The organism is Arthrobacter sp. FW306-1B-G06A (genome assembly GCF_058781765.1).
Map to the genome: position 1 here is coordinate 1 of NZ_JBYSXB010000038.1, position 49391 is coordinate 49391.

General features: G+C 60.4%; 37 protein-coding genes and 2 pseudogenes. 28 read left to right on the plus strand and 11 right to left on the minus strand.

Features of this window, described 5'->3' with window-relative positions; all coding sequences use genetic code 11:
* Positions 1-303 precede the first annotated feature (303 nt).
* Positions 304-1656 (plus strand): ParB/RepB/Spo0J family partition protein, encoded by a 1353-nt coding sequence (locus AC3WJM_RS17895; protein WP_492272539.1) that lies wholly within the window; start codon positions 304-306, stop codon positions 1654-1656.
* Between the two features lie 340 nt (positions 1657-1996).
* Here AC3WJM_RS17895 and AC3WJM_RS17900 read toward each other — a convergent pair whose 3' ends face one another.
* On the minus strand, positions 1997-2404 hold the full coding sequence (locus tag AC3WJM_RS17900) for a hypothetical protein (RefSeq protein WP_492272540.1): 408 nt from the start codon (positions 2402-2404) through the stop codon (positions 1997-1999).
* Between the two features lie 446 nt (positions 2405-2850).
* Between AC3WJM_RS17900 and mobF the strand changes: the two genes are divergently transcribed.
* The 9 genes and pseudogenes from mobF (at position 2851) to AC3WJM_RS17945 (ending at position 13637) form a co-directional block, all read left to right on the plus strand.
* A complete protein-coding gene (gene mobF / locus AC3WJM_RS17905) occupies positions 2851-7467 on the plus strand; it encodes a MobF family relaxase (protein ID WP_492272541.1) in 4617 nt (1538 codons plus the stop codon).
* 45 nt (positions 7468-7512) lie between these two features.
* Positions 7513-8619 carry a hypothetical protein gene (locus AC3WJM_RS17910; protein ID WP_492272542.1) on the plus strand — a complete coding sequence of 369 codons (1107 nt, stop codon included), beginning with the start codon at positions 7513-7515 and terminating at the stop codon, positions 8617-8619.
* Positions 8620-9037: 418 nt separating this feature from the next.
* Complete coding sequence (locus AC3WJM_RS17915; protein ID WP_492272543.1) at positions 9038-9469, plus strand: hypothetical protein; 432 nt, start codon at positions 9038-9040, stop codon at positions 9467-9469.
* Positions 9470-9476: 7 nt separating this feature from the next.
* On the plus strand, positions 9477-9665 hold the full coding sequence (locus AC3WJM_RS17920; RefSeq protein ID WP_492272544.1) for a hypothetical protein: 189 nt from the start codon (positions 9477-9479) through the stop codon (positions 9663-9665).
* A gap of 207 nt (positions 9666-9872) precedes the next feature.
* Positions 9873-10118, plus strand: a pseudogene (locus AC3WJM_RS17925) (kinase/pyrophosphorylase); the annotation flags it as partial.
* Positions 10119-10411: 293 nt separating this feature from the next.
* Positions 10412-11428 carry an NADP-dependent oxidoreductase gene (locus tag AC3WJM_RS17930; RefSeq protein ID WP_492272545.1) on the plus strand — a complete coding sequence of 339 codons (1017 nt, stop codon included), beginning with the start codon at positions 10412-10414 and terminating at the stop codon, positions 11426-11428.
* 387 nt (positions 11429-11815) lie between these two features.
* On the plus strand, positions 11816-12436 hold the full coding sequence (locus tag AC3WJM_RS17935; RefSeq protein ID WP_492272546.1) for a trehalase-like domain-containing protein: 621 nt from the start codon (positions 11816-11818) through the stop codon (positions 12434-12436).
* Positions 12433-12882, plus strand: a complete 450-nt coding sequence (locus AC3WJM_RS17940) for a glycoside hydrolase family 15 protein (RefSeq protein WP_492272547.1) — start codon at positions 12433-12435, stop codon at positions 12880-12882. Before AC3WJM_RS17935 ends, AC3WJM_RS17940 begins: the two co-directional genes overlap by 4 nt.
* Positions 12870-13637: a glycoside hydrolase family 15 protein gene (locus AC3WJM_RS17945; RefSeq protein WP_492272548.1), complete on the plus strand. Its 768-nt coding sequence runs from the start codon at positions 12870-12872 to the stop codon at positions 13635-13637. Before AC3WJM_RS17940 ends, AC3WJM_RS17945 begins: the two co-directional genes overlap by 13 nt.
* 273 nt (positions 13638-13910) lie before the next feature.
* On the opposite strand, the gene AC3WJM_RS17950 is transcribed toward AC3WJM_RS17945, so the two are convergent.
* Positions 13911-15233, minus strand: a complete 1323-nt coding sequence (locus AC3WJM_RS17950; protein WP_492272549.1) for a PucR family transcriptional regulator — start codon at positions 15231-15233, stop codon at positions 13911-13913.
* 224 nt (positions 15234-15457) lie between these two features.
* Here AC3WJM_RS17950 and AC3WJM_RS17955 point away from each other — a divergent pair, with 224 nt between their 5' ends.
* The 8 genes from AC3WJM_RS17955 (at position 15458) to AC3WJM_RS17990 (ending at position 24672) form a co-directional block, all read left to right on the plus strand.
* Positions 15458-16441: a LysR family transcriptional regulator gene (locus AC3WJM_RS17955; protein ID WP_492272550.1), complete on the plus strand. Its 984-nt coding sequence runs from the start codon at positions 15458-15460 to the stop codon at positions 16439-16441.
* A 630-nt stretch (positions 16442-17071) separates the two neighbouring features.
* Positions 17072-18550: a cytochrome P450 gene (locus tag AC3WJM_RS17960; RefSeq protein WP_492272551.1), complete on the plus strand. Its 1479-nt coding sequence runs from the start codon at positions 17072-17074 to the stop codon at positions 18548-18550.
* Positions 18551-18671: 121 nt separating this feature from the next.
* Positions 18672-18866, plus strand: coding sequence for a ferredoxin (locus AC3WJM_RS17965; protein ID WP_492272552.1), 195 nt, complete (start codon positions 18672-18674; stop codon positions 18864-18866).
* On the plus strand, positions 18863-20041 hold the full coding sequence (locus AC3WJM_RS17970) for an NAD(P)/FAD-dependent oxidoreductase (protein ID WP_492272553.1): 1179 nt from the start codon (positions 18863-18865) through the stop codon (positions 20039-20041). Before AC3WJM_RS17965 ends, AC3WJM_RS17970 begins: the two co-directional genes overlap by 4 nt.
* Positions 20042-20545: 504 nt before the next feature.
* The gene (locus AC3WJM_RS17975; protein ID WP_492272554.1) at positions 20546-21268 is read left to right on the plus strand and encodes a transporter substrate-binding domain-containing protein; all 723 of its coding nucleotides are present in this window, start codon (positions 20546-20548) and stop codon (positions 21266-21268) included.
* A 233-nt stretch (positions 21269-21501) separates the two neighbouring features.
* Complete coding sequence (locus AC3WJM_RS17980) at positions 21502-22473, plus strand: amino acid ABC transporter permease (protein ID WP_492272573.1); 972 nt, start codon at positions 21502-21504, stop codon at positions 22471-22473.
* The gene (locus tag AC3WJM_RS17985; RefSeq protein ID WP_492272555.1) at positions 22470-23234 is read left to right on the plus strand and encodes an amino acid ABC transporter ATP-binding protein; all 765 of its coding nucleotides are present in this window, start codon (positions 22470-22472) and stop codon (positions 23232-23234) included. The genes AC3WJM_RS17980 and AC3WJM_RS17985 overlap by 4 nt, the downstream gene beginning before the upstream one ends.
* A 214-nt stretch (positions 23235-23448) precedes the next feature.
* Positions 23449-24672, plus strand: a complete 1224-nt coding sequence (locus AC3WJM_RS17990) for a Rid family hydrolase (RefSeq protein WP_492272556.1) — start codon at positions 23449-23451, stop codon at positions 24670-24672.
* A 531-nt stretch (positions 24673-25203) separates the two neighbouring features.
* On the opposite strand, the gene AC3WJM_RS17995 is transcribed toward AC3WJM_RS17990, so the two are convergent.
* The 5 genes from AC3WJM_RS17995 to gabT all read right to left on the minus strand — a co-directional run bounded on the left by AC3WJM_RS17995 (position 25204) and on the right by gabT (position 32475).
* A complete protein-coding gene (locus AC3WJM_RS17995; protein WP_492272557.1) occupies positions 25204-25371 on the minus strand; it encodes a hypothetical protein in 168 nt (55 codons plus the stop codon).
* A gap of 1168 nt (positions 25372-26539) precedes the next feature.
* Positions 26540-27808 (minus strand): serine hydrolase domain-containing protein, encoded by a 1269-nt coding sequence (locus AC3WJM_RS18000; protein WP_492272558.1) that lies wholly within the window; start codon positions 27806-27808, stop codon positions 26540-26542.
* Between the two features lie 168 nt (positions 27809-27976).
* The gene (locus AC3WJM_RS18005) at positions 27977-29554 is read right to left on the minus strand and encodes a class-II fumarase/aspartase family protein (RefSeq protein ID WP_492272559.1); all 1578 of its coding nucleotides are present in this window, start codon (positions 29552-29554) and stop codon (positions 27977-27979) included.
* 12 nt (positions 29555-29566) lie between these two features.
* The gene (locus AC3WJM_RS18010; protein ID WP_492272560.1) at positions 29567-31054 is read right to left on the minus strand and encodes an aldehyde dehydrogenase; all 1488 of its coding nucleotides are present in this window, start codon (positions 31052-31054) and stop codon (positions 29567-29569) included.
* A gap of 62 nt (positions 31055-31116) precedes the next feature.
* Positions 31117-32475, minus strand: coding sequence for a 4-aminobutyrate--2-oxoglutarate transaminase (gabT, locus tag AC3WJM_RS18015; RefSeq protein WP_492272561.1), 1359 nt, complete (start codon positions 32473-32475; stop codon positions 31117-31119).
* Between the two features lie 574 nt (positions 32476-33049).
* Between gabT and AC3WJM_RS18020 the strand changes: the two genes are divergently transcribed.
* The 5 genes and pseudogenes from AC3WJM_RS18020 to AC3WJM_RS18040 all read left to right on the plus strand — a co-directional run bounded on the left by AC3WJM_RS18020 (position 33050) and on the right by AC3WJM_RS18040 (position 37553).
* Positions 33050-33892 (plus strand): alpha/beta fold hydrolase, encoded by an 843-nt coding sequence (locus tag AC3WJM_RS18020; protein ID WP_492272562.1) that lies wholly within the window; start codon positions 33050-33052, stop codon positions 33890-33892.
* A gap of 34 nt (positions 33893-33926) precedes the next feature.
* Positions 33927-35459, plus strand: coding sequence for a flavin-containing monooxygenase (locus AC3WJM_RS18025; RefSeq protein WP_492272563.1), 1533 nt, complete (start codon positions 33927-33929; stop codon positions 35457-35459).
* 6 nt (positions 35460-35465) lie between these two features.
* Positions 35466-35942: pseudogene (locus AC3WJM_RS18030) on the plus strand (alcohol dehydrogenase catalytic domain-containing protein); the annotation flags it as partial.
* Between the two features lie 96 nt (positions 35943-36038).
* A complete protein-coding gene (locus AC3WJM_RS18035) occupies positions 36039-36572 on the plus strand; it encodes a zinc-binding dehydrogenase (protein WP_492272574.1) in 534 nt (177 codons plus the stop codon).
* A 327-nt stretch (positions 36573-36899) separates the two neighbouring features.
* Positions 36900-37553: a TetR/AcrR family transcriptional regulator gene (locus tag AC3WJM_RS18040; RefSeq protein WP_492272564.1), complete on the plus strand. Its 654-nt coding sequence runs from the start codon at positions 36900-36902 to the stop codon at positions 37551-37553.
* 598 nt (positions 37554-38151) lie between these two features.
* Here the strand turns inward: AC3WJM_RS18040 and istB are convergent.
* Both istB and istA read right to left on the minus strand, forming a co-directional pair.
* Entirely contained in the window at positions 38152-38940 is a 789-nt protein-coding gene (gene istB / locus AC3WJM_RS18045) for an IS21-like element helper ATPase IstB (protein WP_492272565.1), read from the minus strand.
* Positions 38937-40481, minus strand: a complete 1545-nt coding sequence (istA, locus tag AC3WJM_RS18050; RefSeq protein WP_492272566.1) for an IS21 family transposase — start codon at positions 40479-40481, stop codon at positions 38937-38939. Before istA ends, istB begins: the two co-directional genes overlap by 4 nt.
* Positions 40482-41276: 795 nt before the next feature.
* Between istA and AC3WJM_RS18055 the strand changes: the two genes are divergently transcribed.
* The 4 genes from AC3WJM_RS18055 to AC3WJM_RS18070 all read left to right on the plus strand — a co-directional run bounded on the left by AC3WJM_RS18055 (position 41277) and on the right by AC3WJM_RS18070 (position 46462).
* Positions 41277-42596, plus strand: a complete 1320-nt coding sequence (locus AC3WJM_RS18055) for a 3-hydroxyacyl-CoA dehydrogenase NAD-binding domain-containing protein (protein WP_492272575.1) — start codon at positions 41277-41279, stop codon at positions 42594-42596.
* Positions 42593-43486 carry a beta-keto acid cleavage family enzyme gene (locus AC3WJM_RS18060; RefSeq protein ID WP_492272567.1) on the plus strand — a complete coding sequence of 298 codons (894 nt, stop codon included), beginning with the start codon at positions 42593-42595 and terminating at the stop codon, positions 43484-43486. The genes AC3WJM_RS18055 and AC3WJM_RS18060 overlap by 4 nt, the downstream gene beginning before the upstream one ends.
* 33 nt (positions 43487-43519) lie before the next feature.
* Positions 43520-44617, plus strand: coding sequence for a 3-hydroxyacyl-CoA dehydrogenase NAD-binding domain-containing protein (locus AC3WJM_RS18065; RefSeq protein ID WP_492272568.1), 1098 nt, complete (start codon positions 43520-43522; stop codon positions 44615-44617).
* A 474-nt stretch (positions 44618-45091) separates the two neighbouring features.
* Positions 45092-46462 (plus strand): MFS transporter, encoded by a 1371-nt coding sequence (locus AC3WJM_RS18070; RefSeq protein ID WP_492272569.1) that lies wholly within the window; start codon positions 45092-45094, stop codon positions 46460-46462.
* Positions 46463-46631: 169 nt separating this feature from the next.
* On the opposite strand, the gene AC3WJM_RS18075 is transcribed toward AC3WJM_RS18070, so the two are convergent.
* Entirely contained in the window at positions 46632-46925 is a 294-nt protein-coding gene (locus AC3WJM_RS18075) for a type II toxin-antitoxin system RelE family toxin (protein ID WP_492272570.1), read from the minus strand.
* Positions 46922-47197, minus strand: a complete 276-nt coding sequence (locus tag AC3WJM_RS18080; protein WP_492272571.1) for a type II toxin-antitoxin system Phd/YefM family antitoxin — start codon at positions 47195-47197, stop codon at positions 46922-46924. The genes AC3WJM_RS18075 and AC3WJM_RS18080 overlap by 4 nt, the downstream gene beginning before the upstream one ends.
* A gap of 841 nt (positions 47198-48038) precedes the next feature.
* Between AC3WJM_RS18080 and AC3WJM_RS18085 the strand changes: the two genes are divergently transcribed.
* Entirely contained in the window at positions 48039-49388 is a 1350-nt protein-coding gene (locus AC3WJM_RS18085) for an MFS transporter (protein ID WP_492272572.1), read from the plus strand.
* Positions 49389-49391 lie beyond the last annotated feature (3 nt).

The window sequence follows — 49391 nt, forward strand, 5'->3', positions numbered from 1 at the left end:
CCACAGGGAATCTGATACAACCCGTCCTGACATCTCCGGAGGTGTTTGTGAAGGACTAACTCAACTCATATCAGCCCCTCCTTCGTCGGGGCCTGCGGCGCAGGAATTTCCCTCCGGCGCTCCTTCGTCGCTTATTTCCTTGAGGGAATTTCCTACACCTTGCCCAAGGGTAGACAGGGCTCCGTCGGCCGCCGAGCAAGCAAGCTTGCCAGCAACCAAAAAACAACGGGGGAGAGGGGAAGCTGGCCGGTCACCTGATCCGCCCCACCCACCCGACTTCTCGGACAAGAAGGAACACCAACCATGAACGCAACACCCACACTCGAAATGATCGACCCCGCCACGCTGACCGTCGAGGTCAACGTCCGCAAGGACGCCGCCCTGACCGCTGACTTCATCGCCAGTATCAAGGAACACGGTGTGATGGAACCCGTGATCGCCCACCGCAAGGACGACGGCACCGTGCACGTGCTGATGGGACAGCGCCGCACCCGCGCCGCCGTCGAAGCCGGACGGGACAGCATCCCGGTCATGATCATCGAGAGCCCGGAGGAAGCCGAACGCATCGTCACGCAGGTGGTGGAGAACATCCAGCGCACGGAACTGACCGAAGCGGACGAGGCCGACGCCTACCACCAGCTCTCCCTCATCGGCGTGTCCGCCGCCCAGATCGCCAGGAAAACAGGCCGGACCAAGACCACCGTCGAGGGAGCGTTGAAGGTCAAGGCATCCGAAGCCGGAACCGCGGCGCTGGGCAAGGGATGCACCATCGAGGAAGCGTTGATCCTCGCTGAGTTTGAGTCAGATGAGGAAGCAATCGCTGAGTTGGAATCGGTCATCATGGACGAACCCGAGCAGTTTTTCCATGTGGCCCAGCAGTTGCGCGACGAGCGCGAGCGGGCCGCCGCCCTCGCGGCGCTGATCGCGGAATTGGAAGCCCAAGGCAAGACCATTGTGGAGGACGCCGGGAACTACGCCGACGAGGAGAACCTGTACGTCTCGGCGGCAAACCGGGCAGATGGAGAACCGGCCACCGAGGAGGACGCCAACGCCTACGTGATCAGCACCGACTACCGGGGCCAGCACAACGCGAAGCCCGTCATCAACGGCTGGAAGGAACTGGGCTTCACCCCGAAGTACGAACGTTACGACGGCGGCACCCACGCGCAGAAAGGGCCGATGACCGACGAGCAAAAAGCGGAACGGAGGACCCTGATTGAGAACAATAGGGCCATGGTTTCGGCAACGACCGTGCGCCGCGACTGGGTCAAGACCCTGCTGGCCCGCAAGACCGCGCCGAAGGGATGGCAGTACTTCACCGTCCACGCGATCACGCACCACTCCGAAACGGCCAGCGGCTACGAGGGTACGGTGGCCGCCGAAATGATTGGCGCGAAGTCCGAAGAATCGGACCGGTGGGGATGGAACCCGCTCCGGGACCACGTCGCCAAGTCCACGGCGCGGCCCGAGTTCTCCCTGATCGCGCTCGTGTGCGCAGGGTACGAAAAGACGATCGCCAAGGACTCATGGCGGTCCCCGACCCAGACCCACCGGGACTACCTGACACAGCTGGCTATCTGGGGTTACACCGCAAGCCCGGTTGAACAGATCATCCTCGACAGCGCCAAGCACACCGAGGAAGCAACGGCGGAGTAAGACCGGCGTGCCGGGCGGAACCCCACCGCCCGGCACGGCCTGCGCCACTCACCGCGAGAGGGCCGGGAACCTCGCAAACTTCGGGCGGTCCGCCGCCCAGGGCGAACCACAGCAGCCACTCACCAGCGGCGGACCGCCATGCAACGCGGCCACCCGCTCCTGCACCCCACTGCCGCGCAACCAGGGACAACCATGCTCACCAGTGAGTTGCGACGCGCCATCGATCGTCGGCTAAGCTGAATCGTAGATTTCCTTTGCCGAGGAGCAGAAAAGGGCCGGCTCTCAAGCCGGCCCTTTCTGTTTAAGCACCCCGCGTCCACGGCGGGACGGCGACGGCCAGCTACGCGGCCTCCACGTCACCCGGCTCTGCAATTTCCGGGGCTTGCACCCCGTCCGGTTCCGGAAGTTCCGGACGCTCCGTGGCCAGGTCAATCATCCGTTTCACTTCGGCACCGCTCAGGCCAAGCCGTGCCGCGACGGCGGATCTGGCTTCTCCCGCCCCCAGCATCGACTTGACTGTCTTTGCTGCGGCTTGAACGGCGCTCTGCGCGTCAGCTTCAGCTTTCGCCAGGATGGCTTCTGCCTTCTTCGCTGCCTCCGTACGCAACAGATCGGCTTGCTCCTGCTGCTCGAAGAACTCCGCGGCCATCTCGATCAGCCGCTCGTGACGTTCCGTCAGTTCCCTTGCCTTGGCGCGAGCTTTCTCGCGGGCCGCCAATTGCTGTGCAGACTTCCGTGGTGCTGACATGTGTGAGTCCCCTTCTCAATCGTTCAGTTTGCCGCTGCCCTGACGGGCGAGGTCCGCGCCGTGGCCGGGTCCGGCCTGTGGACAGCGGGCGGAGCGGACCTCGCTTCGCTCGGGCTGGCCGTGCGCGGTGTTGCCCCCACGTGGATGGCTGCGGGATCAACAACGTCCCGCCCGCCGCCCACCTGTGGACAACCCCGTGCGCTTGGGCGGTTCCACACAATCGAACGGACCGTGGATAACGGAAAAGCGTGTTACCCACCGCCCATTCTCATGTGCAGAACCGCATCAAGAACTTGATGGCCCGATCCTACCCTTTTCCGCTTTGTTTCATCGAGTTAGCTCGTCCCTCCCTTCACCGATTCCACAAACCCGAAAAGCGCAATATCTGTCACACCTCATGCATCATCGATAAGTGAGGCCGTTTGGGCGTTATGCTGGGGTCCGTGATGACCGTGCACAAACTCAGTGCCGGCGACGGATACACGTACTACACACGTGAAGTCGCCTCCGCTGACGAGCTGCGCGCGGCGGGCCGTCAGCTGGCCGATTACTACACGGTGGACGGCAATCCGCCCGGCCAGTGGGGCGGGGGAGGGGCAGCCCACCTGGACGTTTCCGGTGAGGTCACCGAAGCCCAGATGGCAGCACTGTATGGCGAAGGAATCCATCCGAACGCCGAAGCCATGATGGAAGCTGACAAGAATGCCGACGTCCGTCTGGGTGCCCGCTTCAAGCAGTTCTCGCAGAAAGATCACGAGCTGCAGGGCCGGATCACTGTTGCGATGGGCGATTACAAGCGCATGAACCATGCCGATCCCGACGCCGATACGCGGCGGCGGATCCGGATGAAGGAAGGCGCCCAATACTTCCGTGAACTCAACGGCCGCAACGCCAAGGACAAGGAAGAACTGGGCCGGTTCGTCACCGCCCAGACCACGCCCGGTTCGCAGGCAGTGGCGGGTTTCGACCTCGTGTTCGCGCCCGCGAAATCCGCTTCCTTGCTGTGGGCAACCGGGGGAGAGGAGGCCCGCAAACAGATCGAAGCGGCCCACAACGAGGCCATCGCCGAGACCATGGCCTTCCTCGAAAAGCAGGCCGTGTTCACGCGGCGGGGCCGGAACGGCGTCCGCCAGGAAGACGTCGACGGAGGGCTGATCTACACGAAGTTCCGGCACTACGATTCCCGCACCGGGGATCCCCAGCTGCACGATCACGTGGTGGTGTCGAACAAGGTCCTAGGCGTTGACGGCAAATGGTCGTCCCTGGACGCCCGTCACCTGTACCAGTTCAACGTCGCCGCATCCGAGCGGTACAACCGGCTGGTCATGGAGAAGATCTGCGCACGCCTGGGCCTTGGCCTGGCCGAGCGCAAAGTCGCCGGGGACCGGCCGGTGATCGAGATCGCCGGCGTCGACGTCGCCGCCATCGAAGCCGCCTCCTCCCGCCGCGAACGCATCAAACCGGTGCTCGATGAACTCAGCCGGGAGTTCCTCGACAGGAAAGGCTACGGGCCCTCCAGGAAGCAGCTGATCGCCCTCGCCCAGCAGGCAACCCTGGACACCAGGCCCTCCAAAAAGGAAGCCCGGCAGCTCTCCGTCCTGGTTCAGGAATGGATGCAGGACCTTGGATCCATCCCGGGCGTGAAGGTCGGCCCCGAGGCGCTGGAACACGCCCGCACGCACCGTCACGACGCCCGCGATGCCGCCGAGCAGGACAAGCCAGGCTGGCTTGTCCCGCACGCTGATGAACTCGACCCGGCCGTGGAAGCGGCCGCGATCATCGAGCGTCTGGAACGCGACAGGGGAGTGTGGGGAGAACACCACATCGAAGCCGAGGCGCTGCGCCGGCTGGGGGCCCGCCTGGGCGAATTGCCCATCCCTGATGCCCTGCTGGAGCAGGTCACGGCCCGTGCGATCGACCAGTACTCGCTGCGCATCACCCCCGAAACCCCGGTCCCGGACCTGTTGGAGCTGCGTCTGGCCAACGGCGCCTCCAAGTACGGCCGCGCCAACGCCACGCTGTACACCTCAGCCGCGATCCTGCACAGCGAAGACCGCCTCCTGACCGCCGCCCAGCGCGTCGTCATCCCCGCTGCCACTGTCGAATCCTTCGACGCCGCCCTGGCCAGACAGGACAAGACCTTCGATGCCGGCCAGCTGCGCCTGGCAAAGGAGTTCGCCACCAGCGACCGGCTCCTGATGGTCGGTGTCGGCCCTGCCGGTGCCGGCAAGACCACCGCGCTGAAACTCGCAGCCGACACGGTGCGGGAGGCCGGTGGCAGGGTGTTCGGTCTCGCACCGACAGCCGTGGCAGCCGCCGTGATGGGTGTCGAACTGGGCGCGACGGCGACGACGATCGACTCCTTCGTTCTCGCCCACAGCAACGGCCGGGCAGACGAGAAAACCACACCGAAACCCGGAGACGTGATCATCATCGACGAAGCCGGCATGGTCGGCACCCAGCTGTTCGCCGCGGCCGTGACGATCGCGGACCAGCACGGTGCCGTGGTCCGCGCCCTGGGCGATGACCAGCAGCTCTCGGCCGTCGCATCCGGCGGTGCGCTGCGCCTGTTGAAGAACACCATCGGCGCCGTGTACCTGGAAGATCTGCACCGCTTCCGCAACACGGACGGATCCCCGAACGAGGCCGAAGCAGCTGCGACCCTGGCGTTGCGCGAACCCCCCGCAACCGGCGCGGATGACCCGTGGGCGTTCTACCGCCAGAACCGGCGCGTCGTCGGCGGGGACTCCGAGACCATGACCTCGCTGGTGTTCGAGGCGTGGCAGAAAGACACTAACGCGGGCAAGCACTCGATCATGATGGCGTTCGACAACGCCACCGTCACCGAGCTGAACGCCCGCGCCCAGGCGTACAAGATTGCCACCGGTGAACTGGACGCGAAGAAGCCGACCGCGCTCCTGCGCGACGGCCTCACCGCCCGCGCCGGGGACATTGTCGTCACCCGTGAGAACAACCGGCGGCTGGCCACCAACCGGGGCAAAGACTTCGTGAAGAACAACGACGTCTGGGACGTCGTGAAGGCCCACAAGGACGGTTCGCTGACCGTCAAACACCACGGCCACCAGGGCACGCTGACCCTCCCGGCCGAGTACGTGCGCGCCCACACCATGCTCGGGTACGCCGCAACGATCCACCGCACCCAAGGCGTCACGTGCGACACCACGCACGCCCTCATCGGCTCCGGCCTGTCCCGGTCCCTGGCCTACGTCGCCGCCTCCCGCGGACGGGAGTCCAACAAGCTCTACGGCGTCGTGGCCGACGGCGAAACCCTTCAGGACGTCCTCACCAATGTGGCTGCGAACCACGACTCCAACCTGACCGCGCACGAACAGATGGACGCCGCCCGCGCCCAGACCCGCTCCCTGCCGGACATGTCCGCCGCATACCGGGACATTGATGACCAAGCCAACGAGCTGCGCATGGCCAACCTCGCCGCCCGTGTCCTGGGCGAAGGAACAGCCGCCGGCTTCACCAAGTCCACCGCGTGGGGAGCCGTGGCCACACACCTGCGCCACGCCGAGAACGACGGCTTCAACATCACCAACCTGCTCAAAGACACCATCAACGAAGGCGACTTCGACGCCTCCGATGACCCAGGGGCGGTGCTGGCCTGGCGCGTCGAAGACCGCCTCGCCCGGTGGCGCGACCGCGCCCAGAACCCGGGCCGGCGGCCCCTGGAATCCATGAGCGACGACGTCCTGGACCGTCTGGACAAGCGCGCCGTCGGTGAGCTGATGCGCGCCAAGGCCGAAGCATCCAGGATGCCGGCCATGGAAGAACCCGACCGGAAGACCCTTCTGCGCGGCTGGCTGGCCGAACGCAAAGACACCCCGTGGCAGCGGCGCCTGCACGGGCACCTCAGCGACGATGACCTAGCCGCCCGGATCACCGCCGCGACGCAGCAGCTGCGCACCGATACGACGATCAACGACACCCCCGCAACCAGCAAAGCCCGCTGGCTTGCATCCTCCTTGCAGAAGGAACAGGCGCTGCGTGAGCTGATGAACCCGGAAGCCCGGGCCGATGAAACCTACGAGCGCGGCGCAGCGACAAACTACGGCCGGGATGAGCACGCCTCCCGGATCCAGGCTGCGGCACAGATCCAGCGCAGGATCCGCGCTGAAATCGAACTGCGCCGCCAGCTGCCCGCACCCGTGATCCAGGAACCGGCGCCGGACCGCCTGGCCGGGTGGATGGCACCGGCCGACGTCGTGAACCACCAGGACACCCCGGCACTGTGGCGGAAGGAACTCGCAGCACAGCGTGAGCTCATGGCCAACGAAGCCACCCGACTTGGCGCACAGCTCGCCGCCGAGCCGCCGGCCTGGGCTACTGCCCTGGGCCCGGTACCCTCGGACCCTGCACGGCAAGAGCAGTGGCGCCAGCTCGCCGTGGAAATCTCCACCTACCGCGACACCTACCGCGTGCCGGTCTCCGAGACATCACCTGTTCCCGCCCAGCACCAGGAGAATGGCACGGGAGCGGAGCTGACCGCGAGGATCACGGCCATGCACAAGTACAGTGCCCAGACGGCAAAGGAACCCCTGGCCCCCGCCGACGCTGCACACATGGCCGAAGCCGCCCAGGTCGAGGCCCTTGTGAAGGAAACCCTCACCCCGGCCGAACACGTCGTCGACCACCTGCAGGAAACCCGCGGCACCGAGGCGCAGCTGAGCCCGGCCCAGGAACGCGCCGAACGCATCGCCACCCTTGCCCGAAAAGTACGCGAGAACCGGTCCAAGACCGGCCATAACACGGAGGACCGGCCGGAATCGGTCAAAGAGGCACTGGAGGACATCGCAGCCCGCCGGCGCAGCGAGGAAGCAGACAAGACCGCAACGGCCCGGCCGCCGGGAACCTTTGCCGAACGCCTCGCCGCGTCACGCGCGACCGGGGCCGGCAAGGACGGTTCCTCCGCAGTGGAAAGGCTCCGCCGGCAACGCGCAGAGCAAGCTGCCGCCGAGGATGAACAGCGCCGCCGCGAACAGGACGGTCCCACTGCGGAGGGACCGGCCACCGGGCACCGCGGCCCGCGCCTGTAGGCTGTTCAGACCGGCGGGACCGGTCAGAACAGCGAAGGGGTGAGCATGAGGGGTCTTCGCGGCCGCGCGGCACAAGAACGGCTGCAGACCCTCTACGCGCGTACTCCCGGGCCGGTCGTCTTCGTGGACGAGAGCATTCGCGCACCGGGGAACAGCTTCGGTGAACGCCCGTTCTACACCATGAGCGGCGTCACGGTCCCTAAAGACTCACTGGATGTCGTCCGCAAAGAACTCGAACGCATCGTCGGTGCCGACTACTGGCACACGACCGAGGCCTACAGCGGCAAGCTCGGGCCGGTCGAGGAGCTGCGGCCAAGGATCCTGGAACTGAACGAATATCTCGCCCGGGTTGTGGACTTCACCGTCGTCACCGTTCAGACGGAAATCAGTACCGGGGACCATGCCCTGCAAAAGGCCCGAGAGGAGTGCATCACGACCCTGGCCCGTGCTGCGACCAGCTCCCGCAGGGATGATCCTCCCCGTCTGATGGTTTTCGAACAGCTCAAGGAAGACGCCTATCCCGGCGGCAATGCCAGGGACCATGAGGTGTTCGCGCGCCTGCGGAACGCAGGGCTTCTCCACCGTTCGGTGGTCATCGAATCAATCTCGCCCTGGGACGAGAAACTGTTGTGGGCTGCGGACCTGTCGTCCTGGAGTTTTTACCACCAGCTGGCCAGATCCGAAGGCGCGTGGTTCAAGCCTCTGGCCCCGGTGACGACGGTGCTGCATGCCCGGACCGGACTGGCTGTTAAAGGAAGCGACCCCCATCTGCCGCAGCAAGGTCCGGGGGTCCAGCCAACTGTCGGCGCTCAAAGAGGCGGAGGGCCGGCTGTTGCTTCTGAGTCAAGGCTAGTGCATCAGGGCAAGGAGAGCCAAGTTCTCCGCGCCGTCCGGACCGAAGCAGACAGCCGGCGGCCGGCGCTGGACCACTCGGTCAGCCTGGGCGTTGGAACCAACTCGCCCAAGAGCATCGAGGCAATCAGGGAACGCTTCGACTGGTACCTGAACGCTCAACGCAGCCAACGGTCCAACCCCGAAGCATCCGAACACATCAAGCAACTCCTGGAACAAGCCCGCCAAGCGCTCCGGAAACCGCAACGACCACCGGAACCACCCGGTGCCCGACCGGAGATCACCGGCCCGCAACGGTAGCTGTCGTGGAGTACTTCCTTGAGGAGCACAGCCGTGACCATGGCAAGGGCGCCGCCAAAGCCAGGAAGTCCCGCCCCGGAACAGCCGTAGGTTCTGAGAGAGGCAAGAACGGACTGACCCGCTGAACACCCACCCACACAAAAGGCCACCATGGGTCCGCGCCTCGTGGTTCATCCAGTTCAAAGGACTTCGGAGACGGGAGCAGCCAGCCCCGCCGCAGCTGAGGCTGGCCGACACTTCTCCGACGGCCACGCGAAAGAACCCCGGGAATCACGACAACCGTCGCCGGACCGGACCTTACAGCCCAATCGGCCGACGGCCCGAGGAAACCACCATCTCTGTGCCCGCGGCGGAACAGTGCCGTGCGCTGGGCTGGGTTTGATGAAGCGGATTCCCGCAGGGGATTAGGGTTCGGCCAATGGGGATAGCGAAATCCGACACGGTTGCCGGCCTGCCGGCCCCCGTGGCCAGTGACCTAGTGCGCCTGTACCGTGGCGGCACCTTCGTGCAGGAGTTGGCTGACACTCTGCTCCGCAGGAACGGCATCGAAGACACCGACGCCGTTTTCGCGCGGATGGAGAAGGCCAACTACCTGGTGAAGGCCGACACCGTCGACGATCCCGGCTACGTCTGGTGGGAGACGACGACCCTTGGAAACGCCCTGGCCATGGCCAGCTTCGGCAAACCCATCACCCGATTCACGGCAGACCGGCTCGTCGCCGGCCTGCTGGACCGGGTCCGGATGTACAACGCGGATCCCGGGATGCCGCTGTTCGTGGAACGAATCCGGATTTCGGAAGCTATCTTGACCCGTGCGTCGACCCGCTCGGGGACGTCGACGTCGAACTGACCTTGGCGTGCGCACCCGAGACCATCATGAGATCAGCGAGTACGTACGGGCCAGGGGCACGACCCTCGATTCATTCAGGGGAGAGCTTTTCTGGCCGCAGAAGGAACTCATCCGAAAACTCAGGAACCGTTCGACAGCCATCAACATCACAACTGAAAACATCGACAACATCACCAACAAAATCCGGATCGTCTAGTCCATCAAAGGTGACCCCGGCGCGGTTCCACCGCCGCGGAGACAGCGGAACCGCCGTTGACCCGCAACCACGGCGCCCCGCCGATGTAACCGTCCATTTGCCCGGCGGATCTTCCGGCGAGGCCCCGGACGCCACAAGCGCCCGTGTTTGGCTTTGCTCGGGCCTCGTCCCCCGGCAGTCTTCGGCAGCGTCCGGTACTGGACCTGGCCCATTGTCTTTTCCACCGCCGTCAGCAGTGACATTCGCCAAGCCGTGGCCACGTGCCAGGGGATCATCGTGGATCTCATCGGGACGCATGTCGGCCAGCTGGAGCAGGCCCTCGGTTCCCCGGCGAGCGGAGTACCAGGACGGGCCCACGGCCTCGGCACCGCCGAACGATATCAGTCCCGGATGGCCGCCGTGGAGTACACCATGGAGCACGATAACGGACAGAGTCTGCGGGCGCTCGAAAAGACCAGTCATTTCTAAGTCGCCGTTGACTCTCGCGGACACCGGGGCGCGAATCTGGAACGACCGTGGGAATACAGGAGCAGACCTTTCGTGCAACGAGATGGAATCCCGAATCAACGCATTCGTCAGTTCGCCAATTCATCCCACAATCTGTATCGAATCAGCTGCGTTTCTCAGTCCAATTTCAGTCGATACATGCTGCTTGACACGATCTATATTCGTAGGGGTGCCCCGGATGGCGCATGATTTAGACAATGACGGCCCACTGAAACGCTCTTCATCGATCAAGGAGACCTGTGAACGCTCCCCCCTTCGGGACTGAAGTACGTCTCAAATCTCGACCAATTGGGGTCCCCACTTTGGAAAATTTCGCCGTCGTCCGCACACCGATCCCGACCCCGACGTCCGGTGAGCTACTTGTACGGAACTTGGTGATGAGCGTGGACCCGGCGATGCGTGGCCGGATGAAGAATGTCGAGTCCTATGCTCCGAAGTTCGAGCTTGGAAAAGTGATGTATGGCCTTGCTGTCGGCGAGGTCGTCGAATCAATGAGCGACGATTTTAGGCCCGGTGACCATGTGCTGCACCAGCTCGGATGGCGCACGCACGCTATCGTGGAGGCGACTACTGCCCTAAAGGTGGACACGTCCGTTGCACCCCTTTCTACGTATCTGGGGGTTCTCGGACTTCCCGGGCTGACTGCTTACGCAGGTCTTTTGAGGACCGCGGAGTTCAATGCCGGCGACACGGTTTTTGTTTCCGGCGCTGCAGGCGCAGTGGGTTCATTGGTTGGCCAACTCGCCAAGATCAAAGGGGCAAGGCGGGTGATCGGTTCAGCTGGATCTGCGGAGAAGGCTAGACATGTTGTTGAGGAACTCGGGTTCGACGATGCGTTTAAGTATCGGGCCGGATCCGTCGTGGAACAGTTGCGCGAAGCCGCGCCGGAGGGAATAGACATCTACTTCGACAACGTCGGCGGCGAACACCTCGAGGCTGCCATCAACGTGATCAACTTGCACGGACGGGTTGCGGTCTGCGGTGCAATTTCGCAGTATAACGCCGTTGAAGCGACCCCCGCGCCCCGCAACCTTGGGCAAATTATCACGAAGCGGCTCACCATGCGAGGACTGCTTGTGCACGATCACGCTGATCTGCGTCAACAGTTTCTAAACGAAATCGCGCCCCTCGTAGCGGCGGGATATATCAAGTACGCCGAGACCTTTGTTCGCGGAATCGAGAAGGCGCCCGAGGCCTTCCTTGGTGTGATGAGCGGAATGAACACAGGCAAGATGCTGGTTCGCATCGCTGAATGATTCGGCGGCTGGAACGCGCCGCACCTTCCCTAATTTGTCCAGCCGATTCTTCGAGAAATCCGGACGTCGTGATCGGTATAGACCCGGTCCCTCTGTCCGCAGCCAGGGAACAGGGTCAGCCGGGATCTTTTGAGGGGTTTGAAACCCATGGTTCATGAGGTGCTTCCTTGGGCTTCGTGTACCAGACAGCTGCCAATAACGTACACGACAGACATCTTGGACGAGCTTCGAAAAGTGTCGGTTAGGGGATCCTCGACGAAACCATGTTGCCTCCGGATCAGAAAGTCGGCTCTTGGTCCGGTCTCGACCTATGAAGGAGAAACGCTGATGATGGGTGAGTCGAAAAGATGCTTTCGACCGCGCTCCAACATACGAAGGGTTGAATCCATGGCTGCCCCGATCGAAGATTATGCGCTGCTCTCGGATCTGAGGACCTGTGCCCTAGTCTCACGTCGCGGCAGTGTGGACTGGCTGTGCTTTCCCCGCTTCGATTCGCCATCGATGTTTGGTGCGCTACTGGGAAGTGAAGAACACGGACGATGGCTACTGGCTCCGTGTGAGCCGCGCGCACGTGTTGTGGACTGGCGATATGAGGCGTCCACGTTTGTTCTTCATGCAACTTGGGAGACAGCGACCGGGCGAGTACGGCTAACTGATTTCATGCCCGTTGGGGACAAGCAGTCACGACTAGTGCGCCGTGTCACGGGGCTGACCGGATACGTCCGCATGCATCAGGACCTTCGAATTCGACCCCAATATGCTGCTGTGCGCCCTTGGATGAGCCGCATGAGGGTCGGTACAACTCGGGAAAGCGAAGATGTGCTGCTTGCGATGGCCGGTCCGGATGCTCTGGCTCTTAGAAGTCGATTTCTACCTCAAGCTGGCGACGATACGCATGAGGGAGAGTTCGAAGTAGCAGAAGGTGAGATCGTCGATTTTGAACTGACTTGGTTCCCTTCACACGCAGATGTCCCCCGCCGGTGGACGTGGATGCATCGCTGCAAATGACGGCCAGCTATTGGGTGCGCTGGGGGCAAAATTGCCGCCAAGATGGCGGGTACGGAGGCGCGGTCCAACGATCCTTGCTGGTGCTCAGGGCGCTCACTCATTACGAGACGGGCGGCATCGTTGCCGCTCCCACGACTTCTCTCCCGGAAGCGTTTGGCGGATCAAGAAATTGGGATTACCGCTACTGCTGGCTTCGCGATGCTGCTTTGACGCTCGAATCAATGTTGACTCACGGGTACGAAACCGAGGCGCTTAAGTGGCGGAACTGGCTGCTGCGCGCACTGGCTGGTGATCCAGAGGACATCCAAATCATGTATGGCGTTGGCGGCGAAAGAGACCTCTCAGAGAGGATACTGACTCACCTTCCTGGATATGAGAACTCCAGTTCTGTGCGAGTCGGGAATGCCGCCGTTTCTCAGTTTCAGGCGACGTGGTGGGCGAAGTGATGGTTGCACTCGAACGACTTCGCCTAGCTGGTGGCCTGGAGGACCACTTCTCTTGGGCTCTTCAGCAGGCACTGCTCGGTTTCGTTGAGAATCACCTTCAGGACAAGGACTGCGGGCTGTGGGAAATTCGGGGCGAAGCACAATACTTCACGCATTCACGAGTTATGATTTGGGCAGCCTTCGACTGTGCCGTGCGAGCCACTCGTGATCATGGGCTGCCCGGCCCAATGAAGCACTGGGAATTCCTCCGCGGACAGATGCGCAAAGAAATTATGGAACTGGGTTTCAACCGGCAGATGAATTCGTTCACCCAAACATACGGCGGCAGTCAAGTAGATGCTGCCTTGTTGGTCATCCCCCAAGTGGGCTTCTTAGCCTACGGCGACGCCCACATGGCAGGCACCGTTGCACAGTTGGAAAAAGAGTTGCTCACAGAGGACAGGCTCTTGCTCCGTTACCGAACCGAGACAGGGGTCGACGGTTTGGCTCCGGGGGAGCATCCGTTCCTCGCTTGCTCCTTCTGGTTGGTAGAACAGTATGCACGGTCCGGACGGGCGGATGAGGCAAAATCCATGATGGACAGACTTTTGGGATTTTGTAACGACCTAGGTTTGCTTAGCGAGGAGTATGCAACTGGTGAGCATCGGATGGCGGGAAATTTCCCACAAGCATTTTCCCATTTGACACTTGTGAGGGCCGCCGATGCCCTGCATGGAGTCGACCGTCTAAGCCTTGTCACGAAGACACCCGATTGAAGACGTTTGCATGTGGGCAAACCAGAGGGTCCCCGCATCGCGAATCAGAGAAAATGTAGGCTGGAAACTTATACCTGAATCTGTAAGGACCGCTGAGACTAAACGTTCCCCACGTCAGATGACGGCACGTTCTTGGACATCTAGCTGTTGGAACTGCTGCCAGGGGTGCACATGAAAAACGCCGGCTGCTCGACAGGAGTAAAGGGGACAATCAACCATTGACCGCCATAAAACTCCACGTAGCAGTCCTCTGAACATTTTGCATACGCCTCTTCACGCGACATCTTCTTGCTTCTTTCGCATTTTCCGGCCTAGCCCGACAGATGTACGGCTTTTGGCAAGTTTGCAAAGCTTGAGGCTGAGATCAAGTATGAGGCGATCCTCTGCGCGATCTAGACATCGACCGGTCAATTCCTCAATCTTCCGTAGCCGATAGATCAGGGAATGTCGGTTCAGAAAGAGCCGCCGAGCCGCTGAACTGGTATTCCCTAGCTCGTCAAGGAATACCTCCAACGTCCGTGTCAGGTCGCCAGCCCGGTTCGCATCGTACTTGGTGAGAGGCTCTAAGGCCGTCGTTGCAATCCTCACTGTCTCAGGGTCTTGGGCGAGATTCGCCAACATGAAGAAGGGCTGCAATGCTCTCGCGTTGCTCAAGGATCCAGGTCCGCTAAGCGCGCGCCCTACTTCCGCCGTCCGTCTGGCTCGGGACAATCCGTCGTAAAGCTCGTTTAGCGTTACGACACGGTCATCGATACCCCAGGTGATCCATTGTCGTGTCAACTTCGTTGTGGAGCGCTCGATCAATTTCCACGGACTGACTGACCCCGCCAAACCCTCCGGAACCAGGATCAGTATCTCGTTGCCTCTAACGGTGACCTGTAGTCCTGCATGACGTCCCCGCCGGAGGGCCTCTTCGGCAACGTAGTCGAGGAGATCTTCGTTCTCCAAGAGTTCGCACTGTCCGAGGACGACGGAGTACTGGTCGGTTGAGGAGATGCCAAGCATGTTGGACTTGGCTACTATTTCGTGCGAATTGAGCCGGCCGCTACCGATTTCCCAGAGGAGACCTCCGAACACGCGCGCTTCAGCTTCAGCGATACTTTGAAAGCGAATTAACTCGATCGCGACGATCGACCCGGACTCGAGTAGGATCTGTCGCTCGGTGTCTGACCGTCGCTTGCTTGGATCGGGGCTGCCAAGTGCGACGACGTAACCGAGTAACCGGTCATTTGCTCGTACTGCGGTCACCTGCGCGGAGGCGATTCCGAGCGGCTCGTTATGCTCGATTGCAACTACCGTGTCGGCCTCAAACTGCCTACGGGTCTCACGCTGAACTTTCGCCGACATTTCGGCGGCACGCTGAAATAGCTGATGGTTATCCAACACCGCTGATGCCCGCGAACCCAGGCTCAGAGGGCGCACGCTGGCATCTAGGATGATGACCGGCCGGTCAATCAGGGTTTCGATCGCTTCGGTCACGGCCGGAAGGCCACCACCGCTAAGGAGTGTGTGGAGGAGCGCTGAAGTGGGCTGAGGTGCCATCCTGAAGGGGCCAGCGTTTTCCGCCGTCGAGCCGGGTTCAACGGCAAGATACATTGAGGAGCCCTGGATGCTAGGTGCATTGGGCGCTCCGGGTCGGGCAGCAGAGGTGTTGAGTAGCGTCACGGCGAAGTCCTTACTTGAAGACCCTCAGATTGATGCCCCGAAGGTCTAGTTCATCATTTTGGCCGTGTGGGCCTCCCTGGCTGCCCCCAATCTGATGCCAAGCAGTACGACTGCGGCCTATTTACAAATTATATCTTCGGTCGTACCCTCTTTAGGTGTCAGAAATCATCCCTAAACAATCAAAAAATTCGATCAAACACGATTTGAGCTTGCCGAGAGTCAGAGGCCTTGACGGTCGTTTGGGGATTCGAGAGCTTCGAGCTCTCTTGGCGGTTGCCGACGAGGGTTCTTTCCGTCAGGCAGCCCAATATCTGGGCTATACCCAATCTGCAGTCTCGAGCCAAATAGCAATTCTCGAAGGCTCCCTAGGCATCCAGCTCTTCACCAGGCCAGGCGGCCGTGGAGCTGTTGTACTCACCGCCGCCGGAGGAGACGCGTATCGTCATGCGCGGCGCGCTCTCTCCGCGGTGGAGGCCATGGCAGCGGACGCTCGTAGAGCCGCTCAACCCGGACCAGTCAACATCCGAGTAGGTGCCTTTAGCACACCCGCTGCGGAGCTGTTACCCGGGGCTTTGCGAGCCCTTAGCCTGGAGCGCCCTGACGTCGAAGTCTCGGTGAGTGCAACCACTGATACCCAAGATCTAATTTCATTACTTGCCGACGGCGAATTGGATTTAGCCTTCGCACTCAACCCGGAACCGGACTCTCGCATTGAGATCGTCCCGCTGTTCGAAGACCCATGGGTAATCGTGACGCCCCGCGACAACCCCATCACCAACGACCCTCGTCCAAGTTTTAATGTTCTCGATGGCGCGCGTCTGATTGCTTGGCGCCTAAGTTGGCGCAGCCAGGCGCAGTTCGAGGAGTTGCTTCGGCAGCGAGGGGTGAACCCTGTCGTGGCCTACCGCTCCGACGATACCTTGGCTCTCTTGCGCCTTGTTGCTGCTGGATTTGGGCATGCGTGCATTGGTCGCTTCGCGGCACGCAGCGCGCCTGACCCGCGCCTTATGTGGCTTGAACCCCGTGAGCAGTTGGTGCCACGCATGTTGACGTTGTGCTATCCGCGGGAGCGGGAAGTGCCAGGGGCAGTGATGACCCTGGTCTCGGCAATTCGGGCCCAGGCCCAAGCGTTCGTCTAAACGGTGAAGACAGTCCAGACGAACGATGAATGCCGGTCATAGCGGGGACACGTCACTATAGGCTTTTGGTCTGCAGGTGCCTCCACTCCTGTGAGTAGGAGGAGTTGTGGCCTTGGTCCGCTTAGCGGGAAACCTTATCCCTCTGTCTGGGTTAGGGCGATGAATCAGGTGTCCATCACGGACTCAGCTGTGACCACGTCTCCCTTCGATGAACCGGTCGCAAATTGCTGCCGGTTCATGAGCCGAGGTCAACATGTGGGCGATGGAGCCCATGGGTGGCGAACGGTCGCCTGTCACATCGAGGGGCGCCAAAGTTTTCGGTAGTTGGCTTGCACCTCCTTGCCCCGCGACGCTGACATGATGACCTGACTCATCCGGGCAAGTCCTTCGTGGCGCTCCCCACCGATTCATCAGGAGCGCAACCAGGCGAGAAGTTCAGCGGTGCTAAGACAAGGCACAAATTTCAGGTTCTTCCTGCCCGATGTCCGCGCCGAACAGAGGGCGTCTACAGGTGGTTTTATCTGTGAACTGCTAGCCGGCCGCTTGAAAGGCTGAAGCGCGTCATGTACTTGGACGACCGGCGACCGGCAATTTCAAATTGTGGTGGACAACACAAACTGTGGCGGACAAATGCGCCTGATGCTGAACAGATTGTCGGTCGTCGCAGGGAAGCTCAATTGCAAGACTTTGATGATTGGCAGCGGCCCGCGTACCGATGGACCGTATGCCAACCTCACGGCAGTAGAGCCGCAACAACGACAGGAAGAGGGAGTTACCGTGACCCAGCCGCTGCCCGACATAGAGGAGGCTGCACCCGATCAGCTGCTCACACAGCGTAAATGCCCATTCAACCCGGACGAACTGAGCGAGCTGAGGGAGCGGCAGCCGCTGAGCAGGATCCAACTTCTTGACGGTCATGAAAGTTGGTTGGTTACGAACCATGAAATGGCGCGCGCCGTACTCAGTGATCCGCGATTTGCCATCGCCCCGGGCGGGTTTGCACACGTCCATCCTGACAAGCAGGCTACACAAGTCTACGACGCCGTCCGCGATCAGAGTGGCTTCCCCGGCGACGTCCTGCAGCTTATTGACCGTTACGCCGAAAGAGGTCAGATAGCGCACGCGTTCCGCGACCCTGTCGTTGTGAGGGCGCTGCACGAGAACCCGTTAAGTAAGCTCCCGTTCTTCTTTTGGGATCCGCCCGAGCACGGGCGGTTGCGACGGCTGATGACAGCGTTCTTCACGCCTCGCCGTGTCAACGCGCAAAGGGCGCAGGTCGAGGCAATCGTCAAGAGGTGCCTTGACGACATGGAACGAATTGGCTCTCCAGTCGACTTGGTTCAGAACTTTGCCCTGGCAATCCCTTCCTTGATGAGTTGTGCGCTTTTCGGTATTCCGGAGAACGATCGAAGTGTCGTCGAGCATCTTGCTGCCGTCCGGGCTCGTCCTGGTGCCACATCTGAAGAGTATTTGGCCGCTAATGAGGACATGCGTGCTTTCGTCCGCGACTTGATCCAGAGTAAGCGGGCCCAACCTACCGACGACATACTCAGCGCATTGGTGAGCGGCGGACAAATGTCCGAAGAGGAGCTGGTTTCCACCGCGGTGATTCTGATCCGAGGTGCGCATCCGACCACGGCTGCCACCATTTCCGTTGGCGTCGCGACCTTGCTTCGCGACCGCCAGCAATGGGAGAAGCTGATTTCCGGACCCGACCAAACCGCATCGATAGTGGAAGAGATCCTTCGATTTACGAGCGTGGTGCAGTCCACGGATCTGCGAACCGCCCTTGAAGACATTGACCTTGGCGGCACCACTATTAAGGCGTTCGAGACGGTCGCGATCTCGCTCACGGCAGCCAATCGAGACCCGGAGGTATTCCCGGACCCGGATCAGTTTGATCCATCGCGGCAGGCAGTGCAGCACCTTACCTTCAGTTACGGAGTCCACCAATGCATCGGGCAGCATCTTGCTCGCCTCGAACTGCAGGTCGCATTCTCAGAACTCGCCCGTCGATTCCCGACTTTGGAACTCGCCGTCCCAGCTGCGGACTTGGATTGGCAGCCTGGGAACGTATTCGGTCCGGTTCAATTGCCTGTGACCTGGTGACGATAGCTAGGGGGAGCAGCGGCGGCCCGTCCTGCTTTCCGGCATCGTACGACTAGCGGTGGACGATTCGTGCAGTCCGCCCTCGGGCACACAGTGGTTGATAGAGAGGAAATCATAAAACATGCGAGTCGAAGTTGATGAAGAGACCTGCGTCGGCGGAGGTCAATGCGTTTTGGCGGCCGCCGAGGTGTTCGATCAGCGGGATGAAGACGGCGTCGTAGTACTGCTGGATGAGAGCCCTCCGGCAGAGTTGTACAACGCCGTACGGTCAGCTGCCATGCTGTGCCCTGCCGCTGCTATCAGGATCATCGAGTGAAGGCGCCCGAACGCGTCGTTATCGTGGGCGCCTCCATTGCCGGCATGACTGCTGTTGAAGCCCTTCGGGGGCAGGGCTACCAGGGAGCAATCTCGCTAATCGGGGATGAGTTTCACCTGCCCTACGACCGCCCACCACTTTCCAAGCAGATTCTCGGTGGGTCGTGGGATCCCGGACGGCTGACACTTCCGGGGGCACGAAACATCGGCTCTCTGGATGTGGATCTTCGGCTAGGGAAGCGGGCTGTTGCACTTGACGCCGGTCAGCGCTTTGTGCGCCTTGAGGACGGCGAACGACTTGATTTCGACCGACTCCTTATCGCCACCGGCGTCGTACCACGGCGCCTCCCGGCCGCGGATGGTCTCGCAGGCGTTCATGTGCTGCGCACGATGGACGATGCCCTTTCCTTCCGCAGTAAGATTCGCGACGGGGTTAGGCTGGTCATCATCGGAGCAGGGTTCATGGGTTGCGAGGTTGCTGCAGTTGCCCGCCAGGCGGGTGCAGACGTCACAATAATCGATCCCCTGTCGGTTCCGCTGATGCGGCAGGTAGGTCAAGATGTGGGATCGCTCGTAGCGCAGATTCATCGCGACCACGGCGTCATGCTCCGGTGCGGAGAGACTGTCGAGGGGCTGCTCGGAGAAGGTCACGTTGCGGGTGTTAAATTGTCCGACGGCGACATCGTTCCTGCTGATCTCGTTCTTGTCGCGATCGGCTCGATTCCCGCCACGGAATGGCTCGCAGACAGTGGACTGCGAATTGACAATGGTGTCGTCTGTGACGCGAAATGTTCTGCGGCGCCTGGTATCTACGCAGCAGGCGATGTGGCTCGTTGGTGGGACGAGACCGCAAATGCGTACTTGCGGGTAGAGCACCGAATGAACGCGGCAGAACAGGCCATCGTCGCTGCGACCAATATGCTAGGCGGAAACACGACCTTCTCACCCGTCCCCTACTTTTGGTCCGACCAATATGACGCACGTATCCAGGCATATGGAAGCCTTGGCGCTGACTGCCTCGTCAACATCGTGGATGGTACCCCGTCCGATCGTCGATTCATTGCTGAGTATGTCAAAAACGGCCGTATAGCAGGCGTTCTAAGCTGGAATATGCCAAAGGAAATTAGGGGACGACGTTCCACGGTTGGCAAGGCTGTTGCCGATGCTTCAGCCTAATCCACAACCCTCCGAGACTGTCAGGTTCCTCTTGAGAGCGCCCTGATGATGGGCGCAGTATCGTCAGACACACTCGAGTGTTAGAGGTTGGTCCCGTGTCCGGTGCGCCGAGCGTCACCCATAGGTGGCGGATCGTTGGCCTCGTGTGCAGCGCGCGAATTCCCTAGCATGCAAGCGTCGTGCCGGCCGCCCTCCATGTGGTGAAAGATGGTATGTGATAATACGCGGTACCCCAAGGCAGCAATGGCCTCTAAAAATCAGGACAACGCACTCGCACTCTAAAGAATGTAGGATTTTATGAAGCAATTTACGAAGCAATTCGTCCGGCGAATTGTTGCTGTGCGCGCCCAACTAACACAATTTTCAGTTGGTTCTATTTGTGCAATTCTGCTGGTCGGTGGCCTCTCAGCCTGTGGGTCTTCTTCATCGGCATCGTCTAGTGGGCCGTCGCAGGGATCTTCAAGCTCTGCCCTGGGTCCAGCGGCAGGTCTGGTCCCGGATTCGTTGAAGAACAAGACTGTCAAGGTTGTTGTCCTCGAAGATTACCCGCCGCTCGGATACAAGGACAACGGGAAGCTCGTAGGCGTAACCCCTGAGCTGGTCAATGCAATCGCTGCAGACACGGGGTTGAAAATCCAAATTGAGACATCGGGGTTCGACAATATTATTCCGGGGATGCAGGCTCAGAGATGGGACTTCGCAGCCCCGACATTTAGGGTGTCTGATGCCCGGCTCAAGACCTTGGATTTGGTTACTGTGAGCCAAACCTACACCGCTTTCATCGTCCGGTCCGGATCCGGAATCAGCCTGCAGAAGAACTCCGATGCATGCGGTCACACCGCCGCAGTCCAGGACGGTGACGATGCGAAGCTGCTCGCTGAAATGAACAAACAATGCCTGCAAGACGGCAAGCCAGGAATCACGGTGAGTACTTTCTCTTCCGCGAACCAGGTCTTGTTGTCCCTCTCGTCTTCGAGGGTGGACTTCGTCGCGACAGGAGCTTCCCAGGTCGGAACCATCATTCCCCAGAGCGACGGCAAGTTCGCTGCCGAGCCGCTCCGCCTCAACCCATACAATGCCGGAATCGGGTTCTCCAAGGGCAGCGAGTTCGGCCCGATCGTTTTGCAGGCACTCAAAGATCTCATTGCAAATGGCAAATACCACGAGATCTACTCAAAGTACAATGTCGCCGCTACGGAGATTTCGAACCCCGAGCTTCTGAAATAGAGCTCAGATCTATTGAGGAAGAAAAAGATGAGTTCCAGAAATAGTTCAGTCGGACAAAAGCTAAATTTGCTGATTTTTGTCAGGCAGCTAGACCTACATCGGCGGAACGTAATTTCTGCCGATCGATGTAACACAAGAAATGTGATATGGTGAAAGGAGCAGTCGACGTGCCAGTGAATTCTTTGCCGTCAGGCCGCAGTGCAGTCTCAGAGAGGAACGGACCTTTGAGTCTTGTGCCGGAGGAGCCGCATAATCTGCCGGTGGCCCGTAAGGTCTACTACGGTCGGCTCTTAAGCGGTTCAGTGATCCTCGCTCTGTTCTGCGCGTTGATCTATGTTGTTGCCACCAATCCGAACATGCACTGGGACGTCGTTTGGAAGTATCTGCCAAGTTTTGATCTGGTCGGCGGTCTACTAGTTACGTTGGAACTGACCTTGTTCTCGATGGTCATCGGTCTGGTGCTTGGCGCCGTTCTAGCCCTCATGCGGATGTCGTCCAACCCCATCCTCAGCGCCGTCAGTGGGCTCTACATCTGGTTCTTCCGGGGTACGCCGCTTCTCGTCCAGATTGTTTTCTGGTTCAATATCTCGCTTCTCTTCCCCGAGATCTCAATCGGGATCCCGTTCGGGGGTCCAACTTTTCTAAGTGGAAGCACGAATGACCTCATTACGCCGCTGTTTGCGGGACTCCTAGCGCTGAGCCTGAATGAGGGTGCCTACATGGCCGAGATCGTTCGGGCAGGATTACTCTCTGTTGATTCGGGCCAGCTTGAGGCCGCGCAGACCATTGGCCTATCAAGAGGGGCGACAATCAGGCGAATCTTGTTGCCCCAAGCGATGCGAGTCATAATCCCACCCACTGGGAATCAATTGATCGGGATGTTAAAGACGACATCCCTGGTAAGTGTCGTAGCTGTACCGGAGCTTTTGTATTCTGCCCAATTAGTCTATTCGAGGACCTACGAAACGATCCCGCTGCTTATTGCCGCCAGTATCTGGTATCTGATAGTCAGCACGATTTTGACATATGTCCAAGGCCATATTGAGAGGCACTACGGGCGGGGCACCACCCGTGCATACATCTCTGGGCCAGGACGTCGGTTGGTTTCGTGGTTGAGCGGCCGCCGTGGGAGACGGGTAGTTAGCGTGGCGAGGCCGGAGCCGGGTTCTGAGCCCGAGCTGAGCATCGGGGAGGATGGAAGATGAGCGAGACTGTGATCCGTGCTGAGCATCTGTATAAGTCGTTCGGTCCCGTCGAAGTTCTCCAGGATGTATCTGTAAGCCTTCGGTCCAGAGAGGTTCTGTCTATTATTGGGCCTTCTGGTTCCGGAAAGAGCACTCTTCTGAGGTGCATCATTGATCTTGAGAAGATTGATTCGGGTGGGATCTATCTCGATGACGAGCTTCTAGGCTATCGGGTGCGTCGCGGGAAGATTCATCAACTAGGAAGATCCCATTCCGCCGCGCAGCGCAAGGACATTGCGATGGTCTTCCAGAACTTCAACCTCTTTCCCCACATGACCGCTCTGGAAAACGTCACGGTTGGTTTGACTGTGGGACGTGGTGTGCCACTTGATGTAGCACGGAAGCGGGGCCGGTCGCTCCTGGTTAGGGTCGGATTGGGAGAGAAGTGCGATGCATACCCGCGAACCCTATCCGGAGGACAGCAACAGAGGGTTGCCATAGCACGAGCCTTGGCCCTCGAACCGCGAGTCATTCTCTTCGACGAACCGACGTCTGCCCTCGACCCTGAACTGGTTGGTGAGGTGCTGGACGTCATGCGAGGGCTGGCCCTGGACGGCATGACCATGATGGTCGTTACTCACGAGATGAGCTTCGCCCGGGACGTGAGTGATCGACTAATTGTCATGGACAAAGGGCGCATCATCGAAGAGGGCGATCCCAAGGAAGTCATGGCAAACCCGAATAGCGAACGAACCAAAAAATTTATGGGGTTGGTGGACTAGCTCAGTGAGCCGGGGGCCAAATCCCGGCTCACAGGTGAATGGGTGAACTCGGTTGATCGGTCGCTCGATGGGGCGCGTCCACGCCGTATTTGGCCGTAGTTTCGTTCAAGGAAATATCTGATTGATGGACCGCGGAGATACGGAGCCCCGTCCCCCTGAAATCCCTCAAAGCCCCGAGCACACGTCTCCCAACCAATACGAAAGGAAAACACGCATGCCAAATCCAGTCAAGGCAGCTCGCGCATGGCAGCTCCCGATCGACGCTCCACATCGGCTTGGTCGTCGAGCTGGCGAAATGTGCTTTGTCGGTGGGACAGCCGACTTGGACCAGGCCGGGCGCGTCATGCATCCTGGCAATTTGCTCGAACAAGCAGCAGGTGCACTGGCGAACTTGGATTCAACACTCCAAGCACAGGGTTGTGACCTAGATGACGTCCTTCGGGTGAAGGTCTTTTTCCGGCCGGAACAGAGCGACGCCGATGGCTGGCGCTTGCTAGTCGCCCTTCAAACACACCTCCCCGATGCACCAAGTCCTGTGATCTCCATGCAGCCGGTTTCCATGATGCCTTGGGATGGAGCGGAGCTCCAGATCCAGGCCATCGCAGTTCGTGGATGGAGGGAAAGCCAACCAGTTTTGGTGCAGACCGCTACCCTGCCTGAGGCTGCTGGTGCGGACGCGGCGGAGTACACGGTCGGCCTTAGGGCAGGGGGCTTCTTCGCGACAACGGACGTACCTGGCTACCCAGACGGATTTGAGGGGGACCCGGCAAGTGAGACGACCTACGCCCTCAACCGGCTGGACACCATCTTGAACGACATTGATGTCACCTGGGGTGACGTCATCAAGAAGGAGGGCTACTACCTCGGAACCACATCAGCCGAATGGGAGCCACTTGCGAAACAGAGATCGCAGCGCTTTGTTGAAGGGAGCGCCGTTGCAACAGTTGTGCCGTGGCATCGGCCGTGGCCCAAGAACGTAACGACGAAGATTGAACTACTCGGCTATCGATCCCAGCTTGGGCGCCATGGCAAGCGAACCCCCCGGTCGGAATCCTGGCCGGCGTGGCTATGGGATTGGCCGATGGAGACGCCGTTTCGACAGGGGCTGCTCGCTGAAGATTGCATCTGGCTCGGGGGCCAGATTCCGTACGGGGCAGGGATCCGAAACCTTCAGTCTTCCGGCGATTTGAACCGGCAGATTGACGTCACGATGAGTCACCTGGGTGACATCCTGGAGGGCTTCGGCAGGCGTCTCGAGGATTTGGTTCTGCTGGTCTGTTACTACGCATCGGACGGTTCCGAAGACTCATCCCAGCGCTTTATTGAGCGGCTCGCAAAGATTATCCCGGGTCAACTTCCGCCCATCACTTTGGTTCCCCAGCCCATGGTGCACTACAAGGAGTTGATGACCGAAATCTGGGGCATTGCACGCGCATGATGCATGTGACGGTCTTCCTAGACGGACTGGAACGCCTTCATCGACAACGTTTCTGAGCGAGTTGTGTTGTCGGTGGAGGCCGTCTGGCACTTCACGGCAAGTTTATGGAAAGTGCCATGGTCGAAGTGTTTTCCGGCCTCGGCATTTAGGCATGTCGGCTCGGCAGGGGCGAACCGAAGGCACTTCCAAAGGAACAAGACTTTGGACATCACCCTGATGGACAGCTTACGGAGCACCGTCTCCTCCGACCTGGCGGCTGTTCGCACTCCTATCGTGAGCCGAGTCCCACATATGGATCCAGACAGGGATGTTCCAACCTGCCGCCACGATCAGCCGTCTGGTTGCGCTCATGGAGACGTCCTCAACTGACCCGGCCCCGTCGCCTGGATTCAGCTAGCTGGTGCTTGGAAGATGTTGAAACCCACCCCCGCTGGATTGGCAGAGGTAAGCCCCGCCGCGGCGTCCCAGGGTCATGCCCCTCTTCCGCTGAAAGGCCAGTCCCAAGCTTCGCAGGACCAACCCATGCCTGGATCAACGCATATGGGTCCACGCGGACATGTGGTCGCCGTCGTCAAGGTCGAGGTGCCGGCCACCGAGTTGGTTGTCCGAGGCCGCAGTTGTCAGGTCGCCGATCAATCCGACGAACCGAAACGCCAAGGAATGGGGGTTCAGGTGCTGGGCATCGTCGCGTTTAAGCACTAATCACCACCGCTGAGAGTAAGGAATTATCACCGTGCCCATAGCACCCGGTTGTCTCGTCGTAGCAGTAAGAACCCGACGGGAATTAGACGCGGCCCTGGATGAAGCGATCCATTTCCTGAAGCCGGCAGCGATCACTGAACAAGTCGGTATCTCGGTGACGCGGCTCGCGCCTGGCCGCTATGAAGCTCGTCTGAACCGTGAGGTTCCACCGGGAATGACCATGGAAAGGTGGGGTGAGCTGCGGTGAACGACGGTCAGAGACTTATCTCCGGTCCGCTGACCAGCGGCCTATTCAATATGGTATGTCCCCTGTCCCACCACGCGGGCTGTTCGCTTCGGAGAGCGGCTCTCGACGTAACGCCGGGGCGGAACGGGTTGAAAGACTCGTTGACAGAGTGCGAAGCCGAAATCTTCCTGTCCTTGGCTCACGGCGACCTTGTCGCCGTGAGGGATCATGAAACCTGGGCATTGTGGCGCGGTCGGGTTGACATGACGTTTCATGAACACGGATTTATCTGGGTTATCACGGACGTCGGGGAGCGGAAATTGCTCGACATTGGTGTGCACACGGTGTGGCGGCCAGACCAGTCCGGGGCCTGCTACAGCGTTCGCCGCGAAGCCGGTTGCTTTGGGGATGACCGAGCCCTGACCACTCGCAACAGCCCCAGCGACTAATCCCATCCTACAAAACAAAGCGTCCAGCAAGTGGCGGATAGCCCGATTTGGTACCTGTGGTCCACATTGTTGGTACTGCTCTTCCGAGGACTTGGTACCGGTCAGGGTGGCGGCCTGCGCAGCCCTGCCGGCATTCATTGGCGTCGCAGGTCCAGTGGGAGCTTAATTCCCAGCAGCCGCTGGCGGATTTGACTTCCTGACTGCGAAGACCGGATCGGGCTATCATCCACAGCAAGCGGACCCCACCGGTAGACGTGCCTTTAGGTCGTCTTTTGGGTCACGTAACCCGCGCGACTTGTGACGCCCGTGCTCTGAGCTGAGTGTCCTGGCATGTCTGGGGATCCTGACCCAGGTGGTGATGAAGACGGCAACATAGACGTGGTCGCCGGCCGGCGGCTGGATATCGAACGGTTAACGGCGTCGATGACTAGGTGGCTTGTGTGCCGGCGGCCAATTAGGGTGAGTGCCCGAAGGGTCTATTCCTGGGGGGTCAGCTGGCAAGCACTCGGCCCAGAGCCAGCAGCATCGGCCCCGTTATAGGATCTATGCCATTGGCATGGGGAAGCGGATGAGACGAGAACCGCGCGACAACCATCTCAGCGGCGGGCGCTACATGCAAACGCTGGCCGTGAATGCCACGTCCCTCGTATGCGTCCAATTCGTTGTGCGTTACCCACCACATGTTGCGGTAGGAGTGCCCGGGCGAGAGTGCATATCCTGCAGCCGAAAACAGTGTGCGTTCGCCGCCGCGGATGACTTCCGCGACAACTTCAGGCGGCAGAAGCTGTGCGCCATTCCATTCGCCTTCACAACGCATAAGCTCACCGAAGCGTGCCAAATCCCTGAGGGTAGCGTGAAGTCCGCCACCCGCGCTCGGGGTTCCGGCTGAGTCGATGCTGAAGTAGGCGTCTTCCTCACAGCCAAGGGGACGCCAGAGTCGCTTGTGGATGAGTTGCGTTAGCGGGGTTGCCGTCACCCGGGCTATCACCCAGGCAAGTACCTCTGTATTCACTGTCTTGTAGGCGAAAACCTCACCGTGATTACCTTCTCGCTGGACGGTCGGAAGATACTCGTAGAGGGTTTCTGGCCCGGTGTAGTTCTGCGGACGAGGCCGAGCGCCACTTGCGCGTGCGTAGGCGCGAACGCCGGAATTCTGGTCCTCGTAGGCTTCCGAGTAGGCCAGGCCAGTAGTCATATCCAAGAGTTGACGCAATGTGGCATCATGCCAGGCGCTATCCCGCAATTCAGGGAGGTAATGGACGACAGTCTTTGACTTGTCTAGCACGCCATCGTGCAGGAGGGCGGCACCAAGAGTTCCAATGTACGACTTCGTAATCGAAAAACAGGCGTGGGGCAACTCTGGCGTCAGCGCCCCGAGGTACTTCTCGTAGATGATGCGGCCTTTGTGAAGCACCAAGATTCCATCGGTATAGGTGTCGACTAGGGCTTGCCCCACACTTCTCACAGCCCCGTTGAGGTCTGCAAACTCGAGGCCATTGATCCAGCCGGCATCTTCTGACCCTTCACCCCCGGGCAACGGGACCACCTGACCGCGGCGCACATTTGCCGTCGGAACAAGCTCACGGATATGGGAGAGGCTCCAGCGGATTTCTGGGAAGTCTCGGAAGCTATCGTTCTTGAATGTGATTACCTTTTCGGGTGGGGGAGGTGTCCCAAGCATCCAGCCGTTCGTACGAGGGTCCGAAGCATTTCCGTCTAGAAATCTCCGGCCCTCGAACGTAAGTATCTGATTAGACATAGGGTCCCTTATCTTTGCCGCTGTTTCTTGGGTCGGTTCCCCCGGCCAAATTCTTGCACCCACATGCTGGCTTCGTTACCAGCAGAACGTGCAGAAACGGAGTGCTGAGAATGCACAGTGTGATGTAGACCTGGGCACCTGACCACAGCGATTGGCCGGTCTGCGTGATTACGAACTTGGGCGCGTCGCAAGTTCACTTAGGGGTTGCTGATCCGCCAACGCAACGTTTAGGGCAGTTGTTTGCCTCCACTGCCGGATCGCAGTCCGGCAGATGGCTTGGGCTTCGCCCAGATACTCTGAGAAACTGACAAGCTTTCGTGGAAGAAGATGTAGGGTGCCATTGTCCTTTGCAACGCGCCGCAGCGCCTCTTCCAGGGTACTGCCATCTAGACGGGCCAGAGTGGCAGCCTCGTAGACAAGATCATGGGCATTTTCCCGGCCCAGGGAGCCAGCCAGTTGAATCATCTGAGCCTCTGCCATCACTAGTCCTCCGTCGAGTTCAAGATTGGATTGCATACGTTTGGGGTCAACTCGCATGCCTTCCGCGATGGTGGCTGCCTCGTTTAGCGCGGATCCGGCTAGGACGGCCAGTTGCGGGATGACATGCCATTCGATCTGCCACTCACCGGCCGAGCGTTCATGCCCGGCTTCTTGGATACGGGTCAGCGCCGAGGCGAGGGCACCGGCTGTTCCCGCGAGACCGATAATGATTTCTGAGGAGATTGGGTTTACTTTCTGGGGCATGGTAGACGACGCTCCCCTATGGCTGGCATAGGGTTCGAAAACCTCACCTATTTCTGTCCGTGAGAGGTCAATGATGTTTCGGGCGAGCTTGGCGCAGGTCGCCGTGATAGTGGCGCAAAGCCAGCCGAATTCTGCCAAACCATCTCTATCGACGTGCCAGGGAACATCTGTGTTTGCAAGACCGAGAAGCTCAGCGACACGAGCACGTACCTCAGCCGATTTTGGGCCATAGGCGGCGGAGGTACCGCCGGCGCCGAACATGGAAATGACCCCGATGCGCGTGCTCGACTGGATGAGCCTTTCGCGTTGGCGGGAAACTTGACTAAGTAGTGTCGAAAGTGTGGCGCCAAACGTGGTAGGAACCGCTTGTTGCGCATGGGTCCGGCCCGGCATTACTGTGCAGGCATGCTCCTCGACTCTCATAGCCAGAGCTGTGCCGAGCCGTTGGAGCCGCTGGTCCAGGCTCTCTAGCGATCGGACCAGTTGGAGGGCTAAACCTGAATCCATGATGTCTTGGGTCGTCGCTCCGAAGTGAACTCGACCGTTCGCCCCCTCAGGCAATGCCGCCGAGATCTCACGTACGATCCCCAAGATCGGATATCCGACGTTCCTAGTAGATTCCCAGAGATTGTCCTTTGAGATGTTCTCTCTCCGCGCGGCCCTCATGATGGCACTCGCGTCTTCTTTGTCGATTACACCGTGCTCGCCCTGGGCTTGGGCTAGTGCCCTTTCAACTGCCAACCAGCTTTCTATTGCGGATTCATCGGAGAAGATGCGGATCTGATCGGCGTCTCCAGCGAGATGAGTAAGCAAGGAGAACGGACTGCGAGGCTCGGCCGAGAGTCCATCGTGGGGATGTACGGGATCGGCTCCCGATGAAGGTGCTGCACCTGAAGGAGATACATCGTGGGAATGAATGGCTAAGTCCTCCGTATCCTGACCACCCGTGGACCCACTGACGCGGCTTTTGTCGTCGTTCCCAGCTGCGAAGATCTGGTTCATTTCCTGGTGGCCCTAACCGAGTTTGAACGGGTCTCGACTGGCGCCGGAGAGTTCAATCCAGATGGCTTTGGTCACTGTGTACTCCTTGACTGCCTCCTGTCCGCTCTCGCGTCCCCAGCCGCTCGCCCCTGACCCACCAAAGGGGACGTTGGGTGCTACAACACGGTATGAATTCACCCAGACGTTACCCCCACGGACTGCATGGGCGACGCGGTGTCCCTTCCGAATGTCAGTAGTCCAAATCCCAGCAGCCAATCCAAAGGCTGTGGAATTCGCCAAGCGGATCGCCTCGTCTTCTTCTTCGAACTCCAGCACGGCCAAGATCGGTCCAAATACCTCCTTCTGAGCGATTTCCGCGTCTTCGTTCACGTTCTCCAGGATCGTAGGCAGATAGAAGAGGCCACCCTTGGTAGGATCGATTGTTCCTCCCGTGACAATCGTCGCCCCAGCTTGTATGGCACGGTTCACATATCCCGACACCGTTGCGAGTTGAGCCTTGTTGGCCAGGGGGCCCATTTCCGTGTCCGGGGATGTGGGATCACCAAGGACGATATTCCTTGTACGTTCGGCTAGCTTCTTGAGAAGTTCCTGGCGGACTGACTTGTGCACGATGAGGCGTGAACCGGCGACGCAGGTCTGTCCTGAGGCCGCGAAGATTCCCGCGATGACTCCGTTGACCGTTTCGTCCAGATTGGCGTCTGCGAAGACAATCTGCGCCGATTTCCCCCCGAGTTCCAGCAGGGATCGGGCGAAGTGCTTGGAAGCAGATCGCGCTATTTGTGATCCCACCTCGGGAGAGCCTGTAAATGCGATTTGCTTGACCCCCTCGTGTGCCACCAGAGCCTTGGTTGCCTCACTTCCGCTTGAGGTGAGGACGTTGAAGACACCTGAGGGGAATCCTGCCTCGTCGATCCTCTTAGCCAGTTCCAAGGCTGTAACTGGGGTGTACTCCGAAGGTTTCACAACAACCGTGCATCCTGCTGCGAGCAGAGGTGCGAGTTTCCACATCAGCAGCGATAGCGGAGAGTTCCATGGGATGATGGCCGCCACAACGCCCACGGGCTCGTGGCGGGTATAGATCAAGAAGTTTGACCGGTCCGAGGGGATAACCTCTCCCTCGAGTTTGTCAGCGACCCCGGCGAAGTAATAGAGCCACTGGGGCAGGCTCCGCATTTGACCCGAGGTCTCCCGGAGAAGCTTCCCGTTGCCCTTGGTTTCAAGTTCCGACAACACGTCGGCATCCCGTTCGAGAATTTGTGCTAGACGCCGCATTAGGGCGGCTCGTTCAAATCCTGTGGTGGTTCCCCAGGCACCATATTGGGCCCGGGTCGCCGCAGCGACGGCGGCGTTCACGTCCTGGATGCTCGCGTCGGGCACCAAGGCCCATGGCTCGCTGCTGTAGGGATCCAGAGCCTCGAAATAGGCACCGGTGGCGGGAGTGAGCCAGTCACCGTCTATGTAAAGGTCATAACTAGGGAGCGCAGGAGAGGTCGCAGTCACGGGTCAATTCGCTTTCTGATGAGGAATGAAGAGCTAAGCCAACGCGTTCGAAAAGCGCAGAACTAAGCCTCGGAGAGGGCTTGCTGAAGAATGGTGAACCCGACGTCCAAAAGGTCATTGGAAATAGTCAGGGGCGGAAGGAAGCGAATGACGTTGCCGTAAGTGCCGCACGTAAGCAATACGAGGCCTTTGGATCGGGCCAACTCGGCTACACGGTTCGTGTATGCCGCGTCGGGAGCCCCGGTTTCGGCGTTGACGAGTTCTATGGCCTGCATCGCGCCCCGTCCGCGGATATCACCAATGCGCTTCTCAATGGTCTGGATCTTAGTGAGTCGCTCGCGGATAAGGGCTCCGATTTCCCGAGCCCGACCGGCCAAATTGTCGTCGTGATAAGTGCGGATAGTTGCCAACGCGGCCGCGCACGCGATCGGATTTCCCCCATAGGTACCACCAAGGCCTCCAGCGTGGGATGCTTCCATGATTTCCGCCCGACCCGTGACTGCGGACAAGGGAAGGCCTCCGGCGATCCCCTTGGCTGTTGCAATGAGGTCTGGGACGATGCCTTCGTCTTGGGAGGCAAACATGTCCCCTGTGCGGGCGAAACCTGTCTGGATCTCATCGGCGATGAAAACCACATGGTTTGCTTGCGCCCACTGCTCAATTGTCTTCAGAAATCCTGGGGCGGGCACGATAAAGCCACCTTCACCCTGGATAGGCTCGATGATGACGGCAGCCAGATTCGCGGCACCGACTTGCTTTTCAAGCTGGCCGATTGTCCTCTCTGCCGCCTCGCGTCCAGTCAGCCCGTCTCGGTAGGGATACGATGCCGAAACCCGATAAATTTCCGGAGCGAAGGGGCCGAACCCGCTCTTATACGGGGCTGACTTGGATGTAAGCGCCATCGTGAGGTTCGTGCGTCCGTGGTAAGCGTTGTCGAACGCGGCCACCGCTTGCTTACCGGAATAGATCCGGGCGATCTTTATAGCGTTCTCTATAGCTTCCGCGCCAGAGTTGAAAAGGGCAGTGCGCTTTTCGTGATCGCCCGGCGTGATCCTATTCAGCGTTTCTGCAACTTCAACATATCCCTCATAACCGGTCACGCTGAATGAGGTGTGGGTGAACCGAGAGACTTGTTCCACTACGGCTTCGACTACGGATGGTGCCGCGTTTCCGACGCTCGTCACCGCTATTCCCGAAGCCAGATCGATAAGGGAGTTTCCGTCAACATCAACGATCACCCCTCCGCCGGCCGCTTGGACGAAGACTGGAAGGGCGACTGCTACGCCACCAGGCACTGATGTGACTTTGCGTTCCATCAAAGCTCTGGAACGCGGCCCTGGGATCTCCGTGAGGAGCCTAATCTCCTGCGGCAGGGAAGGTCCGCCGCGCGGGATGGTGTCAATTGAAAGGTTCGTGGACATTGAGCAGCTTTCTTTCTCGTGGGGGACATCAAGATGAAATAGCGGCGTTCAACCTGCCTAGGCGTGGCGAAGCCACACCACTGCCGATCCGCGGAAGGTGGGCATTAACTCGCCCTCAGATATGAAACGTTTGGCAGTGCTGCATCCGGTTGGTGCCCACCAGTCGCTCGCAGGGCAGTGCTCGCCCGTCCGGGCTGGAGGCAGGGCGCTCTTCCGGCTAACAGGGCCGGCGTGACGCAGCCGAACCGATATTCGATTGCTCATCAAAGCCCCTTTCTTGATTCGGGCCTCAGTGCGCTTTCAAGGTCTATCGGGTGCTCCGGGGCATTCCGCGAGTTGATGAGTTGGTATGACAGCCTCAGAGGCGGCATCCCGTCGCGTCACCGAACCCCTTCCACGCGAAGTTTCTGATCACGCCTATTCCGATCTTGATAGCGCACTCACAAACGGAGTACACTTTCAGTACAGCAGATACATCAAGATAACTCAAGTACTCACGAGCGCGGGAAGCGGGAGTGCTCCATTGCTAGAGTCTGCTATCAAAATCATCAGATGCGTTGTCCAGGAGGACTCTTTGAGCATTCACCCCGAAGCGAAGCGCAAAAGCGTCGCGAGCAATGGCACCACTGTCACGTACTACGACACGCAAAAGGAAGGTGCCCGGACTTTCGTCCTGCTTCACGGGACGGGAGGAAGTGCAGCTTCTCACTTTGGGACTTTGTTTCCGATGCTCGCGGCCCGTCATCGCGTCATCGCGATCGATTTTGCGCCCACACGAAGCGGAACTGAGGTCACGGTCGACCATTTGGTCACCCAGGTAGCCGCCGTGATTGGCGATGCGCACCCGGGGCGACCGGTGACGCTAGTGGGCTATTCCTTAGGCGCCGTCGTTGCCGCGAAGGTCGCCGCGGTGCATGCTGACCTTGTCGTCAGCCTTGTGCTCGTAGCCGGTTGGATTAAGACCGACCAACAACAACTACTGCGCAATACGCTTTGGTGGAAGCTCCGGAACAGCGGTTCCGATGCTATACGCGAGTTTGTTGTGTATTCCTCCTATGGGGCACCATTTCTTGTCAGCAAATGCGACGCCGACATCGAAACGCTGCTTGAGCGGGTAACCGACGGTCCCGAGCGGGACGCCCACATGCGTCTCAATCGGCGCGTTGACATATCGGAAGCTGTCAGCAGAATTCAGGCTCGGACATTGGTCGTTTCCTGCGACTATGACCAGATGGCCCCGAAACACCAAAGCGAGGCCCTCTTCGGTGCAATCCCCGACGCCCGTCTCGTGAGTATCCCAAGTGGACATGCAGTCGTATTCGAACGCCCAGCACAGCTGTTCAGCATGATTGACTCCTTCGCTACTGAGGCCATGAACTGCCCGTCTGGCAGCGTCTTGGCTGCATCTTCCGTCTGATAACTGCGAACATTTTCACTAAGGAGAATCAAGAATGAGCAGTGACAAAGAAGCACCGAAAGGCGCACTCGAAGTCGTCGATACCATTATCGTTGGAGCAGGCTTCGCCGGCCTCGGGATGGGCACGAAACTTCAGCGTAAGGGGCATGGGAACTTTCTGATCCTTGAGCGTGCCGAGGATGTTGGAGGGACATGGCGCGATAATCGCTATCCCGGAGCCGCGTGCGACGTTCCCTCCCACCTCTACTCCTTTTCCTTCAGGAAAAATCCAAACTGGTCGAGGGCGTTCTCGCCTCAAAGCGAGATTCTTGACTACCTTCGCGCCACCGCCAGGGAGGAGGGGCTGCTGCCGCATATTCGCTTTGGCGCCGAACTGTTGGACGCCCGGTGGGACGAGAACTCCAAAAGGTGGATCATCCGGACACAACGAGGGACCTTCGCCAGCAAGGTATTGATTACCGCTACCGGCCACCTTTCTGACCTAAAAATGCCGGAGATTAGGGGATTGGACGCTTTCGAAGGTGAGCTCTTCCACTCGGCAGATTGGGACGACAATGTGAAGCTCGACGGAAAGCGCATCGGAGTTGTAGGATCGGGAGCCTCTGCCATCCAGATTGTCCCGGAACTGGCAAAGGCCGCCAAGGAACTGGTGGTGTTTCAGCGAAGTGCCCCTTACATCACGCCCCGGCACGACCGTGCATACTCAGAAGTCGAGAAGAGTACCTTCGCAAAGCTTCCCTCGAAAATGGACGAGCTTCGATCGGAGTTCTTCTGGGCAAATGAAGCTCGCTTTGTGGAACGCCAGGCAGTTCCCGCGCTCTTGGATCAGGTCGCTACGATCGCCCTCGACCACATGCACGCACAAGTTCAAGATCCCGAGCTGCGGGCAAAGCTCACGCCTAACTACAAGATCGGTTGCAAGCGCATCCTGAAGTCCAACGATTTCTACCCTGCCCTGACTCGGGAGAACGTCCATCTGGACGTCACGCGCATTGAACAAGTCGACCGAAACGGTGTCCTGCTGGTAGACGGTTCCCGACACGATCTTGATGTGCTCGTCATGGCCACTGGGTTCGAGGCGAGCGATCTCCCCATCTCATACCGCGTCACAGGACGAGACGGAATTATCCTGGCAGATCAGTGGAAGACAGGGATGCAGGCATATGCCACGACTGCCGTACACAATTTCCCTAACCTCTTCATCATGAACGGTCCGAATTCAGGACTAGGCCATAATTCCGTGGTCTACATCATTGAGGCTCAGATCGACTACATAATCGGAGGCCTTCAGCAAATGGAAACTGCTTCTCTCGCCACGCTTGAGGTGTCGGCCTCGGCGGAAGAGGAATACATCCGGCGAGTGGAGGAGCGCAGCGAGGGAACCATCTGGCTGACGGGCGGGTGCCACAACTGGTATGTTGACCCGCGGAACGGACGTTTAACGACCCTCTGGCCCGACTTCGCCCACACTTTCCGCGAGGAGAATGGCGTGTTCGATCCCAAAGCCTATCTCACGGAACTCGAGCCGCGAGAGCCGGAGCTCGCTGGCAGCGAGATGGGAAGGTAAGCGCCGATGAAGATCTCCGGAGCCGTTCTGGAGCAGATCGGCGCCCCCAGCCCGTACCAAAAAAGTCGCCCGATCACGATTTCCGACCTGGATTTGGACCCTCCCGGTGCCGATGAAGTCTTAGTGCAAATTGAGGCCGCTGGACTGTGCCATTCCGACCTGTCAGTCGTGAACGGAAGCCGCAAACGGCCCGTGCCGATGCTTCTAGGACACGAGGCTGCCGGTCGCGTCATGGGCCTGGGCGAAAACGTCCATGACCTGCGCAGCGGCCAACGGGTTGTCATGACATTCCTACCGCGCTGTGGAAGGTGCAACGCCTGCGCCACGGATGGGCAGGTCCCGTGCTCGGTTGGCAGTGCAAGCAACGAGAAAGGGATCCTGCTCAGCGGTGCAGGACGCCTGCATCGTGGCGAAGAAGTTGTCCGGCACCATCTCGGTGTATCAGCCTTCGCCACTCATGCTGTGGTGCACAGAAATTCGCTCGTTCCAATTGCGGACGATGTTCCGGCGGACGTGGCCGCCGTCCTCGGATGCGCAGTCCTTACGGGCGGAGGCGCGGTGCTGAATGCTGCTAGACCAATGCCTGGCGACAGCATCATGGTGGTAGGGCTGGGCGGAGTGGGGATGGCCTCACTGATCACCGCGGCCTCGCTTTCTGATGTGACCGTGATTGGAGTCGACGTCTCGAAGGACAAACTCCAAGTCGCACGGGAACTCGGAGCTTCCAACACGTACACGCCAACTGAGGTCTTGGAGAAAGGAATCACCGCCACGCACACCGTCGAAGCTGCAGGCAGCGCCCGTGCTTTCGAGATGGCCTTTGCCGCAACTGCTCCAGGAGGTCGGACGGTGACGGTTGGACTTCCCTCACCAGAAGCTCGCATCGATATCTCTCCACTGACCATCACTGCACAAGCCCGAACCATCGTAGGTAGTTATCTTGGGTCCGCGGTTCCGGAAAGGGACATCCCGCGCTATGCCGAACTTTGGCGCCAAGGGGTACTGCCGGTCGAGAGACTTATTTCGGGTTACATAGACCTGGGGGACATCAACGAGGGCATGGACGCCCTGGCCAATGCCACCGCTTTGCGCCAGGTTGTCCGCTTCGACTGACCCAACGCGATCCGGTAGAAGCCACAGACGACGAAGTCGCGGAGTGGGAGGGGCACTTCCTCCCGCTCAGGGTTTGGCGGGATCAACAACCCAAGGACAGCCGATCGTCGGGCCTTATCCTAAGGACGGTCCGATCGTGGTCAATCAGCGGGGCCCTAGCAGAGCAGGTTCGGAAGGCTCCTAGCCGAAGTCGACGACGTAGGGGCTTTGCTGGAAGCCCGTGCTTTCGGTAAAGCCTTCGAAGTAGAGGTGACAATTCTCCCATGGATCACGTGGTTGAATGATAGTTCGCTCCATTAGGGGCCTTCCACCCAGAAAGGTTAGAAGATGGCTCGTTCTGAGGCGCCCTTGTCCCTGCGGGAACGGGAGAAACAGAACAAGAAGAGAAGGATTCGGCTGGCAGCCGAGGAACTCTTCAGCGAGAAACCCTTCGCGGAGGTGACAACCAAGGAGTTGGCCGAACGGGCTGAAATAGGCGAAGCCACGCTTTTTCGTTACATGTCCAGCAAGATCGACCTCCTCCTTGCGGTCTATGGGGAGAAGATGGAGACGATTGTGGGGTCAATCGAAGCCAATGATGCTCAGCTTGCCTCGATTCAGGACAGACAGGATCCCTCCTCTTACTTCGAACGCATATACGCCATCTATCAAGCACGATGCCAGTTTTACCGTGAAGATCCCCAGAACGCCGCACTCTACCTCAGTGAGGCGTTCCATGCCGGAAGTTCTTTCGCTGCCAGTTCCATCGCTCTAGGTGATCGGGTGATCCGGCTGGCCACTTCGGTTCTGCAAGAGGGGCAAGATGCGCAAGTGCTCTTCAAAGGCGTTGATGCAAGACTTGTCGCCCAGAACTGCCACGGAATCTACCTACATGAGATCGATAGGACGCCGGTCCGAGGGTTCTCGGTGGAGTCGATATGGGACAGGGTTCAAGTAAGGTTGGCGGTCCAGCTCGAACCGCTCAGGCGGCCCTGCCCCTAGCCCAAGGTCTTTGCCGAAAAGGTGGGTTCCACAGGTGAAGCGCCCGGACTAGGTTGCTCGTTAGAACTGTCCGTGCTGAAGACTGTCGATTGCCAAGGAATTCCTGACGTTTTTCCCAGGGAATTCCCCCGTACCTGATGCAATGTTTTGGGGTCGGGGCGACTCTGAGGTGTAGCTGGTGAAAGTCCGCATCGGGAACAGAAGTAACGCGTAACGACTTTCTTACCGACCGTGCTGGGGCATGTGTCCCGACCGGGACCCTCTGGGAGGACCCGCTCCACGCGGCCAAACACGTGCTGCATCCCCGGCCCGCAGCGCTTGTCCGTGCAACGCATCAATTCTCACCTCTCAGCTCGCTATCGGGCCGGGCCACACCGGACAACTCTGATGGCGGCAGGCGGAAACTTCGACGGATTACGCTCCCCGAGCGCCTTCGCCAGACTCTGCAGCGTCGCTGCGCTCCTGTGTCAATGGCCATTGATTTCTGCCCATAGGGGGCCAGCTGATGTGCCCGCTGGTGGCCAGTAAAACTGCCGGGTGATGGCCAACAGATCTGCCCACTGATTGGTTCGGCGGGGTTGGCCATCGTCGGGTTTTGTTAGTTCAGTTGGGTGACTCCTTTTCCGGCGAGGGCCTGTGTGAGGCGGATGGAGTCGCCGCTGGTCTGGCAGACGTGGGCGTGGTGCAGGAGCCGGTCCACGGTGGCCGTGGCGAGGGTTTTGGGCATGAGTTCGTCGAAGCCGGCCGGGTGCAGGTTCGAGCTGATCGCGACGGAGCGTTTTTCGTAGGCTGCGTCCACGACCCGGTAGAGGCCTTCGGCTGCGTCGGTGGCCACCGGCAGGAGCCCGATGTCATCGATGACCACGAGCTCAGCGCGCAGGATCCTGGTCACGGCGCGGGTGACGCTGTCGTCGGTGCGGTGGGCGCGGATCAGGGCGCCGAGGTCTTCGAGCCGGAACCAGGCAACGCGCATTCCGGCTTCGACGGCTTGCTGGCCGAGGGCTTCGAGGAAGAAGGTTTTCCCGGTGCCGGAGGGTCCGCAGACGACGAGGTTTTCCCTGCGGGTGATCCATTCCAGGGTGCGCAGTGCCTGTTGGGTCGGGGCGGGGATGGAGGAGACTGTCGGGTCCCAGGCGTCGAAGGTTTTGCCTGTGGGGAAGCCTGCTGCTTTGCGGCGGGTGGCGAGCATGGACCGGGCCCGGCCGGCGGCTTCTTCGGTGAAGAGGGCTTTGATGATTTCGGCCGGTTCCCAGCGTTGGGCGCGTGCGGTGGCGATTAGTTCCGGGGCGAGGGCGCGGGCGTGGGGCATTTTCAGTTGCCGCATCAGAGTTTCCAGTTCCGTCGGCAGGGCCGGGGCGGCGGTGTTGGTGGTGGTGACCGGGCTCATCGGTTCTGCTCCTTCACATTCGTTGCGGCTCCGGTATTCAAAGACATGGTGCCCAGCCCGGCCCACGCGCCGGTGCCCTGGGTTAGGGAGCGTGCTTCGTCCGCAGCATGGGTGGTGGTCCGTCTGATGTTGGCGTTCAGGATCGAGGCCAGGTCGCCGTGGGCGAACCGGCCATGCAGTGCTGCGTCGCCCAGGGCCCGGTCCACCGCGGCGGTTCCGGCGATTTTGGCCAGGGTCACGGCCTCGGCCATCTTCACGTTCATCCGCCCCGTCCCGGCAGCGGCCGCTTCCACCAGCCAGGTCGCGGCTCCGTTGCCGATGGCCAGGAACTCTGCCTCGTCAGCGGTGCGGGCCCTGGGCTCGTAGTCGCCAGGGACCTTTGCCCGGGTTCCGGGGAAGTGTTCATCATGGATAGCCGGGCTGCCGGGCCGCGCCCGCCCATGCCGGGCGACTTCGACAGGGCCGCCGGGGCCGTGGTGGATGATGATGATCTGCTCGTCGGGTCCGGTGCCGTGGGTCCGGACGAACACCCGGGCTCCGAGTAGGTGAGCCGGGACGGAATACTGGGCGTTCTCGAACGTCACCATCGGGGTGTTCTCCGGAACGGTCCGGGCGAGCCCGAACGCGACCGTGTGCGCGGTATCCGGGATCCGGTGCAGCCGGGGTGCTTCCTCGGCCAGCACGGCGGCGGGCTTGCGCCGGATGATACGGTGCTCACGGTTGTTCACCTCGTCCATGAAGGCCCCGCAGGCCGCCTCCAACTCGGCGAAGGAGGCATATTCGCCCCGCAGGTTGGTGTCCGTGGGCACGAGGTCGGCCTTGGCCAGTTTCACTGAGGCTTCCACTCCGCCTTTGGTGGCGGGGTCCGCGGGCTGGCAGGTCAGCACGGTGACGCCGTAGTGGCGGGCGAAGTCCAGCGTCTGCTGGTTTCGCACCGGCACCCCGGCAACATGGGCGGTGGTGACAGTCTTCTCGTTGTCCGTCAGGACGTAGGTCGGTGCCCCGCCTAGGATCCTGAAGCACCGGTCCAGGGCCGCGAACACGCTCGGCGCGGTCCGGTCCCGCAGTGGGATCACGATCCTGAACCTGGAGAACGCCAGCCAGGCGACGAACAGGATGGTCTTCACCCCGTTGATGCGCGGTCCGTCGCCGAAGTCGTACTGCAGCCACATCCCCGGCTCGGTAATCCAGGGCCGGTGGACGCGGGTATGTCCCAGCCGCCAGGCGGCCTTGACTTGGGCGATTGCCCGGCGGGTGGACCGCTCCGAACCCGTATAGCCCAGGGCGAGCAGTTTCTCGTGCGCTTTGTCGGCGCGGATCCGGCCCTTGGACGACTCAACCCATTCCTCGATCTTGGGCAGGAACGCGTCAGTGACACGGTCTCGGGGTGCTGGCTCGGCGATGGGCCGGCCGGCGTCCCGGGCCGCAACATGTCTGGCCACGGTGTGGTGGGAACAGCCGGTCAGTTCCGCCGTGGCACGCAACGATCCGGTCAGATCGTAGGCAGCAAGAATTTCCATGATTTCTCCGTCAGACTTCATACAGGGCCTCTTCCTGGGACGACATTTGGTGCGACTAGACACCGTCATCAAATCCCGGGGAGAGGCCCCTGCCGCTTAAGACGCGGCAAGTTCAGTAAGGAAGTGGGCAGATCTCATGGCCACCGGTGGGCAGTTCTACTGGCCATCAGTGGGCATTTACGTGGCCGCCTACGGGCAGTTTTTCATGGCCGCCAACACTCCTGGTGCCTTCTGACAGGACACGAGATTTGCCTGCACCGCGGCGGAACCGCCACGAAGTCAGAAGGCAGCAGCGGGCCCGGTTCGACAGGAAACGAACTCTAGGTTCTCCGGAACGTTCGAAATGCGCGAATTCAGCAAGCTGTGTGAAGTCGAACGATGTTGGTCACACAGTTTGTGGGTCGCCTAAGCCGTGCGTACGGAGAAGACTTGGTAAGCGCAAGGCAAGGGAGAGACGCTCTGGTGTGCGTGACAATTCGAATTCGAGAAGATTCGTGAAGATTCGTGAATTCGGTGTATCTGACTGTGTTTTCGGCAGACAGATTTCCGAAATATGGGCAGAGAGAGAAATGTTGTCAAAATCGCACACGCCATGGGTGGGCACGCTGAAAAACCCCGAAACTGCGCCTCCCCCGCATTCGTGGCTCAGCCCGAAGCTGACCGTGATCGTCAACTGTTTCCCTGACCGCCTGGTGCCAGGCCGCGGGTTCAGCCGAGGGGCAGTGAGAATTCTTGGCCGTATCTACCTTCCCGTGACCGGCGCAATCAAAGCGCCCGGTAGTCTCCCAATGGGCGTTCATGTCTGAGACACATCCGATGGCTGTGGGACTCTTGGGTGCGGGAATGACCGGCAGCGGGTGGGCCGCGCGCTTCCTTCTCAACGGAGTGGATGTGCGCTTGTATGACCCCGACAGTGAGGCGGTTGATCGCTTGCGCCAGACGGTCGCCGATGCGCGCCGGGCATATCAACGCTTAACGCTGTTTTCACTGCCCGCCGAGGGGGCGTTATCGGTCGTTGACTCGGTCGCCGAAGCGGTGCGCGATGTGGAGCTCGTACACGAATCCGCACCCCAGCATCTGGAGTTGAAGCAGCAGTTGCTCGCAGAGGCAAGCCAAACGGCGGCGGTCGGTACAATCATTTGCTCCTCAACCTCGCATTTTCGGCCGTCGCTTCTGCAGTCAAGCATGGAGCACCCCGAGCGCTTCCTCATCGCGCAACCGGCCCAACCCGTGTATTTGCTCCCTCTAGTTGAATTGTGCGCCGGAGAAGGCACGTCGCCCGACGCTCTTGTCCGAACAGCGGATTACCTCCGGGCGGTGGGAATGCACCCGACCGTGGTGCGTAAGGACTTGGATGGGCTCATCGCGAATCGGCTGCGCGACGTGATCTCGCGCGAAGCGGAGTCGCTAATTCATAACAACCTCGCGACGAGTGAGGAAATTGACGATGCCATCCGCTACTCCTTGGGGCTGCACCAGATAGATGCTAGTGAGCCTAGCGAGAAACGCGACGACCGTCTTGTGGCACTCCTGCAGAGCCTTCGTTCACAGCACTACGGCCCAGGGGAGACCGTCGCGCGGTGGGAACAGGGGTTGCGTGCTCGCACTTCCCAACCGGTCCAAGATTCCGGACCTGTGCGAACGGTCGGAGAAATACCACCCAACTGGATCGACAGCAACGGTCACGCTACCGAGAGCACCTATCTTTTGCTCTGCAGCAATGCCATAGGCACTCTCGTACGTCGTATTGGCATGACTGGGGAGTACTTGCAAAAGCAGGGCACCTACTACACGGTGGAGTCACATCTTTCGCACCTCGGTGAGTTGGACGTCGGTGACCGCGTCGAGGTGCGCACGCAAATTCTCGGCGCCGATGAGAAGCGCCTGCACTTGTTTCACGTAATTACCCGCGATGGCGACAAAGCCCCGTCGGCCGTGGGTGAACAGATGCTTATCCACGTGGACTCGGCCACCAGGCGAAGCTCACCGGTAGAAGACCCTGTACAAGGACAACTGCAGGAATTGGCGCTCTTGCACGCGAAATTGCCTCAACCGGAGCGCGCTGGCGCAAGCATCCGGATGCGCCGACCAAAAGAACGCGCCAACTCATTGCCGGAAGGCGGAACGAAAGGATGAAGATGAAGCTGCTTTCAGAGGCATTCATCACCTGTGCGATAACTGGGGGTAGCCCGGCGAGGAAGCCCAATGTCCCGGTCACACCTAAACAAATCGCCGACTCGGCCATTGAAGCGGCACAGGCTGGTGCCGCCGCTGTACACATTCATGTGCGCGATCCCGAGACCACAGACGGCTCGCGCGACCCGGCCCTCTATCGCGAGGTGGTGGAGCGCATTCGAGCATCGAATGTGGATGTGGTAATTAACCTGACAGGTGGCATGGGATGCACGGTCGTATTGGGCGGTGGGGAAACACCACTTCCGGCTACAGCTGCATCGACCGTCGTGGGACCCATCGAGCGGCTCGTTCACGTCGCAGAGCTGCGCCCTGAGATCTGCTCACTGGATTGCGGGTCCCTCAACATTGGGGGCGAGACTGTCATGGTCCACACCGAAGGGATGGTGCGAGCGATGGCTGAACACGTCCGAGAACTCGGCGTGCGTCCCGAGCTCGAGGTGTTCGACATCGGTCAGCTTGAGATCGTTCATGATTTGATCAAGCAAGGACTCCTTGACGACGACCCGCTGATCCAGCTGTGCATGGGGATTCCCCACGGTGCGCCGGCCGATCTACTTACATTGATGGCGATGGTGCACCAACTGCCACCTCGGGCTGTCTACTCCGCCTTCTCAATCGGGCGAATGCAGTTCCCCTTCGCGGCGTTGGCCCCTTTGGCTGGTGCGAACGTACGGGTAGGACTGGAGGACAACCTATACCTTTCCCGAGGCCGTTTGGCGACCAACGCGGAACTCGTGCAGCGGGCGGGCCAGCTTCTCGAACACATGGGCGTGCGAGTCATGGGCCCCGATGAGATGCGGGAAAAGCTTCGACTGAAAGCCCAGGGCTGACAATGGGATTTCAGTGTGATCGGTGGAAGCCCAATGTCTAAAAGTTCAACACCGGCCCCTCAGAAGATGCCGGAAGCGATTGGGCTACTCGGCGGAGGTGTCATCGGCGGTGGGTGGGCCGCCCGATTCATCCTCAACGGCGTCGACGTTCGCCTTTATGACCCAGCACCCGACGCCGTCGAGCGCGTGCAGCAAAGCCTTGAGAGGGCACGGCGCGCCTTTGAACAGCTAACAAGCGTTGTGCTGCCAAGGGAGGGTTCCCTGACAGTAGTGCATTCGGTCGCGGAGGCGGTGCGCGGCGTGGAACTTGTGCAGGAAAACACCCCTGAGCGCCTGGAACTCAAACAGCAGGTTCTCGCGGAAGCCTGCCGGGGGGCGGCACCCGAAACATTGATCTGCTCCTCGACCTCGGGTTTCCGGCCGTCGCTCCTGCAAGCTGATATGCCCCGGCCCCAGCGGTTCGTTGTCTCTCACCCGTTCCATCCGGTGTACTTACTTCCCCTCGTTGAACTGTGTGCCGGCGAGCGAACGGAGCCCGATACAGTCGAGCGGGCGTCTGATATCTATCGGGCTGTGGGGATGCACCCGCTAGTGGTGCGCAACGAGATCCACGGCTTCATAGCGAACCGGTTGCAGACGGCGGCATGGCGCGAGGCGCTGTGGCTGGTGCACGATGGGATTGCGAGCGTGGATGAGATAGATGACGCGGTCCGCTACTCCTTCGGATTACGCCTGCCGGTCCTGGGGCCCATGATGACTTACTTCGCCGGTGGCGGCGAGACCAATATGCGCGCCTTCATGAAGAAGTGGGGGCCCGGGAACAAAGATTCTTCCAAGCTCGAAGCTATACCCGAGTACACAGACGCCTTCGTCAACATGCTCGCTGACCAGGCAGAAGCGCAGGCGTCGGCCGAGAACATGACTGTATCCCAGTACCAAGAGATACTCGACGAGGGTGTCGTGGCGGTACTGCAAGGTTTGAGATCCCACGCCTTTGGTCCTGGCGAGACGCTTGCCCGATGGGAGGAGTCGGTACGCAATCGCACATCGGTGACCCTTACCACGCCTAGGGAAACTGAGCTAAGCGGTCCTCCCGGGGGAGTGATTGCGCAGCCCCAAGGCCGAGGCTGAGGAAGGCACGGACTGCACAGTACAGCATGCCCCAGATTGCGGCGTGCTGTACTGTGCAGCGCTCAACCTTCAGTGCTTGAGCCGCTTGGAGCCCGCAGGATCTTGCAGACCTTGATATGTAGGTCCAGCAGCATGGTTGAGCGGCTTATGGCGTTTGAGTTTGCAGGGATGCTCATCCTTTTGCTCCGGAATTAGGTATTGAAGGTGTTGGCGAATTTGTTCCACTGGTGGCTTGAGTTGAACGACCGCGAAGCGGCATCGCGCGGCAGCGACCCTCAAAGCCCAAGTCTCAAGTGAGGAATCCCTGGCGTTCAACGGCAAGGATCTCAAGACATCCACGTTGCCACCTTAGTTGAGACAGGCCATCAGAAGACTGTGATTGCTTGGCACTAAATAGAGATCAAACGAAACGATGTGGACTCCGTGCCCCCCGGAACTGAAGAGAATCATTGCCCTGCGCTCCCGCAACATAATATGAAGCTGGGCGCACTGGGCTCACGAAATTTTCGCCTCCTGGCGATCGGTTTCCTGCTGTCCAACACCGGCTGGTGGATGCTCTTCACCGCGCAGAGCTGGCTTGTCCTCAGCCTAACCAATAGTCCCGCCGATGTGGGTCTTACTGGTGCGTTAGTCTATCTGCCTTCTGTAGTGCTCGGCATGGCCGGCGGGGTCCTTGCCGACCGCTATTCAAAGCACCGGATAGTGCTGTTCTACTACGCCGGATGGGCGACGCTGACGGCTCTTCTCGCCACACTCACCCTTTCGGGCACAGCGCTGCTGTGGCACATACAGCTGATTATGGCGGGCATCGGCATCGTGATGGCAGTCGGTTATCCAGCCTTTCACCCTATGGTCGCCGAGACCGTCAAGCCGGGCCAGCTGCGCAGTGCAGTCAGCTTCATCTCATCCACAGTGCAACTCGCGGCGCTGGCAGGTCCTGCGTCGGCCGGGCTTCTAATTAACGTGGTAGGGCCCGGGGGAACGCTGCTGGTCGCCACACTCTGCTATGTGGTGCCTCTCCTCACGCTAACCCTAATGCGTATGGAGGAGTTGCAGATCCTTCCACCGACACCAGCTGAGCGTGGGCAGGTGCGTGCAGGAGTGCGCTACGCGTTGAGGAGGCCAGATGTGCTGTGGCCGACGATCATGATTGGCCTGTTCGGGATGTTCACCACCAACCTGCCGGTAACACTGGCCGTCTATGCCAAGTCAGTCTTCGAATCAGGCCCTGGCGGGTATGGGGTTCTCACAGCAATCGTGGCCGGCGGCGCGCTGGTTGGAACGATCATTTCCGCCCAGCAATCCCGAACACGTCTCCGTACCCTGGTGTTATTTGGGCTGCTGCTTGCCGCGCTCTACATCGTTGCGGCGTTTGCGCCCAATCAACTCATCCTTTGCGCCCTGTTGCTTGGCATCGGTGCCTTCACTGTGCTCTTGCAGACCTCATGCAACTCGACAGTTCTGTTGGCGGCCCACGGTAGCATCCGCGGACGGGTCATGAGCATCTATGTAACGGTCTGGTTCTGCGGCACAGCAATCGGCGGACCGCTGCTGGGGAACATCGTTCAGCATCTCGGCCCTCAAATAGGAATGCTGATGGCTGGCGTATTGCCCGGAACCGGCACATTGTTGATTGCCGTTGTCCTCGCCACCCGTTTGCGGGGCTCAAGCCGCTCGTCAATCCAGCGGTGGGCCGCTTCCCCCCAACAACCTTTAGCTGGATGGGACGAATCCGCTAAGCCGCCTCGCGGAAGGCTGGCTGCCGACCCATGGGTAGGTCTGTATTTTGAGACAGAAACCGAACGACATCCCACGCCGCCTTTCACGGCGAGCCCGCCCCTTTAGGCGCCGACACGTCAGAAGAGACAGACGCCAGAATCCGCAAACTGACAGCTTCGATCCGAAAACCGAACTGGTTGAACTCGTCCTGATCTAACGCCGATAAAATGGACGTTTCGTCGGCCTGTGCCGGGGGAGAGGCCGCCAATGGCGCATCGTTCCTGGAGGAGTTAGGCTAGCGCGGCTTGTAGACGTCGGACCGGTGTTCGATGCGGTGGACGTACAGGGTGTGTTCTTGGATGTCGAGGGTGAACAGCACCCTGTAGTCGCCGCGCCGGGCGGTGCGGAGTCCGAGGAGTTCGTTCGTGAGGGGTTTGCTCAGTCGGTGGGGGTTCTCGGCGAGTGCGCCGGTGACGAATTCGACGATCGCGGTTGCTGCTTTCTTCGGTAGCCGCCGGAAACCCTTCAGTGCCGGGTTGGTGACCTCAATGTTCCATGGTGAGGGGCCGGTGGATTCTGCGCCGGTCACCGCGGTCGCAGACCGAATTCACGGCGGAGGTCTGCGCTGCTGGTCGTGTTGCCGCCGGCGATGTCGCGCCGGGCCTGGTCCAAGTCTTCGCGGATGCCCGGCTGGGAGAGCCAGTGGATGGTTTCCTGCAGGGATTCCAGGTCGTCGGCGGACATCAGCACCGCTGACGGGTGTCCGTGCCGGGTGATCTGGATGATCTCGTGCGTCGTGTCTGCTTCCTCCACGAGGGCGGACAGCTTGTCCTTGGCTTCGCTGAGCGGTACCGTTCTCATGAAGGAAATTATAGCCTTATATCAGGCCATCAACTAGCCTGACTTTTAGCCGATAATGGACGTTTCGTCAGTCTGAAGCTAGCCGGCATTCACCCAAATGCCCCACAGCCCGGAGCCGGGGCCGATCAAATAGGCCGCCGGCAACGACGAGGCACCACCACCGGACTACCCCCGGCCACTTTGACAAGGAAGACGGCCCAGGCCGGAACGTCGTCGAACTGAACTTCAATCATTCAAGCAGTGGCGCGGGCTGGCCACCCGCTGCCACAATCTCGCCCTCAGCTAACGTCGCCGTCCTCCGCGCCGTCAGCATCTGACTGACTGCCTTAGTGGACGCTCCCTGGATAAGTCCCGGGCGGCTGCGAAGGCCCGCATGTAGAGCAGATTGCGGTGAGCTTCGGGCGGGGTGCAAGGTGCGGGAAGGTGAAGAGTGTCGGGCCCGCGCGGAAGTGAAGGTATTCAGAAGCGATGGGCTCCTTGAACACTTTGCACAGGGTCGGGCACTGCCCCCGCCTGTTGTGCTGCTGAGGGTCACGGGTCCTGCACCTAGGCCCCGGCAGCCGCGCGGGAGGTTCCGTGACGGTTTACGACACGGCGTGACGCCCGGTGTCCGTGGGTGACCCAGGGCGTAGTCGGGCGTTGATTGGGATCCGTGCGGGTCCGTAGTGTCATGCCATGCCGCCGTTCCGGCGCAGGTGTATCAGTCCGCAGCGCCGCCACAAGTCCTGCATTGTGATCGCACTCCTGCGCACACCTGTCCCACGGGAGGATTCGGCGGCACCGCCCCCGGCCTCGTAACTACGGCCCCAGCCGGCCTCCGCCTCGATCAGAGAAAGACCCCATGGCCAACACCCAGCTCCTCTCGGACGGGCCTGTCCGGCTCGGCGAATCCCTGCGCGCCAAGCGCCGCGTGCTCTCCTCAGCGTTAGTCGGCACCACGATCGAATGGTACGACTTCTATCTCTACGGCACAGCGTCCGCGCTCGTCTTCGCCCATCAGTTCTTCCCCGACGCCTCGCCGATCATGGGCATCCTGGCCTCGTTCGCGACCTACACCGTGGGCTTCGTCGCGCGCCCCCTCGGCGGCATCATCGCCGGGCACCTCGGTGACCGCATCGGCCGCAAGTCGCTGCTCGTCGGCTCGCTTCTGACCATGGGAACCGCATCGGTCCTGATCGGGCTGCTGCCGACCTACTCGGCCGTCGGCCTGCTGGCGGTCGTTGGCCTCGTGGCACTGCGCTTCATCCAGGGCCTCTCGGCCGGGGCCGAGTGGGGCGGTTCGGCGCTGCTCTCTGTCGAGCACGCCCCGGCCTCGCGGCGCGGCCTCTTTGGCTCCTTCACGCAGGCGGGCTCCGCAGCGGGCATGCTCCTGGCGACCACCACGTTCGCCGTTGTCCAAGGCGTGCTGACCCCGGAGCAGTTCCAGGCGTTCGGCTGGCGCATCCCGTTCCTGCTCTCCGCGCTGCTCGTGGCCGTCGGTCTGTGGATCCGGCTCGGCGTCGGGGATGCCGAGGAATTTACGGAGCTGCGCGAGCAGAAACGCGTGGCCGAGCACCCTGTCCGCCGCGTCCTGCGCGAACATCCCCGCGGGATCCTGGTCACCATTGGCCTGCGTCTCGTCCAGCCTGCCCTGTACAGTCTCATCACCGTCTACATGCTGGGCTATCTCAAGGCGCGGCGGGATGACACCGGCTCGGCACTGACAGCGGTCCTGATCGTCTCCGCCGTCGGTATAGTCTCCGGCCCGTTCTGGGGCTGGCTCTCAGATCGGATCGGCCGGCGCCGCATGGCTGTGGCGAGTGCGATCGGGATCGGCGTCTTCATCTGGCCGTTCTTCTGGTTCCTCGACCACGGCTCCCTCGCGCTCTTGCCGCTGGTGCTGCTGCTCGGGATGAACGTTCTCCACGATGCCATCTACGGACCCCAGGCTGCGTGGTTCGCCGAGCAGTTCCCGGTTGACCTGCGCTACAGCGGTGTCTCCTTCGGCTATCAGGTAGGGACGGTCCTTTCCGGCGGCATCACCCCGTTCGTGGCCGCTGCGCTGCTCGAAGCCGGAGGCGGGGAGCCGTGGCTTATCTGCGGGTTCTTCGTCCTCCTCGCAACGCTCTCCACCGTCGCGGCCCTCGCCGCGAAGGATCCCGCCCGCCGGCAGGCTCCTGCCGCCTTCGCCGAATACACCAGCGTGCCCTGAAGC

Coding starts and splice junctions, on each gene's coding strand:
- AC3WJM_RS17895 (WP_492272539.1), top strand. CDS start 304: ATGAACGCAACACCCACACTCGAAATGATCGACCCCGCCACGCTGACC.
- AC3WJM_RS17900 (WP_492272540.1), bottom strand. CDS start 2,404: ATGTCAGCACCACGGAAGTCTGCACAGCAATTGGCGGCCCGCGAGAAA.
- mobF (WP_492272541.1), top strand. CDS start 2,851: ATGACCGTGCACAAACTCAGTGCCGGCGACGGATACACGTACTACACA.
- AC3WJM_RS17910 (WP_492272542.1), top strand. CDS start 7,513: ATGAGGGGTCTTCGCGGCCGCGCGGCACAAGAACGGCTGCAGACCCTC.
- AC3WJM_RS17915 (WP_492272543.1), top strand. CDS start 9,038: ATGGGGATAGCGAAATCCGACACGGTTGCCGGCCTGCCGGCCCCCGTG.
- AC3WJM_RS17935 (WP_492272546.1), top strand. CDS start 11,816: ATGGCTGCCCCGATCGAAGATTATGCGCTGCTCTCGGATCTGAGGACC.
- AC3WJM_RS17940 (WP_492272547.1), top strand. CDS start 12,433: ATGACGGCCAGCTATTGGGTGCGCTGGGGGCAAAATTGCCGCCAAGAT.
- AC3WJM_RS17950 (WP_492272549.1), bottom strand. CDS start 15,233: ATGTATCTTGCCGTTGAACCCGGCTCGACGGCGGAAAACGCTGGCCCC.
- AC3WJM_RS17960 (WP_492272551.1), top strand. CDS start 17,072: ATGCGCCTGATGCTGAACAGATTGTCGGTCGTCGCAGGGAAGCTCAAT.
- AC3WJM_RS17965 (WP_492272552.1), top strand. CDS start 18,672: ATGCGAGTCGAAGTTGATGAAGAGACCTGCGTCGGCGGAGGTCAATGC.
- AC3WJM_RS17985 (WP_492272555.1), top strand. CDS start 22,470: ATGAGCGAGACTGTGATCCGTGCTGAGCATCTGTATAAGTCGTTCGGT.
- AC3WJM_RS17990 (WP_492272556.1), top strand. CDS start 23,449: ATGCCAAATCCAGTCAAGGCAGCTCGCGCATGGCAGCTCCCGATCGAC.
- AC3WJM_RS18000 (WP_492272558.1), bottom strand. CDS start 27,808: ATGTCTAATCAGATACTTACGTTCGAGGGCCGGAGATTTCTAGACGGA.
- AC3WJM_RS18005 (WP_492272559.1), bottom strand. CDS start 29,554: ATGAACCAGATCTTCGCAGCTGGGAACGACGACAAAAGCCGCGTCAGT.
- gabT (WP_492272561.1), bottom strand. CDS start 32,475: ATGTCCACGAACCTTTCAATTGACACCATCCCGCGCGGCGGACCTTCC.
- AC3WJM_RS18025 (WP_492272563.1), top strand. CDS start 33,927: ATGAGCAGTGACAAAGAAGCACCGAAAGGCGCACTCGAAGTCGTCGAT.
- AC3WJM_RS18035 (WP_492272574.1), top strand. CDS start 36,039: ATGCCTGGCGACAGCATCATGGTGGTAGGGCTGGGCGGAGTGGGGATG.
- AC3WJM_RS18040 (WP_492272564.1), top strand. CDS start 36,900: ATGGCTCGTTCTGAGGCGCCCTTGTCCCTGCGGGAACGGGAGAAACAG.
- istB (WP_492272565.1), bottom strand. CDS start 38,940: ATGAGCCCGGTCACCACCACCAACACCGCCGCCCCGGCCCTGCCGACG.
- istA (WP_492272566.1), bottom strand. CDS start 40,481: ATGAAGTCTGACGGAGAAATCATGGAAATTCTTGCTGCCTACGATCTG.
- AC3WJM_RS18055 (WP_492272575.1), top strand. CDS start 41,277: ATGGCTGTGGGACTCTTGGGTGCGGGAATGACCGGCAGCGGGTGGGCC.
- AC3WJM_RS18060 (WP_492272567.1), top strand. CDS start 42,593: ATGAAGATGAAGCTGCTTTCAGAGGCATTCATCACCTGTGCGATAACT.
- AC3WJM_RS18065 (WP_492272568.1), top strand. CDS start 43,520: ATGTCTAAAAGTTCAACACCGGCCCCTCAGAAGATGCCGGAAGCGATT.
- AC3WJM_RS18070 (WP_492272569.1), top strand. CDS start 45,092: ATGAAGCTGGGCGCACTGGGCTCACGAAATTTTCGCCTCCTGGCGATC.
- AC3WJM_RS18080 (WP_492272571.1), bottom strand. CDS start 47,197: ATGAGAACGGTACCGCTCAGCGAAGCCAAGGACAAGCTGTCCGCCCTC.
- AC3WJM_RS18085 (WP_492272572.1), top strand. CDS start 48,039: ATGGCCAACACCCAGCTCCTCTCGGACGGGCCTGTCCGGCTCGGCGAA.